The 42110-nt window shown below is 68.8% G+C and carries 43 protein-coding genes (1 of these 43 cut by a window edge); 16 read left to right on the top strand and 27 right to left on the bottom strand.

Annotated elements, in window-relative coordinates; genetic code table 11:
• Both ACZ3HV_RS15525 and ACZ3HV_RS15520 read right to left on the bottom strand, forming a co-directional pair.
• A partial coding sequence (locus tag ACZ3HV_RS15525; RefSeq protein WP_465684756.1) for a serine/threonine-protein kinase occupies nt 1-1251 on the bottom strand: 1251 nt, incomplete at its 3' end.
• 432 nt (nt 1252-1683) lie between these two features.
• Nucleotides 1684-3792, bottom strand: a complete 2109-nt coding sequence (locus ACZ3HV_RS15520; RefSeq protein ID WP_465684754.1) for a vWA domain-containing protein — start codon at nt 3790-3792, stop codon at nt 1684-1686.
• 183 nt (nt 3793-3975) lie between these two features.
• Here ACZ3HV_RS15520 and ACZ3HV_RS15515 point away from each other — a divergent pair, with 183 nt between their 5' ends.
• The 5 genes from ACZ3HV_RS15515 to ACZ3HV_RS15495 all read left to right on the top strand — a co-directional run bounded on the left by ACZ3HV_RS15515 (nt 3976) and on the right by ACZ3HV_RS15495 (nt 8062).
• Entirely contained in the window at nt 3976-4635 is a 660-nt protein-coding gene (locus ACZ3HV_RS15515; RefSeq protein ID WP_465684752.1) for a helix-turn-helix domain-containing protein, read from the top strand.
• Between the two features lie 176 nt (nt 4636-4811).
• The gene (locus ACZ3HV_RS15510) at nt 4812-5684 is read left to right on the top strand and encodes a substrate-binding periplasmic protein (protein WP_465684750.1); all 873 of its coding nucleotides are present in this window, start codon (nt 4812-4814) and stop codon (nt 5682-5684) included.
• A 3-nt stretch (nt 5685-5687) separates the two neighbouring features.
• Entirely contained in the window at nt 5688-6443 is a 756-nt protein-coding gene (locus tag ACZ3HV_RS15505) for an amino acid ABC transporter permease (RefSeq protein ID WP_465684748.1), read from the top strand.
• Nucleotides 6430-7191: an amino acid ABC transporter ATP-binding protein gene (locus tag ACZ3HV_RS15500; protein ID WP_465684746.1), complete on the top strand. Its 762-nt coding sequence runs from the start codon at nt 6430-6432 to the stop codon at nt 7189-7191. Before ACZ3HV_RS15505 ends, ACZ3HV_RS15500 begins: the two co-directional genes overlap by 14 nt.
• A 133-nt stretch (nt 7192-7324) precedes the next feature.
• Nucleotides 7325-8062, top strand: a complete 738-nt coding sequence (locus ACZ3HV_RS15495; RefSeq protein ID WP_465684744.1) for a polysaccharide deacetylase family protein — start codon at nt 7325-7327, stop codon at nt 8060-8062.
• Here the strand turns inward: ACZ3HV_RS15495 and ACZ3HV_RS15490 are convergent.
• A complete protein-coding gene (locus ACZ3HV_RS15490) occupies nt 8059-8811 on the bottom strand; it encodes an HAD-IIA family hydrolase (protein ID WP_360365558.1) in 753 nt (250 codons plus the stop codon). The two genes, ACZ3HV_RS15495 and ACZ3HV_RS15490, sit on opposite strands and share 4 nt — an antisense overlap.
• 116 nt (nt 8812-8927) lie before the next feature.
• Here ACZ3HV_RS15490 and ACZ3HV_RS15485 point away from each other — a divergent pair, with 116 nt between their 5' ends.
• On the top strand, nt 8928-10145 hold the full coding sequence (locus ACZ3HV_RS15485) for an MFS transporter (RefSeq protein WP_465684742.1): 1218 nt from the start codon (nt 8928-8930) through the stop codon (nt 10143-10145).
• Here the strand turns inward: ACZ3HV_RS15485 and rpe are convergent.
• The 7 genes from rpe to ACZ3HV_RS15450 all read right to left on the bottom strand — a co-directional run bounded on the left by rpe (nt 10110) and on the right by ACZ3HV_RS15450 (nt 16415).
• Nucleotides 10110-10775, bottom strand: coding sequence for a ribulose-phosphate 3-epimerase (rpe, locus tag ACZ3HV_RS15480; protein ID WP_465684740.1), 666 nt, complete (start codon nt 10773-10775; stop codon nt 10110-10112). The genes ACZ3HV_RS15485 and rpe overlap by 36 nt on opposite strands.
• On the bottom strand, nt 10717-11517 hold the full coding sequence (locus ACZ3HV_RS15475; protein ID WP_465684738.1) for a cobalt-precorrin-6A reductase: 801 nt from the start codon (nt 11515-11517) through the stop codon (nt 10717-10719). Before ACZ3HV_RS15475 ends, rpe begins: the two co-directional genes overlap by 59 nt.
• Nucleotides 11514-12254, bottom strand: coding sequence for a precorrin-4 C(11)-methyltransferase (gene cobM, locus ACZ3HV_RS15470; protein WP_465684736.1), 741 nt, complete (start codon nt 12252-12254; stop codon nt 11514-11516). Before cobM ends, ACZ3HV_RS15475 begins: the two co-directional genes overlap by 4 nt.
• Nucleotides 12251-13453, bottom strand: a complete 1203-nt coding sequence (gene cbiE / locus ACZ3HV_RS15465; protein WP_465684734.1) for a precorrin-6y C5,15-methyltransferase (decarboxylating) subunit CbiE — start codon at nt 13451-13453, stop codon at nt 12251-12253. Before cbiE ends, cobM begins: the two co-directional genes overlap by 4 nt.
• The gene (locus tag ACZ3HV_RS15460) at nt 13443-13829 is read right to left on the bottom strand and encodes a pyridoxamine 5'-phosphate oxidase family protein (RefSeq protein WP_465684732.1); all 387 of its coding nucleotides are present in this window, start codon (nt 13827-13829) and stop codon (nt 13443-13445) included. Before ACZ3HV_RS15460 ends, cbiE begins: the two co-directional genes overlap by 11 nt.
• A gap of 79 nt (nt 13830-13908) precedes the next feature.
• Nucleotides 13909-15507, bottom strand: a complete 1599-nt coding sequence (locus ACZ3HV_RS15455; protein WP_465684730.1) for an ABC transporter permease — start codon at nt 15505-15507, stop codon at nt 13909-13911.
• Nucleotides 15504-16415, bottom strand: a complete 912-nt coding sequence (locus ACZ3HV_RS15450) for an ABC transporter ATP-binding protein (RefSeq protein ID WP_465684728.1) — start codon at nt 16413-16415, stop codon at nt 15504-15506. Before ACZ3HV_RS15450 ends, ACZ3HV_RS15455 begins: the two co-directional genes overlap by 4 nt.
• A gap of 97 nt (nt 16416-16512) precedes the next feature.
• On the opposite strand from ACZ3HV_RS15450, the gene ACZ3HV_RS15445 reads away from it, so the two are divergent.
• Together ACZ3HV_RS15445 and ACZ3HV_RS15440 are read left to right on the top strand one after the other, a co-directional pair.
• A complete protein-coding gene (locus tag ACZ3HV_RS15445) occupies nt 16513-17025 on the top strand; it encodes a GbsR/MarR family transcriptional regulator (protein WP_465684726.1) in 513 nt (170 codons plus the stop codon).
• 223 nt (nt 17026-17248) lie between these two features.
• Nucleotides 17249-18184, top strand: coding sequence for a type IV toxin-antitoxin system AbiEi family antitoxin domain-containing protein (locus tag ACZ3HV_RS15440; RefSeq protein WP_465684724.1), 936 nt, complete (start codon nt 17249-17251; stop codon nt 18182-18184).
• A 179-nt stretch (nt 18185-18363) separates the two neighbouring features.
• On the opposite strand, the gene ACZ3HV_RS15435 is transcribed toward ACZ3HV_RS15440, so the two are convergent.
• Nucleotides 18364-19023, bottom strand: a complete 660-nt coding sequence (locus tag ACZ3HV_RS15435) for an NBR1-Ig-like domain-containing protein (RefSeq protein WP_465684722.1) — start codon at nt 19021-19023, stop codon at nt 18364-18366.
• Nucleotides 19024-19165: 142 nt separating this feature from the next.
• Between ACZ3HV_RS15435 and ACZ3HV_RS15430 the strand changes: the two genes are divergently transcribed.
• Complete coding sequence (locus ACZ3HV_RS15430; protein WP_465684720.1) at nt 19166-19861, top strand: SH3 domain-containing protein; 696 nt, start codon at nt 19166-19168, stop codon at nt 19859-19861.
• An 87-nt stretch (nt 19862-19948) separates the two neighbouring features.
• On the opposite strand, the gene ACZ3HV_RS15425 is transcribed toward ACZ3HV_RS15430, so the two are convergent.
• Nucleotides 19949-20674, bottom strand: a complete 726-nt coding sequence (locus ACZ3HV_RS15425) for an alpha/beta fold hydrolase (RefSeq protein WP_465684718.1) — start codon at nt 20672-20674, stop codon at nt 19949-19951.
• Nucleotides 20675-20703: 29 nt separating this feature from the next.
• Nucleotides 20704-21708, bottom strand: coding sequence for a LacI family DNA-binding transcriptional regulator (locus tag ACZ3HV_RS15420; RefSeq protein ID WP_465684716.1), 1005 nt, complete (start codon nt 21706-21708; stop codon nt 20704-20706).
• Nucleotides 21709-21862: 154 nt separating this feature from the next.
• Between ACZ3HV_RS15420 and ACZ3HV_RS15415 the strand changes: the two genes are divergently transcribed.
• From ACZ3HV_RS15415 to ACZ3HV_RS15405, 3 genes are all read left to right on the top strand, one after another.
• Nucleotides 21863-22834, top strand: coding sequence for a carbohydrate ABC transporter permease (locus tag ACZ3HV_RS15415; RefSeq protein WP_465684714.1), 972 nt, complete (start codon nt 21863-21865; stop codon nt 22832-22834).
• The gene (locus ACZ3HV_RS15410) at nt 22815-23744 is read left to right on the top strand and encodes a carbohydrate ABC transporter permease (RefSeq protein ID WP_465684712.1); all 930 of its coding nucleotides are present in this window, start codon (nt 22815-22817) and stop codon (nt 23742-23744) included. Before ACZ3HV_RS15415 ends, ACZ3HV_RS15410 begins: the two co-directional genes overlap by 20 nt.
• A 133-nt stretch (nt 23745-23877) precedes the next feature.
• Complete coding sequence (locus tag ACZ3HV_RS15405) at nt 23878-25062, top strand: extracellular solute-binding protein (RefSeq protein WP_465684710.1); 1185 nt, start codon at nt 23878-23880, stop codon at nt 25060-25062.
• A 3-nt stretch (nt 25063-25065) separates the two neighbouring features.
• Here the strand turns inward: ACZ3HV_RS15405 and egtD are convergent, their stop codons facing one another.
• From egtD to ACZ3HV_RS15375, 6 genes are all read right to left on the bottom strand, one after another.
• Nucleotides 25066-26031, bottom strand: coding sequence for an L-histidine N(alpha)-methyltransferase (gene egtD, locus ACZ3HV_RS15400; RefSeq protein WP_465684708.1), 966 nt, complete (start codon nt 26029-26031; stop codon nt 25066-25068).
• Nucleotides 26028-26789, bottom strand: a complete 762-nt coding sequence (gene egtC / locus ACZ3HV_RS15395; RefSeq protein ID WP_465684707.1) for an ergothioneine biosynthesis protein EgtC — start codon at nt 26787-26789, stop codon at nt 26028-26030. Before egtC ends, egtD begins: the two co-directional genes overlap by 4 nt.
• The gene (gene egtB, locus ACZ3HV_RS15390; RefSeq protein ID WP_465684705.1) at nt 26789-28126 is read right to left on the bottom strand and encodes an ergothioneine biosynthesis protein EgtB; all 1338 of its coding nucleotides are present in this window, start codon (nt 28124-28126) and stop codon (nt 26789-26791) included. Before egtB ends, egtC begins: the two co-directional genes overlap by 1 nt.
• A gap of 242 nt (nt 28127-28368) precedes the next feature.
• Complete coding sequence (locus tag ACZ3HV_RS15385; protein ID WP_465684703.1) at nt 28369-29598, bottom strand: glutamate-cysteine ligase family protein; 1230 nt, start codon at nt 29596-29598, stop codon at nt 28369-28371.
• Between the two features lie 165 nt (nt 29599-29763).
• On the bottom strand, nt 29764-30423 hold the full coding sequence (locus ACZ3HV_RS15380) for a (2Fe-2S)-binding protein (protein WP_465684701.1): 660 nt from the start codon (nt 30421-30423) through the stop codon (nt 29764-29766).
• Nucleotides 30424-30457: 34 nt separating this feature from the next.
• Complete coding sequence (locus ACZ3HV_RS15375; RefSeq protein WP_465684699.1) at nt 30458-31123, bottom strand: hypothetical protein; 666 nt, start codon at nt 31121-31123, stop codon at nt 30458-30460.
• 123 nt (nt 31124-31246) lie between these two features.
• Between ACZ3HV_RS15375 and ACZ3HV_RS15370 the strand changes: the two genes are divergently transcribed.
• Nucleotides 31247-31882 (top strand): hypothetical protein, encoded by a 636-nt coding sequence (locus ACZ3HV_RS15370; RefSeq protein ID WP_465684697.1) that lies wholly within the window; start codon nt 31247-31249, stop codon nt 31880-31882.
• On the opposite strand, the gene ACZ3HV_RS15365 is transcribed toward ACZ3HV_RS15370, so the two are convergent.
• The 5 genes from ACZ3HV_RS15365 to folP all read right to left on the bottom strand — a co-directional run bounded on the left by ACZ3HV_RS15365 (nt 31879) and on the right by folP (nt 35788).
• A complete protein-coding gene (locus ACZ3HV_RS15365; RefSeq protein WP_465684695.1) occupies nt 31879-32796 on the bottom strand; it encodes an alpha/beta hydrolase in 918 nt (305 codons plus the stop codon). The two genes, ACZ3HV_RS15370 and ACZ3HV_RS15365, sit on opposite strands and share 4 nt — an antisense overlap.
• Nucleotides 32797-32860: 64 nt before the next feature.
• Nucleotides 32861-33469 (bottom strand): TetR/AcrR family transcriptional regulator, encoded by a 609-nt coding sequence (locus ACZ3HV_RS15360; protein WP_465684693.1) that lies wholly within the window; start codon nt 33467-33469, stop codon nt 32861-32863.
• A 29-nt stretch (nt 33470-33498) separates the two neighbouring features.
• Nucleotides 33499-34185: a class III extradiol dioxygenase subunit B-like domain-containing protein gene (locus ACZ3HV_RS15355; RefSeq protein WP_465684691.1), complete on the bottom strand. Its 687-nt coding sequence runs from the start codon at nt 34183-34185 to the stop codon at nt 33499-33501.
• A gap of 2 nt (nt 34186-34187) precedes the next feature.
• Nucleotides 34188-34913, bottom strand: coding sequence for a pyrimidine reductase family protein (locus tag ACZ3HV_RS15350; RefSeq protein ID WP_465684689.1), 726 nt, complete (start codon nt 34911-34913; stop codon nt 34188-34190).
• A complete protein-coding gene (folP, locus tag ACZ3HV_RS15345; protein WP_465684687.1) occupies nt 34913-35788 on the bottom strand; it encodes a dihydropteroate synthase in 876 nt (291 codons plus the stop codon). The genes ACZ3HV_RS15350 and folP overlap by 1 nt, the downstream gene beginning before the upstream one ends.
• A 186-nt stretch (nt 35789-35974) precedes the next feature.
• Between folP and ACZ3HV_RS15340 the strand changes: the two genes are divergently transcribed.
• Genes ACZ3HV_RS15340 through ACZ3HV_RS15330 form a run of 3 tightly spaced genes read left to right on the top strand, consistent with a single transcriptional unit; the run spans nt 35975 to nt 39008 of the window.
• A complete protein-coding gene (locus ACZ3HV_RS15340; protein ID WP_465684685.1) occupies nt 35975-37300 on the top strand; it encodes an L-fuconate dehydratase in 1326 nt (441 codons plus the stop codon).
• Nucleotides 37297-38049 (top strand): SDR family NAD(P)-dependent oxidoreductase, encoded by a 753-nt coding sequence (locus ACZ3HV_RS15335; RefSeq protein WP_360365360.1) that lies wholly within the window; start codon nt 37297-37299, stop codon nt 38047-38049. The genes ACZ3HV_RS15340 and ACZ3HV_RS15335 overlap by 4 nt, the downstream gene beginning before the upstream one ends.
• The gene (locus ACZ3HV_RS15330) at nt 38046-39008 is read left to right on the top strand and encodes an aldo/keto reductase (RefSeq protein ID WP_465684683.1); all 963 of its coding nucleotides are present in this window, start codon (nt 38046-38048) and stop codon (nt 39006-39008) included. Before ACZ3HV_RS15335 ends, ACZ3HV_RS15330 begins: the two co-directional genes overlap by 4 nt.
• A gap of 99 nt (nt 39009-39107) precedes the next feature.
• Here ACZ3HV_RS15330 and ACZ3HV_RS15325 read toward each other — a convergent pair whose 3' ends face one another.
• The 3 genes in view from ACZ3HV_RS15325 to ACZ3HV_RS15315 are tightly spaced (at most 28 nt apart) and all read right to left on the bottom strand, a layout consistent with a single transcriptional unit that may run on beyond the window.
• Nucleotides 39108-40613 carry a PucR family transcriptional regulator gene (locus ACZ3HV_RS15325; protein WP_465684681.1) on the bottom strand — a complete coding sequence of 502 codons (1506 nt, stop codon included), beginning with the start codon at nt 40611-40613 and terminating at the stop codon, nt 39108-39110.
• Between the two features lie 20 nt (nt 40614-40633).
• Entirely contained in the window at nt 40634-41704 is a 1071-nt protein-coding gene (locus ACZ3HV_RS15320) for a DUF917 domain-containing protein (protein ID WP_465684679.1), read from the bottom strand.
• 28 nt (nt 41705-41732) lie between these two features.
• A protein-coding gene (locus tag ACZ3HV_RS15315; protein ID WP_465684677.1) for a DUF917 domain-containing protein crosses the window boundary here: on the bottom strand, nt 41733-42110 show its 3' end. 738 nt of this gene lie beyond the right edge of the window; the window shows 378 of its 1116 coding nt (coding positions 739-1116); its start codon lies beyond the right edge, outside the window — the gene reads right to left on this strand; it ends in the stop codon at nt 41733-41735.

The raw sequence follows: 42110 nt of genomic DNA, 5'->3' as shown, positions 1-42110 counted from the left end.
GTGCCCGCCGCGTCCAGCCGAAGCGTGCCCGCCGCGTCCAGCCGAAGCGTGCTCGCCGCGTCCAGCCGAAGCGTGCTCGCCGCGTCCAGCCGAAGCGTGCTCGCCGCGTCCAGCCGAAGCGTGCTCGCCGCGTCCAGCCGAAGCGTGCTCGCCGCGTCCAGCCGAAGTGTGCTCGCCGTGTCCGGCCCGAGCCTGCCCACCGCCCCCGGCCTGGGCCTGCCGCCTCTCCCCGGCGGGCGTCTGTCCCCAGCCGTCGGTCGAAGCCTGCTGCCTCTCCGGACCCACTTGTTGCAGAGCCGGTTGTTCCGGACCTGGTTGTTGTTGAACCCCGCGCTCCGGTGCCGATGGTTGTTGGGCCGGTTGTTGTTGGGCCGGTTGTTGTGGGGCCGGTTGTTGTGGGGCTGGGCCTGTTGGGGTCCACAAGCGTGGGAGGGGCGGGAGCTGGTCGAAGACTTCCGGAGCGTCAGGGTCGTCAGCCCAGGGCGCGGTGGCTTCGGGCGGGAGTACACCGCTGGCGGCCAAGAGGCGGCCCGCTTCGTGAGCGGATTCGGGGCGGTCGGAAGGATCGGTCGCCGTGCTCCGGTGGATGAACTCGCCGAGGGGACCGTCGACGACCGGCAGCTTGCCGTCTGCGCCGGGGCGCTCGCCGGTGAGGAGCTCGACGGCCACGGCGCCTACGGCGTACAGATCCTGGCGCGGGTCGGGGTCGGCTCCGGCCAGCTGTTCAGGAGCCAGGTAGCCCGGCGTGCCGAGGATCGTGCTCTGCCGAGTCATCCGCGGCTCGTCGACCAGTCCCGCGACGCCGAAGTCAGACAGCCGGAGATGCGGCCTACCCGTACCCGTGACGTCGAGCAAGAGGTTGGCCGGCTTCACATCCCGGTGGACGACCCCTGCGGCATGAACCGCGGACAGACCGTGCAGAAGTTGATCCAGCAGGACCGCCACGTACGACGCCGGAAGCGGACCGTGATCACCGAGCAGAGTTGCGACGGACCCACCACGAACCAGATCCATCGCGAACACGACCTTGTCGTCGTCGGCCGCCCAACCATGCGGAGCGACAACATGCGGATGCTCGATCCGCAACGACTGCTCCCGGACGAACCTCAACAACGCGGCCGCATCATGCTGCCCAAGCACCTTCGCTGCCACGTACGCCGACCGCCGCAGGTCCCACGCCCGCCAGACCGACCCCATCCCCCCGGTCCCAACCAGGTCGATCAGCCGATACCGCCCCGCAAACGCCTCCACCACAGAAACTTATCGCCCCAGGGGTCGCCCGCACCCCAACCCCCAGCCAACCAGCCGGGGCAGAGGGTGCACCGGAAGCCGACGAGCAGGACATGCGCCGGGCTGAGCAGGCTCCGGCAGGCTCCGCCAGCTCCGGCAGGATCCGGCAGCTCCGGAGGGCTCCCCGCGGAGTACCTACCGGTCGGCGTCGCGCTGAGCGTCGATCGGACGACATGGGGCAAAGCGCGCAGCAGCCGCGCCGGGCTGGGCGTCGACCGGCTGGCGTTGGTCGAGCGTGTAGCGGCCAATGGTCGAGCGTTGGTGGGGTGCCGCGGGGGACTTCGCTGGCTCCCGGGGTGCTCGGAATGGGTCCCGCTGATGTCGCGCCGAATCACCAAGCGGTCCGAAGACACGAGCCCGGACCACCTGGGGTGGTCCGGGCTCGTGCATGCGTCAGCGGTGTGGTGGTTGGTGGGGCGGTTGCTGGTGGCTCTGGTTTGGGCCCTGCTGCGGCGGATGATTCGGGTACTGCGGCGGGGTCTGGTTCGGGTACTGCGGTGGGGTCGGGTTCGGGTATGGCTGCTGCCCGGGCTGCCAGGCTGCCACGCCCGGCTGGGCGGTCGCTGGCTTCTTGCGGAGGCGGAGTACTGCGAAGACTCCGAGCATCAGGAGGAGTGCGCCGCCTCCGCCGAGGCCTGCGATCAGGCCGACCGGAGTGCTATCGCCCGAGTCGGCACTCCCCTGGATCGGGCCGCCGGCTTCGGTGTTGTTGCCGTCGTCGTTGCCGTTGCTGGGGGTGGCTGAGGGGTCCGCGGTTGGTGAGGGCGTGACCGAGTCACCTGAGACAGGCGTTGCGCCGTCGACGTACTGCGGTTGTCCGGTGCCGGCGGTGCCCTGGAGTCCGACGGTCAGTGTCAGCGGGATCGCGAAGGCCTTGTCGTCGGCTTTCCGGGTCAGCGAGACCGCGATGTAGTACTCGCCGGGGGTCGAGGTGCCGGTGTCCTGGTTGTTGGCTCCGTTCCGGTTCAGGTACCGGATCTCTTTGGTCGTGACGGCCTTGACCAGGCCACGCTTGGTGAGCACAGCCTTCGTGTACGAACCACCTGGCACCTTCTTGGCGAAGACGGCGTACACATCCTCACCGATCGGCGAGATCAGCGCGGTATCCACGTAGCGGATCCCGTCGATGGCCTCGGCCGTGGCGCCGGCCATCTCCGGCACCGTGATCTGCGCCTGGATGCGCTGGCCCCAGTCGGCCTTGACCTTGTAGAGCTGCAACTCGCCCGGCATCAGCGTCGTCTTGTAGCTCCCGGGCTGAAGCAGCGGCGCATCCGGGAAGCTCGAACCGGGAACGATCTCACGCGGGGTCGAACCGGGCATCGGAACCCAGACCGGGTCGCCGGCCGGCGCCGGGAGGCTGGTGGTCGAATCCACCGGCGGCTCCTCGTCGATCCGCAGTTCGTAGGGCACTCCCTTGATCTCCCGGAAGTCCTTGCCTGGGTTCACGGTCAGCACCAGCTGCTCGGACTCGGCGCATTCGTCGTCCGTCTTCTTGTACTTCGACCAGCTCGCGGCCGTGCCGGTGGCGAGGCCCTGATCACCGTCGAACGCTCTCGGGTAGCTCCAGCCACATTGCTCACCGGTGAGCGTGTTGAGCTTCACCTCGGCCTGGATGACGAAGCTGCCACCCGACGGACGCCGGAAGCTCACCCCGGCCCGCAGCGTCGAACCGGTCACGGTCCGCTTGATCAGGTAGTGCTTCGACGTGCTGTCCACCCCGAACGCGTCGGAGTAGTGGCCCGGGGCAAGCACCGGTGCACCTTCCTGCTGCGCCGCACCCTGGACCGGCGTACCGGAGATCCGGAAAGGGCGGAAGGCCCGGGTCGACAGGCGATCCAGCCCGGCCTCGAGGTCGATGGTCGAGTCGGCGTCGTAGTAGTCGCCGCGGCCTTCTCGAGCGACGCACTGCAGTTGGGTCCGTGCCTTTCCGCCGACGCGGAACCCGACCACGTCGATCTTCAGATCGATGCCCTGCTTGGCGATCGACTGCGCCACCGCACAGGGATCCGGCGCACAAGTGGCCTCGCCGTCGGAGACCAGCACGATCGTGCGCTGACCGGTCGAGCCGAGGTCGTTGGCCGCCTGCTGCAGCGCGTAGCCGATCGGAGTCTCGCCGTACGGCTTGTACTTCGTGATCGCGGCCTGCAGTTGCGGCCGGTTGTCCGTGCCGATCGGGACGGTCAACTGGGTGTCGGTGCACGCGCCCGCCTGGGTGCGTTTGAACACGGTCGCGCCATACACCCGCAGACCCACCTCAGCGGTCGGCGGAAGCTTGGTGACCACCTGGGTCAGCGCGGTCCGGGCCGCCGCGATCTTCGTCTGCCCGTCGCCGGCCGGCTCCTTCATCGAGCCGGACGAGTCCAGCACGAGGACGAGCTTGCCGCTCGCCGGATCGGGGTCGGCCAGCGCCGTCCCGGTCGTCAGCCCGGCGAGTATCGCGGTCAAGGTGATGGCAAGAAGCGCCCACACCGCGGGGCGGCGGTGTCCCTGCAGAGCCGTCATCGTTTCCTCCAGTGAGATTCGCTGTCGCAAACCTTCGCAGTTTGCGATCGCAAATGTCAAGTCACGCTCAGATATTGCCTGATTGTCCGCAGTTGCAAACCCGGACTGGAAATCTGCGTTCGCAACTGCGAAGATGTTTGCAGCCGGTCACGGACGGGTGCGCAGGAAGAGGGGATCACACCGATGGATCAGACAGCCCACAACATCCAGCAGCAGATCGAGTTGTACGGCGAGCCGCTCGGTGAAGTGGTCCGGCGAGTCGCCGGGCCTCTTGGTCTGACTCAGAGCGCCCTCGCGCAGGTCATCGGGCTGTCGGCCCCAATGTTGTCGCAGCTGATGAGCGCTCAACGGGTCAAGATCGGCAACCCCGCGGTGGTGGCGCGACTCCGCGCCGTCTCCGAGCTCGCCGACCTGGCCGTGGCCGGTGAGATCGAACCCGATCACCTTCCGGACGAACTGGACAGGATTCGCGCGGCCACCGGCGCCTACACCGGCTCGACCACCGCGCAATTGCCACGAGGAGCGGTTCACTCGCTCGGCGAGAACAGGATTTCGGTGGCGCCGTTCGCGACACCTGGCGGAATGCCGGCGCCGACGAGTCACCCCTGGCCATCAGCGCCCGGCGGCGTCCCGCCTGAACAGGCCGCGAACACGACGCCGTCCGCACGGGCCGTCGTACGGGAGATCCAGGATCTCTTCCGTGCTGTCGCGTCCGCTGAGGAGATACAGAGCGCGGCCGCCGCGGCCGCGGAACACTCGCCGGCCGTGGCCGAGTTGCTGCTGGCGTACGGGACCGGGCGCACGGCGGATGCGCTTGCCCACTATGAGAAACACCACGCTTGAGCACCGAACGTCGCCTGCCCACTGCGGGCGTTAGGCGTTGATATAGCACGAGGTGGGTGGACACTCTGGCGGCGTCTCAGTAGGTGTCGGGGTGGAATGCCGGGTGCGCGACTGAAGTTGGGTTGCGATGGCGGGGCGGATTGTCCTGCGTTCATTGACGTTGCGAGGAGATACTTGTGCGCGCCTTCAGCGCCCTTCGTCGGGTTGTCGCGGTGGGAGCCGTTGTCACGTTGGCGGTCTCGATGGTTGCCTGCGGCAGCGATCAGGACTCAGCCGCGGGCGGACCGGACCTCGGGCTGATCAAGTCCGGGACGTTGCGGATCGGAACGCTGACCGACGCGCCGCCGAACGTGTACGTGAAGGACGGCAAGTTCACCGGGTTCGACAACGACCTGATCACGGCGGTGGCGGCGAAGCTGAACCTGAAGCCCGAGTTCGTCGGAACCGACTTCTCCGCGCTGCTGTCGCAGGTGAACGGCGGACAGTACGATCTCGGCAGCTCGTCGATCACGGTCACCGAGGCGCGGAAGAAGACCGTTGCCTTCAGCAATGGGTACGACTTCGGCTACCTCGGCCTGAACACCACGAAGGACTCCGGCATCACGTCGTTCGACCAGCTCCAGGGCAAGCGCGTGGTCGTGGTCCAGGGCACCGTCCAGGACGACTACGCCACCGGCAAGAACCTCAACCCGGTCCGCGTGCCGAACTACAACGCCGCGCTCGGCCAGCTGAAGGCCGGCACGGCGGACGCGTGGGTCTCGCCCGCCGAGATCGGCGAGAAGATGGCCAAGGAGCAGGGTGGCGGCACCGTGATCCTGGCCGCCAAGGAGCTGAGTGACGCGCCGATGGCCTTCGCCGTCGCCAAGAGCAACGACAAGCTGCGCGACGCAGTGAACAAGGCGCTCGACGAGGTGATCGCCGACGGCACCTGGACCAAGCTGGTAGAGCAGTACTACCCGGGTCGCGCCGTGCCGGCGAACTTCAAGCCGGGCTCCGGCAGCGTCAGCTTCACGGTCCCGAAGGCGACCGGTACTCCGGTGGCCGGCTGACCCATGGACATCTGGTCCACGCTGAACGACACCTTCCTCGACTGGGGATCGATGAAGGCAGTCCTGCCCGAGATGCTGAAGGTCGGACTGGTCAACACCCTCATCCTGGCGGCCGCCTCGGTCGTGCTGGGCACCTTGCTCGGCATGATCGTGGCGGTGTGTGCCCTGTCGACGAAGCGCTGGCTGCGCTGGCCGGCGAAGATCCACACCGACATCTTCCGCGGGCTGCCCGCCATCCTGACCATCCTGCTGATCGGCCAGGGCCTGTCCCCCGTCACCCGGCACTGGTGGGGACCGAACCCGTACCCACTCGGCATCCTCGCGCTGTCCCTGATCGCCGCGGCGTACATCGGCGAGATCTTCCGCTCCGGCATCCAGAACGTCGAGAAGGGTCAGCTCGAGGCAGCGCGGGCGCTCGGGTTCAGCTATCCGGACGGGATGCGGCTGGTCGTCATCCCGCAGGGAGTACGCCGGGTCCTGCCGGCGCTCGTGAATCAGTTCATCGCGCTGGTGAAGGAGTCGAGCCTGGTCTACTTCCTCGGCCTGCTCGCCAGTCAGCGCGAGCTGTTCCGGATCGGGCAGGACGCGGCCGCAACCAATGGGAACCTGTCCCCGTTGCTGCTCGCGGGCATCTTCTACCTGCTGATCACGGTGCCACTGACCCACCTGGTGAACTACTTCGACAAGCGCCTCCGGGAGGGCCGCCCGGCCCAGACGGAGGACGTCGTACTGGAGGAGCTGGCGCATGCAAACCGCTGAGCTGACTCAAGGGGCGCAGTTTGCCGCGGCCAGCCTCGAGGTCACCGGGGTCGAGCTGGCCTTCGGCAATCACAAGGTGCTGCGAGGTGTGGATCTCGCGGTAGGGGCCGGGCGTACGGCGTGTGTGATCGGGCCATCCGGATCCGGGAAGTCGACGTTGCTGCGCGCGATCAACCGGCTACGCGAACCGGATACCGGCGACGTGAAACTGGCCGGCAAGTCAGTGCTGACAAGCAATCCGGACGAGCTGCGGCGCCGGATCGGGATGGTGTTCCAGCACTTCAACCTCTTCCCGCACAAGTCCGTGCTCGACAACATCACGTTGCCGCTGCGCAAGATCAAGAGGCTCGACCCTGAGCAGGCACGAGCCGCCGCGCTCGAACAGCTGGAGCTGGTCGGGCTCACTCAGAAGGCAGCGGCCCGTCCCGGCAACCTGTCTGGCGGTCAGCAGCAGCGCGTCGCGATTGCGCGAGCGCTAGCAATGAAGCCCGAGGTGATGCTGTTCGACGAGGCCACGTCGGCGCTGGATCCCGAGCTCGTCAAGGGTGTGCTCGGGTTGATGGCTGACCTGGCCCAGGCCGGGATGACAATGGTCGTGGTCACCCACGAGATGGGGTTCGCACGCGAGGTTGCGGACCAGGTCGCGTTCATGGATCAGGGCGTCGTCGTGGAGTCCGGCGTACCGGAGCAGATATTCACGGACGCGGAGTCGCCGCGGCTGCGGCAGTTCCTCTCCCAGGTGCTCTAGACCCCGAGAGAGACCATGCGGCGTCCGCTATCCGTGATTTGTTGACACGGCAACGGCGTGGGCGCTGGCTTTCGCCGCCGGCATGCACATGGTGGACGGGAGGAAGTGAGCCCACCCACCGCCCGGGGGACGCATGGATGTTCGCTTGACGCGTGCCGGCCACCGCATGATCGGACTGGCGATGATGATGGTGGTCAGCGCGGTGATCGGTTCTGTCGTGGTCGCGGCCGCCCGCACCCCGAACCGGTCGGCACCGAGCTCGCCGCCGCCTGCCGCCGCGGCGGCAGCACCCGCCAAGCCCGCCCTGCCCACCAAGTACGTCGTGCTGACCTTCGACGACGGACCTGATGCGGTCTACACGCCGCAGATCCTCGACATTCTCAAGAAGTACGACGCCAAAGCCACGTTCTTCGAGGTCGGCAAGAACGTCACGCGGCACCCCGAGCTGAGCAAGCGGATCCACGAGGCCGGCCACAGCGTGGAGAACCACACCTGGAACCACGCCGACCTCCGCAAGCTGGGCGCCGCCGCGTTCCGCCAGGAGGTCGCGTCGACGGACCAGGCGATCCGGGCCGCCACCGGAGGTACGCCGGCCTGCCTCCGACCGCCGTACGGCGGGATGAACCCCACCGTCCGTCAGCGAGCGAAGGCGCTCGGCAAGGATCTGGTGGTGTGGACCGTCGACTCTCGCGACTGGACCAAGCCCGGTGCGACGGCGATCGTGCGGCACGTACTGGCGAGTGTCCACAACGGATCGGTGATCCTGATGCACGACGGCGGCGGGAACCGCACTCAGACGGTCGCGGCACTGCCCGCAATCCTGAAGTCGCTCAAGGCCCAGGGCTACGGCTTCCGCACTCTGACCTGCTAGGACAGCGCAGTCACCAGCGGGATGACATCCGCGATCGACTCGACGATGCGCGTCGGGCGGTAGGGGAACCGGTCGACTTCGTGTTCGCCGGTGGACCCGGAGAGCACGAGCACGCTGCGGAGACCGGCTTCGAGACCGCTGATGATGTCGGTATCCATCCGGTCGCCGATCATCACGGTCGTCTCGGAGTGCGCCTCGATCCGGTTCAGCGCGCTGCGCATCATCAGCGGGTTGGGCTTGCCGACGAAGTACGGCGCAACGCCAGTGGCGCGCGTGATCAGTGCGGCCACCGAACCGGTCGCGGGCAGCGGACCCTCTTGCGACGGGCCGGTCGGATCCGGATTGGTCGCCAGGAACCGCGCACCGTCCGAGATCAACCGGATCGCCTTGGTGATCGCCTCGAACGAGTACGTGCGGGTCTCCCCCAGTACGACGTAGTCCGGGGCGCGCTCGGTCAGCACGTACCCGACCTCGTGCAGCGCCGTGGTCAGCCCGGCCTCCCCGATGACGTACGCCGTTCCGCCCGGACGCTGGTCGTCCAGGAACTGGGCGGTGGCGAGCGCGCTGGTCCAGATCGCGTCCTCGGGGATGTCGATGCCCGCGGCAAGCAGCCGCGCCCGCAGGTCGCGCGGCGTGAAGATCGAGTTGTTGGTGAGGACAAGGAACTTCTTGCCGGACGCCTGCAGCGAGGCGATGAACTCACCGGCTCCGGGGATCGCGCGCTCTTCGTGCACCAGCACGCCGTCCATGTCGGTCAGCCAGCTCTCCACCGGTTTGTGCTCGGTCACCGACTCATCGTAATTGCCTGACCGGGGCGGTGGGGCGGGGACGGAAAAGTGTCGGTGGCCGGAGTGAGAATGCGGGCATGGAGTTGGCCGGGTACCGCGAGCTGTGGCGAACGCACGGCGTGATGGCGCTGCTGATGTCGTCGCTGCTGGCGCGGTTGCCGATTCTCGCCACGATGGTGCCGCTCGCGTTCCTCGCCAAGGACCTGAGCGGTACGTTCCGCTGGGCCGGCGTGGTCGCGGGTGCGTATTCCATCGGGATGGCGATCGCCGGACCGCTGTGGTCCCGGACCGCCGACCGGCGTGGTGCGCGCGGGGTGCTGCTGGTGACCGGTATCGCCTGGAGCGTGGTGTGCGTCGGGCTCGCCCTGCTTCCGGCCGGGCTGTATCGGCTGATGCCGGTGCTCACCCTGGCCTGCGGGGCGCTCGTGCCACCGGTGATGCAGACGCTGCGGGCTGCCTGGCCCCGGGTGGTCCAGGGCCCTGCGCTGCGGACGGCGTACGCGGTGGATGCGACGGCTCAGGAGTTGCTGTTCATCGTCGGGCCGATGCTCGGCGCAACGGCGGTGAGCGTTGCCAGTCCGCGCCTCGGTGTCCTGCTCGCGGGGTCCTCGTCGGCCGTCTTCATCTGGTGGTACGCGCTCCGACAACCCGCGCCGCTCTCCCGGGACCACCACGGCGAGGCGCCACTGACCACGCGCCAACTGCTCTGGCATCGGTACCGGTTGCCGCTCATCCTTTCCTTCGGCCTGTGGGTGATGGCGTTCAACGGGATCTCGCTCGGCATCGTGGCGTTCGCGGACGAGCACGGTCAACGACTGATCGCGGGCATCTTCGAAGCCGTCTGGGCGTTCGGGAGCTTGGTCGGCGGAGCCATCGCGGGTGCGTTGCCCGGTCGGCGTACGTCGTACCTCTGGCGGCGGGCTGCTCTGGTCACGGCGGGGATGCTGCTGTGTGTCTTCGCGACGTGGTCACCGGTGTCGCTCGGGGTAGCGCTGATGGTGTCCGGGCTGACGTTGGCTCCGGCGATCGGTGCTCTGTACGAGCGTCTGGGCGCGCTGACTCCGGATGCGGTCCGGACCGAGGTGTTCGGGTGGATGGGCAGTGCCGCGATGGGTGGTGCCGCGATCGGGTCTGCTGTGTCGGGCGCGGTGATCGAGAGCTTCGGCGTGCGCTACGTGTGGCTGGTGGCCGCCGTACTCGCGGCAGTCTCGTTGGTGCTGTTGTTGCGGATCCCGGCGGATCCGCAACCCGAACCCGCGCTACCGGCCGGCGGCCTGCTCGGCGAGACCGCGTAGCTCCTCGACCATCGCATTCGGATTGTCGGCGGCGTAGACGGCCGAGCCGGCCACGAAAACGTCGGCGCCCGCATCGGCGCACTGCTCGATCGTGTCGGCCGAGACGCCGCCATCGATCTCGATCCAGAGGTCGAGGCCGTGCTTGTCCAGGAGTTCGCGGGTCCGGCGGATCTTCGGCACACACACGTCGAGGAACTTCTGTCCACCGAAGCCGGGCTCGACGGTCATGATCAGGATCATGTCGAGCTCGGACAGCAGGTCCTCGTACGGCTCGATCGGCGTGGCGGGCTTGAGCGCCATCGCGGCCCGGGCGCCCTTGGCGCGGATCTCGCGCGCCGTGCGGATCGGCGCCTTACACGCCTCGACGTGGAAGGTGACACTGGACGCGCCCGCCTCGACGTAGCCGGGTGCCCAGCGGTCCGGGTCCTCGATCATCAGGTGACAGTCGAGCGGGGTGTCGGTCGCCTTCGCCAGCGACTCCACCACGGGCAGGCCGAGGGTGAGGTTCGGGACGAAGTGGTTGTCCATCACGTCGACATGCAGCCAGTCGGCGTTCGACACGGCAGCCGCCTCATCCGCCAGCCGTGCGAAGTCGGCGGACAGGATGCTCGGCGCGATCTGAATCCCCATGGGACGACAATCTACCGGGGCGATCGCCGAGCCAGGCCACGACCTCAGCGCTGGTGTGGGCGGTGGGGATGCCGGCTGGGAGTGGCGGGCGTTCGATGAGCACCACGGGGATGTCCATTCGGCGAGCAGCCTCGAGTTTGGCGGCGGTCATGTCTCCACCGCTGTCCTTGGTGACCAGGACGTCGATCAGGTGCTCGCGCATCAGATCCAGTTCGCCGGCGACCTCGAAGGGACCGCGGGCGAGGATCAGCGTGCACCAGGTCGGCGGTGGTTCCGGCGGGTCGACGCAGCGGGCAAGCGTCCAGAGGCCGGTGGTCGCGAAGGCCTGCAGACCCTGGCGCCCGATCGTGAGGAACGCACGCGATCCCAGGGTCGGGAGGAGCGCGGCCGCAGCGTCGATGGTGTCGGCACGGTGCCAGCGGTCTGCAGCCTGCGCGGTCCAGCCGGGTCGGCGGAGGACCAGGAGCGGTACGCCCACCTCGCCTGCAGCCGCAACCGCATGAGCGGTCATCGTGGCCGCGAACGGGTGAGTCGCGTCGATCACGGCGTCGACCGGGTGAGCGCGCAGCCAAGCCACCAGACCGTCGACGCCGCCGAAGCCGCCCGACCGGACCGCACCAACTGGCAGCCGCGCGTCGGTGGTTCGTCCCGCCAGGGAGGACACCACTTCAACACCGGCGGACGTTAGAACCTGCGCCAACGAGCGCGCCTCACCGGTGCCACCAAGCAACAGAACCTTCATCGCACCCGCGTGGCCGAATACAGATGGCTGTCCCGGAAGGTCGTTGCCGACAGCACCTTGCCGACGATTATCACCGCGGTACGGCGGATGTCCGCGACCCGCACCTGTTCCGCGATGTCCGCCAGCGTCCCCCGCAGAACCACCTCGTCCGCTCGCGACGCGCGCGCGACCACCGCGACCGGACAGTCCGCACCGTAGCTCGGCGAGAGCTCCTCGACGACCCGATCGATCTGCTGAACGGCGAGATGGAGTACGAGCGTCGCCCGGCTCGCACCGAGATTCGCAAGGTCCTCCCCCGCGGGCATCGCGCTGGCCCGGCCGCCGATCCGGGTGAGGATCACTGTCTGACCGACCTCGGGCACAGTGAGCTCGCGGCCGAGCGTCGCCGCGGCCGCCGCGAAGGCGGGTACACCGGGCGTCACGTCGTACGGGATGTCCAGCGCGTCGAGGCGGCGCATCTGCTCGGCCATCGCGCTGAACACGGACGGATCGCCGGAGTGGAGCCGGGCGACGTCGAGTCCGGACGCATGGGCGGCGGAGAGTTCAGCGATGATCTCGTCGAGGTTGAGCGCGGCGGTGTCGACCTTGTGGGCGCCGACCGGGCAGTGATCCAGGAGTTCGACCGGGACGAGCGCACCGGCGTACAGGCAGACCGGTGAGGCGGCGATCAGGTCACGGCCGCGCACGGTGATCAGATCGGCGGCACCCGGACCGGCTCCGATGAAGTGCACGGTCATTTCGTCACACTCCAGATCGTCACGGGCATGGCGGGACGCCAGCCGGTCATGGTCCCGACAGGGGACGCGTGCTGGACCTCCAGGCGGATCAGGTCGCCGCCGAGGCCGCCGTACCACTGGGCGATGAGTGCCTCGGTCTCCAGCGTCACACCGTTGACTACCAACCGGCCGCCGGGTCGCAGCGCGTTCCAGCAGGCGTCGAACATGCCGGTGGCCGTCGCTCCCCCGCCGATGAAGATCGCGTCGGGTGACTGCAGCCCGTCCAGTGCCGCCGGGGCCGCACCATGGACCACGTCGACCGAGACTCCGAGCGAGGCCGCGTTCCGTTCCAGCCGCTTCGCGCGGTCCGGGTCGCGTTCGATCGCTATCGCGCGGCAGGTTGGGTGATGACGCGACCATTCGATCGCGATACTGCCCGCGCCGCCGCCGATGTCCCACAGCAACTGCCCCGGCACGGGTGCGAGGCGGGACAGCGTCACCGCGCGCACCTCGCGCTTGGTCAGCTGTCCGTCACTCTCATATGCGTCGTCCGGCAGACCGGGCGCTGTTGGCAGCAGGGCAGCGTCCGGCCCCGCCTCGCAGAGCACACCGATCACGTTCAGTGCAGCGGCGTCATGCGACCACTCAGCGGCTCGGGTGGTCCGCACGCGCTCCAAGGGTCCGCCGAGCTGTTCAAGGACGGTGAGTTCGCTGGAGCCGTAGCCGCGTTCGGTCAGGAGTGCGGCGACCTCGTCAGGTGTGTGAGCTCCCCAACTGAGGATCAGCAGCCGTCTACCCGGCTGGATATGCGGGTGGACCAGCTCGACCGGATGGCCGACCAGACTCACTACCTGGACCTGGTCCTGCGGCCACCCGAGCCGAGCACAGGCCAGGGACACGCTCGACGGCTGCGGGATGACGCGTACGGCGTCAGCGCCCAGCAACCGCGTCAGCGTCGTACCGATGCCGTGGAACGTCGGGTCACCACTGGCCAGCACGCAGACGCGTCGACCGGAGTGCTCCGACAGCAAGCCAGGTAGGGCCGCAGACAACTTCGAAGGCCACGCCACCCGCTCTGCGTCGACATCAGGCACCAGCTCGAGCTGACGAGTACTCCCCATCAAGACCTCGGCTGCCTGCACCGCTGCCTGCGCAGAAGGAGACAGGCCATCCCAGCCGTCCGCGCCGACCCCGACCACAGTCACGATCTCAGCCGGCATTGCCGAGCACCTTGGTCACGGTGATCTCGATGACCACGCGGCGTGGGTTCTCCCGCGGCTCGCGGTACCTCTTCGCGTACCGGCGTACCGCCTCCTCGACGCGCACCGGGTCGTCGCTCACCACCGCACGCCCCTCGAGCGTGCTCCACCGCCGCCCGTCCACCTGCGTCACGGCGACCGCGGCTCCCTCCGGACCTGCCTTCCGGACCGTCCGCGCCTTGTGCGACGTCCCCGAGCAGATCACTCGCGCAATACCCGCCTCCACATCCAGCGTGGCGCCCACCGGCGTCGCATGCACAGTCCCATCCGCGCGCACCGTACTCAGCACACACAGACGCCGCTCGGTCCAGAACCCAGCAAGTCGCTCACTCAACACCCAGCGATCGTAAACAGGCCCGCCCGGTGAGGTGCCGGGCGGGCCGTGCGCTGGACCCCTCAGACCAGCGCGGTTTGGGTCAGCCGATGTCTCGGCGGCGGAACGTGGTGAAGCCGGCCAGCGTGAGGGCGGCGGCGATGGCGGTCAGCCAGAGGACCGGGGCGGCCGAGAAGTCGCCGCCGGGGAGCCGGGGCGTGTGGCCGTACGGGCTGAGGTTGATGACCGACTGCGGCAGGTTGAAGACCTCGCCGAACTGGCCGATCAGCAGGAACACGCCGTACAGGACCCAGCCGCCGGTGACCAGCTTCGGAGCGAAGCCAAACAGGATGACGACCAGTGCGGTGACCAGCCAGATCGCAGGCAGTTGTACGGCGGCCGCGGCCAGCATCCGTGGAACCTGGCGCCCCATGTTGCCCAGCGAAGCACCACTGGAGATCCCAGAGCCCAGTCCAGCCACCAGAATCAGCGCAGTGGTGCCGAACAGCGCCATCAGAACGTGACTACCCAACCAGCGGGCCCGAGTGACGTCGGTGGCCAGCAGCGGCTCGGCCCGCAGCGCAGTCTCCTCGGAGCGGAGCCGGAGTGCCGCCTGGATGCCGAAGGCAGAAGCGAGCAGGCCCATCACTCCCATCTCCGTCGCCAGGAAGGCGTCGGTGATGCCCTCCACACCGCCCATCTTCTGCACCATCTCGCGAGCGCTGTCGCTGGTGACGAACCCGTCCACGTTGCTGGCGATGTTGCCGACCAGCAGACCGAGCAGGAGGAACCCGAAAACCCAGCCGTAGAACGATCCTCGGTGCAGTCGCCAGGCCAGTGCGAGCGGCGACCGCAGTGATGAGGACGCCCTGGCCGGCCCCGGGCGCGGCCGCACCAGACCGGCACCGACGTCACGCCGCCGGATCAGCGCCATCGCACCGGCGACCATCAGCGCCAGGAACGCCAGCGGTACCAGTACGACGACGAACCGGTCGCCGGCGTACGCGCGCATCTGTTGAGACCACCCGATCGGCGACAGCCACGACACCCACTGCGAGCCCCCGTCCGACGACGAGTCGCCGATCGCGCGCAAGACGTACGAAACGCCCAGCACAATCGCAGTGAACCCGTTCGCGGCTCGAGCACCCTCAGTGAGCTGTGCTGTCACCGCACCGACGCCCGCGAAGGACAGTCCGGCCGCTGCCCACATCAGTCCGAAGGCGAGCGAACCCGAAGCAGGCAGTCCGGTCCCGATCAGCGACAGTGCGGTCAAAAGGCCGAGCAGTACGACGGTCCCCGACGACACGATGAGTGCAGCGGTCAGAGCGGCGTACCGGCCGACCACTCCGGCGCTGAGCAGTTCGAGGCGGCCGGACTCCTCCTCGCTCCGGGTGTGCCGGACCACGAGCATCGCGGCCAGCAATCCGACGAGCAGTGCACCGAACGCGGTGAGCTTGAACAACGAGAGCTCCCCGAGCGAGGTCTCGTCGAAGATCCGGCCGTACAGCGAGACCAGTGCGGGCGACGCGTTCGACGTACGCGCGGCTTCGACCCGGGACTGCACGTCCGGATAGAGGTCGATCGACGCCTTCGCCGACCCGGCCGCCATCATCACGAACACCACGATCCACACCGGGATCAGAACCCGGTCCCGGCGCAGCGCGAGCCGCACCAGGGTCCCGGTACCGACGAAGTCGTTCATCGCGCGGCCGCCACTGGCTCAGTGGTGTCGTCCTCGTAATGCCGCAGGAACAGCTCCTCCAGCGTCGGCGGCTGGGCTACCAGACTCTTGATCCCGCTCGCGGACAGCTGCCGCATCACCGCGTCCAGCTGGGCCGTGTCCACCTCGCAGCGGACTCGGTTGCCCTCGACATCGAGGTCGTGAACGCCCGGAAGCTGGGCCAGCCCGTTCGGGGAGGCGGCCAGCTCGGCGTGGATCGACGTACGCGTGAGGTGGCGCAGGTCGGACAGCGTGCCCGTCTCGACCACCTTGCCGCGGCGGATGATGCTGATCCGGTCACACAGTGCCTCGACCTCGGAGAGGATGTGGCTCGACAGCAGCACGGTGCGGTCGCGCTGACGGTCTTCCTCGATGACCTGCCGGAACACCTCCTCCATCAGCGGATCCAGGCCCGACGTCGGCTCGTCCAGAATCAGCAGCTCGACATCCGAGGCCAGCGCCGCGACCAGGGCGACCTTCTGCCGGTTGCCCTTCGAGTACGTGCGGCCCTTCTTGGTCGGGTCGAGGTCGAAGCGACGCAGCAGGTCGTCGCGCTTCTTCTCGTCCAGCCCACCGCGGAGCCGGCCGAGCAGGTCGATCACCTCGCCGCCGGTCAGGTTCGGCCACAGGTTCACGTCGCCGGGGACGTAGGCGAGCCGGCGGTGCAGCTTCGCCGCGTCGTGCCACGGGTCGCCACCGAGCAGCGAGACATCGCCGGCGTCACCCCGCAGCAGCCCCAGCAGCACCCGGATGGTGGTGGACTTCCCGGCGCCGTTCGGCCCGAGGAAGCCGTGCACCTCACCGGTCGCGACGTCCAGGTCGAGACCGTCGAGGGCGTGCGTACTCCCGTACGACTTGTGCAGTCCAGAGACCACGATGGCTGATGTCATGATTCATAACGTACACTTCATTCAGAAGATTGTGAATCTTTCTAACACGTCGTTCACGTGTCAGGTATTCGAGTGACCTAGAGGGGATGATGGGGCGGTGAGTGCACAGCGAGACGACGATGCCGTCCGGCGGTACACGGAACAGTTCGGCAACCTGCTGGCCGAGACAGGCTGGCCGCGGATGGCTGGTCGCGTGTTCGCTGCCATCCTGTCCAGCGTGGACGGGCGGATGACCGCCGCCGAGTTGTCCGACCAACTGCAGGCGAGTCCGGCCGCGGTCTCCGGTGCGGTCAATTACCTGCTGCAGCTGCGTCTGGCTACCCGCGAGCGCGAGCCGGGGACCCGTCGCGATGTGTACGTCGTCCAGGACGACGCCTGGTACCAGACGATGATGAGCGAGGACCAGGCCCTGGTCCGCTGGGCCGACTCGCTGCGCCGGGTGCTCGATGCCGCGGGCGACGGCACCCCCGCCCACCGCCGCATCCGTGTCTCCCTCGGCTTCATCGACTTCATCGGCGGAGAGGTCAAGGGCCTCAGCGAACGCTGGATCCAACGCAAGGCCGAAATAGACGCCGAACTGGACGCCGAATCCACCCTCCCCCACAGCTAACCCACGCCAAGCAGCCGTCGGCGCCGCGGACAGTTGTCGGGGGCTTGGACAGGTTGTGGGGGGCTTGAACAGGTTGTCGGGGGCTTGGACAGGTTGGTGGGGGCTTGAACAGGTAATTGCTTGTTCAAGGCCACCAGATGGGGTGCACGGTCCCGGGATGTGGTTGTCCACAGGTGGGAAATCGGGGCGCGTTCGACGGCTGGAACGACGGCATGTTGCGGGTATGAATCCGAAGTTGAGTGTGTTCACCGCCGCTCGGCGTGGCTGGTTCACCCGGGCGGACGCGATCGAGTCGGGCTACAGCGACAGCGAGCTTCGGCGGCGATTGCGCGCCGGGCAATGGTCGCGCCTGTCCCGTGACGTGTACGTCGAACCGGCGACTTGGCCGGCCGACGAGCCTTCGTGGGACAGGGCGAGACGATTGCACCTGCTGAGGACTCGCGCCATCGTCGACCGGATGGGCGCCGGCGTGGTCGTCAGCCACCAGTCCGCCGTACTGCTGCACGGGCTACCGACCTGGGGTCTTGATCTCGCCAAGGTCCATCTGACCAAGCCGCTCGGGCGGACGCGCTCGGACGCCGTTGCGGAGGTGCACCGATCGCGGTTCGACCCTGGTGAGATCACAGTGGTCGATGGTTTGCGCGTCGTCACGCCTGCCCGTGCCATCACCGAGACCGCCTGCGCGTCGTCGTACGAGGTGGGCGCTGTGCTCGGGGACGCTGCTCTTCACCAGCGGCTGGTCTCGGCGGAGGCGTTGGTGGCGACGGCGGATCGGCATGCGTACTGGAGTGGCTCACCAGCGGCACGAGCGGCGGCACGCTTCGCCGACGGGTTGAGTGAGTCGGTCGGCGAGTCGCGACTGCGGGTGCTGATGGCGAACCACGGCTTGCCGGCGCCCACATTGCAGGCTGAGATTCGCGATGAGGGCGGGCGGCTGATCGGCCGGGTCGACTTTCTGCTGTGCGGTCGGTTGATCGTCGAGTTCGATGGCGCGGTGAAGTACGGCGAGGACGCGGGCGGCGCCGTACTGGCGGAGAAGTGGCGCGAGGACCGGCTCCGGGCGTGCGGCTATCGCGTGATCCGCATCAGTTGGGCCGACCTCGGTCAGCCGCAGGTCACCGCGGACCGCATCCGCCGAGCCGCCGGAACGCCAGCATGATCCCCGAGCACCTCAACGGCGCTGGGAGGCTCGAGCACCTCGCCGGCGGGGTGATCCCTGGGCCGCGTCCGGCCGGCCGGGTGTGGGGGGGTGGGCCGGTGGGGCGGTGGGCTTGAACAGGTTATTTCTTGTTCAAGCCCACCAGATCCTGTTCACGGCCCCGGACGCCGGCGACGGCCTCAGAGTTCGTAGACGGTGAAGATGGTGCAGTACATGGGGGGTGATTCCAGGCCGGGGTAGTACAGGCGGCCGGCGTCGTCGGTGATCTTGAAGTAGGCGGTGGAGGCGCCTACCTGGGAGGGGGCCTGCAGTGACATCGACACCGTCACCGTGTCGCCTGGCTCGGAATCCGGCAGGCGTTCCCTCGACGGGGAACGCAGCCAGCCGGGAGTGCCGGGGGCGCCTTGGCGGGTTAGCCAGCGGTCGCGCCAGGGGCGTTCGCCACTGTTGCGGATCTCCCAGATCTTCACGAAGGACTGGTCCCGGCAGACTCGCGTGCCGTCGGGGATGGTCTCGCCGACGAGTTCGGCGCGGTCCTCCGGGTGGTGGTCGACCGGTACGGATCCGCCGAGCAGCACCGGCTGCACGTGCCGGCGGATGTCGCGCTGCGACATGTCGCGTCCGGCTCGTACGGCGGCGTCCAGCTCCATCAACTGGTTGACCAGGGCCTGCCCGGCGCCGAACGAGGCGTCGTACCACTCGATCAGCTCGCGGCTGGGCTTGGTGTGGCCGCGCTCGACCCGGGACAGGTGGCCCTTGTCCCACCCGGACTCCGCCGCCGCGCGGCTGAGCGGCACGCCGAACGCTTCCCGGAGCTCGCGCATCCGGGAACCGATCACAAAGCGAGCCTGTGCAGGCCTCACAGTGCACTCCCTGGGGACTCCCCGGCCGATCGTTGCCCACTGCGACAACACCGTAACCCTCTGATTCTCTGTAAGTCAGTGCCAGTTCGCCACTCCCCGAGCGAAAAGGACAAACGACATGCGTACCGCCCTCTTGCGCATCACCGCCCGGATCGCCGCGACCGCCCTGCTCGGCGGCGCCGCGGTCCTGACCACCGGCGCCCTCCCGGCCAGCGCCGCGACCGGCACGGTCGTCACCGACAGCGGCCTCGGCGTCACGATCCGGTCCGGCAACGCGACCAGCTTCAGCTCGGTCGGCACCCAGCCGAACGGATCGGTCGAGATCGACTGCCAGCTCTATGGCGAGCCGGTCACCGGCAAGTTCGGCCGCAGCCTGGTCTGGGACCACGTCCCCGGCAAGGGCTTCATCTCCGACGCCTACGTCAACACCGGCAGCTCCGGCCTCGTCGCACCGCTGTGCGCCAGCAACCCCCGCGCCGACAAAGCGATCGCCTGGTACGCCGCCCGCAACGGATCAACGGCCTTCCAGGGGTACTGCGAAATGGCCGCCGAGAACTCGTACGGCAAGACGGCCATCTGGGCCTCGGCCAAGGCGGACTGGAACGACGCCGTCGCCCGTGGCGTCGCACACCGCGGCGACCTGAACCCGCCGAAGGGCGCCCTGGTCTTCTGGGACCTCGCCGCCCCCTACGGCCACGTCGGCGTGGCCCGCGGCGACGGCTACTTCTGGGCCACCAGCGTCAACGGCAAGATCGGCCTGGCCAAGCTCCCGTACTTCTCCAGCTACCTCGGCTGGGCCTGGCCGAACTTCTGACCAGAACACACAGGACCAGAACACGCAGGACCGGAACACGCAGGACCAACCCCGCAATGACGAGCACCCGGACGCGCGTTCCGCCCCTCACGCGTCCGGGTGCTCGACCCTGTCCAGCCAGTCGGCCACCAGCGCGCGGTACACGGCATGGGACTCGACCGGCAGGTCATGGCCTTCCAGATCCAGAACGACGTACGTCGCGCGCGGGTAGTCGTCGAGAACGGACCACGCGTCTGCGTACCCAGTCATGGTGTCCTCGCGACCGGTGACGATGAGCGTCGGCCCCTCGAAGCGGGTGGCCGGGTCCTCGCGCAGTGCGTAGGTGGACACGTCGCCTTGGATCCGCCCGAGAAAGGCCAGATCGGCCTGCTGCTCGGCGACGTCGTAGTACCGGCGCTGCTTCTCGTGCCACTCCGGCGTCTCGACGAAGTGTTTGCCGGACGGCAGCGTCCGTTGGGTGCGATCGACCACGATGCCGGGCACGCGGAGCAGCAGACCGAGGACGCGGGACGGGTCGCGCTTGATGATGCCGCGGGCATGCAGACCGCCGGCCGACGTACCGGCCAGGGCGAACCGCTCGTCGCCGACCAACTCGTCGACCATCGTGACGATCGCCGCCAGCATGCCGTCCTGGTCCGTGATCGACGGATCCGCCGGCGACCTGCCGGTGCCCGGTGGGTCGACGTAGATCCGCCGCCACCCGGGACGGCCCTCGAACACGGGCTCGTGGACGTCGCGACCTTCGCCGTTGGCGCCACCCCAGCCCGGCAGGAAGATGATCGGCCGGCCGGAGCCGAAGGACTCGTAGTACATGGACCGACCCTAGCCAGCGCCGGGCGGACTCAGCGAGCCTTTCTCTTCGCGGCAGAATCCGGCGAACGCTCGCCGGACCCACGCTGAATCAGCGCGCACGGGAGCACGATCCGCTGCGGCGGACGCGTATCCGCACCCGACGCGCGATCAAGCAGCAGCCGCGCCGCGCTGCGACCGAGTTCGGCGATGTCGGAGGCAACGACCGTGACGGGCGTCGGCAGCATGTCGGCCAGCCGGAAGTCGTCGAACCCCACCACGGCGGGCTCCCGGCCGAGCTCACGCAAGGCCCGCAGCACGCCCTCGGTGAGAAAGTTGGTCGAGGCAAAGATCGCGGTCGGCGGATCGGGCCGGAGCATCACCTCGCGGGTCGCCTTGGCCGCGGCCTCGGCATTGCCCTCGGGCAGCTGGACGACGAGCGCTTCGTCGACGTCGATGCCGGCAGCCCGATGCGCTCGCCGGTAGCCGCGCAACCGTCGCCCGGTGGTGTAGTACGACGGCGCCATCAGGATCGCGATGCGCTCATGTCCCTGCTCCAGCAGGTGTTCGGTGGCGAGCCGGCCGCCGCCCTCGTTGTCGACCATCACGATGTCGGCGTCGATCCCGGTGGCCGGCCGGTCCACGAACACCACCGGTACGCCGGCGCCCACCAGGAACGAGTGGTCCCCCTGGTCCGGCACGATCATCAGCCCGGCGACCTGCCGGCTGACGAGCTCCTGGATCGCGCGCTTCTCGCCCTCCGGGTCCTCGTCCACACTGCCGAGTACGACGGCGAACCCGGACTGCCCGGCAACCTCGAGCGACGCCTTCGCGATGGTCGCGTAGAACGGGTTGGTCAGGTCGCCGAGGACGAGCGCCAGACTCGACGACTTCTTTCCCGGCCGGAGCGCGCGGGCGACCTCGTTGCGCTGGAACCCGAGCTGCTCGATCGCGGTCCGGACCCGCTGGGCGGTCTCGTCCCGGACACCGTGCCCGCCGTTGACCACCCGGGACACCGTGCCCAGCCCGACGCCGGCCCGCCGGGCGACGTCGATCATCGTCGGCCGGGGGGCCGCCGGCCTGTTTGGAAACGTTTCGGACACGGGGTTGACTTCCTTTTCACGACACGGCATCGTCACCCAACAGTAAATCGTTGGAAACGTTACCGTCCAGGAGGCAGGGTGAGTTCTTCCAGAGCGGAGCGAGGGAAGCGTGGGTAGAGTGTCTCCCGGCCACACCGCGAGTCCGCGGTCCCGCAAACTCGGCCGGAACCGCGGCGGTATGAGCCGGAACGCCGGTTCCGACACCAAGGCGGCGTACCTGTTCATCGCCCCGGGGATCATCGGGTTCACCGTCTTCGTGGCGTATCCGCTGATCCGGTCGTTCTACCTCTCGCTGACCAAGTACAACGGCCTGGTCGACCCGGTGTTCGTTGGCCTGGGCAACTTCCGGCGGTTGTTCACCGTCGATCCGGCGTTCTGGCCGGCGCTGCGCGCGACGGGGTACCTGGTGGTCCTCTACGTGCCGTTGTCGCTGATCATCGGGCTGGCGCTGGCGATGTTCTGCAACCAGCGGTTCGCCGGCGTCCGCATCGTACGGACGTTGTCGTACCTGCCCGTCGTACTCCCGGCGGTCGCGACCATCACGTTGTGGAAGTTCATCCTCGACCCGCAGGTCGGGCTGCTGAACACGGTGCTGGACCGGTTGGGCCTGCCGACGAGTCTGTGGTTGCAGAGCCCGAAGATGTCGATGCCGGCCGTCGTCCTGGTGATGCTGTGGGGCGTCGGCGGCACGATGATCATCTTCCTGGCCGCACTGCAATCGGTGCCGACCGAGTTGTACGAGGCGGCCAAGGTCGACGGTGCCGGGCCGTGGTCGGTGTTCCTCCGGATCACGATGCCGATGATCAGCCCGATCATGTTGCTGCAGGTGATCCTGCAGACGACGGCCGCATTGCAGACGTTCAACCAGCCGAAGATCCTGACCAACGGCGGGCCAGGGTTCAGCACCAACGTGCTGATGCTGTCGATCTACAAGAACGGCTTCCCCAACCTGGGCCAGATCCCGCAGCTCGGCTACGCGTCCGCGCAGGTCTGGGTGCTGTTCGTGATCATCATCGCCGTGATCGCCCTGACCGCGAAGTTCTCCTCGCTCTGGACGTACAGTGACAACACTCCCGACTGAAATCGCCGAAGCGACCACGCTGCCGGTCGGCACCGAACCGACGACCACGCCGCCACCCGCGAAGAAGAGCCCACGCCTGGTCGGTACGACGGCCTGGTACGTCGTCGCGCTGTTCATCTGCGCGGTGATGGTCGTGCCGCTGCTGTGGATGATCACGATCGGCCTGAAGAGCCAGACCGCGGTGTTCGACATCCCCCCGAAGCTGCTGCCGCACGAGTGGAAGTGGAGCAACTTCATCGAGGGGCCGAAGGCGATCCACTTCCCCCGGCTACTGCTGAACTCGATCATCATCACCGCGCTCAGCGTGCTCGGCGGGGTGATGACCGCGATGATGGCCGGCTACGCACTGGCCCGGTTGCGGTTCCCCGGCCGGAAGGTGTGGTTCTACCTGTTCGTCGGCAGCATGCTGCTGCCGGGTGTGATCGGGCTGATCCCGTTGTTCCAGCTGTACAAGAGCATCGGCTGGTACGACACCTGGCTGCCGCTGATCGTGCCGGCCTTCCTCGGCGGGAATCCGCTGTTCATCTTCCTGGCCCGGCAGTACTTCCTCGCGATCCCGTACTCGATCGACGAGGCCGCCAAGATCGACGGTGCCGGCCACTTGCGGATCTTCGTCAGCGTTATGTTGCCGCTGACCCGGCCGGCCTGGCTGACGATGGCGATCCTTGCGTTCCAGGCGTCGTGGAACGACTACCTGAACCCGCTGGTCTACCTGTACTCGTCCGGGAAGTGGCCGCTGTCGGTGGGCATGGCGTCGTTCATCTCACCGTTCGCGGGCAAGACGCCGGACTGGAGCTACTACATGGCCACCAACCTGCTGTACATGCTGCCGCCGCTGATCGTCTTCTTCGCCGCGCAGCGCTACTTCATCCAGGGCCTCGGCTCGCTCGGCAGCACGACCCAGAAATAGAGGGGAATCTCCTGTGAAACGCACCTTCTTCGTTACAACGTTGGCCTGTGCCGGGTTGCTGACGGCAACGGCCTGCAGCGGCTCGGACTCCGGCGGCGGCGGGTCGAGTGACGGCCCGGTCACCGTGACTGTGATGACGTGGGAGTCGGCCCAGACCAACGCCGCGATCAAGAAGGCGTTGGCCGACTTCAAGGACGACAACATCACCGTCCAGCTGCTCGACACCCCGGCCGGCAACTTCGGCGACAAGCTCGCCTCGCTGACCCAGGCGAAGAAGCTGCCCGACCTGTTCTGGTGCGGCAACGACACCGAGCAGCAGTACACCTCGCAGGGGCTGCTGGTCGACTGGAGCAGCAAGATCAAGGATGGCGACGGCGACTTCAAGGCCGACAAGTTCGTCGGTTCGGCGATGGAGAACTGGAAGACCGCCGACGGCCAGATGGGTGGCCTGCCGTCGCTGATGAACACGTACGGCGTTTGGTACAACGAGGACGCCTTCACCGCGGCCGGACTGGCGGTCCCGAAGGCCGGCTGGACCTGGGACGAGATGTACGCCGCGGCCGCGAAGCTGGCGAACAAGAACGGCGCGAAGTACGGCCTGGTCGCCGACCAGCTCACCTCCGGCGACGGCCCGTTCACGATGAGCATGTACTCCGTCTCGGCCGGGGGCGCACCGTTCACCGACAACGTGAACCACCCGACCAAGGCCGAGGCCGACGCCAAGTACACCGAGGGTGTGCAGAAGCTGGTCGACGCGATCAAGAGCGGCTCGGTCTCCCCGCCCGGGTACGACGCCGCGAACGTGCAGTCGCTGTTCTCCGCGGGCAAGGTGCCGATGATGTTCGGCGGGCAGTGGCTGGCCGCCGGGTTCCAGACCGACAAGCCGAAGGTGAAGTACGGCTTCGCTCCGTTCCCGCAGGTCGACACCCCGACGACCCTGTACGACTCGGTCGGCATCTGCACCCCGCAGTACACGAAGAACCAGGACGCCACGTTCAAGGTGCTCGAGTACCTGAACACCAAGGTGTGGGACGCCGTCCTGCCGGCCTCGCCGGTCGCGCCGCCCGCCTACACCCCGGCGCAGGCGAGCTACTTCGACGCGCTGACGAAGGCGCAGCAGACGACGGTCGTCGACACGGTCAAGGCCGATCTGGCCGCGGAGGAGACAGTCGGCGTGCGGTTCACGACGCAGTGGGCGCAGCAGGTCGGTGACCTGACCACGGCGAACTACCAGCCGATCCTGAGCGGTAAGAAGCCGGTCTCCGATCTCCCGGCGTACATCGACAAGATCAACGGTCTGATCAAGTCGGCCGGCTGAGGGTCAGACAGCTTGCCAGAGTGACAGGGCGAAGCGGGCTTCCGAATCGGTCCACCACGCGGCCGACGTGAAGCCCGCTTTGTCCAGTTCTGCCGCCACACCGTGGCGGTGGAACTTGGCGGAGATCTCGGTGTGCAGATCCTCGCCCGCGGCGAACTCGACCTCGAGGTGGACCTCCGGGATCAGCACGCGCATCGCCCGGTCGGCCCGCAGCCGCATCTCGATCCACTCGTTCTCGGCGTCCCAGATCGCCACATGGCTGAACGCCTCCACGTCGAAGTCGGCGCCCAGCTGCCGGTTGATCACCCGCAGCACGTTCCGGTTGAACTCCGCGGTGACGCCCGCGCTGTCGTCGTACGCCGCGACGAGGGTGGCCGGATCCTTGACCAGGTCGGTCCCGAGAAGCAGCCACTCCCCCGGCTCGAGAACCTCGCGGATCGACGAGTAGAAGGTCTCCCGCTCGGCAGGGAGAAGGTTGCCGATCGTCCCGCCGAGGAACGCGACGATGCGCGGCGGATCCCCGGGAAGCTTGTCGAGGTGAGCGGTGAAGTCGCCGACCACGCCGTGTACGCCGAGCGCCGGGTAGTCGGCGTTGATCGCATCAGCCGCGTCCCGCAGCGCCGACTCCGAGACATCCAGCGGTACGAACGTCGTCAGCGTGCCGCGGTCACGCAACCCGTCGAGCAGCAACCGGGTCTTCTCCGACGACCCGGACCCGAGCTCGACCAGCGTGTGCGCCTTGGTGATGGCCGCGATCTCACCGGCCCGCGCCCGCAGGATCTCGCGCTCCGCCCGGGTCGGGTAGTACTCCGGCAGTCGCGTGATCTCCTCGAAGAGCTCACTCCCGCGAGCGTCGTAGAACCATTTCGGTGGCAGCCACTTCGGACTCGCAGTCAACCCCGCCCGGACATCGTCCCGCAAAGCACGAGCCGCATAGTCCGGAGTCAGATGTACGTCGATGAGGGTCACTCTTGTCCTTCCATCGGGGTGATGTGGAGGGTGGTGGCGGTGGCCACTAGGAGCGAGTGGTCGGGGACGGGGGTCCAGGTGCCGGGGCCGAAGGGTTCCGAGCTGACGGTGACCGAGTCGGGGGTCCGGTGGACTGTGAGGGAATGGGTCCAGGAGGTGGCGACGAGTTGCTCGCCGTCGGTCAGCAGCACATTCAGCCGGGAGCCGGGTGCCACTGCCTCCACGTCCTGTACGACGGCCGCCACAGCGTCGGCCGGCGGGATCCCGTCGGACAGGCGGTTGGCGATGAGGGCCCAGAGCAGCGCTGAGTCCACCGGCGCATCGAGCTGGAGCAGGTCGGCGACAGGGAGTCGCTCGGCCAGCTTCTGCGTCGACTCCGGCCAGCCGGCGATCCGTCCGTTGTGACTGAACAACCAGTTCCCGACCATGAACGGCGCGACCGCCGACTGCCCGTACGGCATCCCGACGGTCCCGTTCCGAACGGCAGCGATGACGGCGCCGGACCGGATCGAGGCGGCCAGCCCCGGCAGGTTCTCGTCGGTCCAGATCGGCACGCTCCGCCGGTACCGCACCGGTCCGCCGTAGACGGCGGCGTCACCCTCGGGGAACCAGCCGAGGCCGAAGCCGTCGGCGTTGACCGTGCCGCCGCCGCGCATGTCCGCGGGTGCCCAACTCTGTTCGAACAGCGAGTGCTCAGGCTCGAGCACCAGGGAGGCCAGTGTCACCGGCGGGCCGAGGTAGGCAAGATGACGGCACATCAGGCCTGCAGCTCCTCGGGACGCGGGTCGCGGGCGCAGCGGAAGCCGGCGAAGATCTGCCGGCGGATCGGGTAGTCCCAGTTCCGGAAGGTGCCTCGGGCAACGACCTCGTCGGTGCCGAAGGAACCGCCGCGGAGGATCTTGTAGTCAGGCCCGAAGAAGACCAGCGAATACTCGTCGTACGGCCAGGCGCGGAACCCCGGGTACGGCCGGAAGTCGCTCGCCGTCCACTCCCAGACGTCACCGATCAACTGCTCGACGCCGAGTGGTGACGAACCGGCTGGATACGCCCCGACCGGCGCCGGAGCGAGATGGCGCTGGCCGAGGTTCGCATGCTGCGGCCCCGGGCTCTCGTCGCCCCACGGGAACCGCCGGGTCCGTCCGGTCGACGGATCGAACCGCGCCGCGAACTCCCACTCCTCCTCGGTCGGCAGCCGCTTCCCGGCCCAGCGCGCGTACGCCTCGGCCTCGTAGAAGCAGACGTGCATCACCGGCTCGTCGAGCGGCAACCGCTCCCGATGCCCGAACCGCAACCGCCACCACTCACCGTCGGCGAGCTCCCAGAACCGCGGCGCGACCAGCGACGCCTTGCGCACATGCGCCCACCCGGCCTCGGACCACCATTGCGGATCGTCGTAGCCACCGGCGAGCACGAACGCTAGGTAGTCCCCGTTGGTCACCGGCGCGGTGTCGATCACGTACGGCGCCACCCGGACGGCGTGCGCCGGCCGCTCGTTGTCCAGCGCCCACGGCTCGATCGACGTACCCATCTCGAAGACCCCGCCGGGCACCAGCACTTCCCCGGCAGACAGCTTGCGCCCGGCCGGTGGCGGCGGCGCGTCGAGCACCGGCGCACCGACACGCAGCTGATGGGTGGCCAGCATCGTCTCGTCGTGCTGCTGCTCGTGCTGCGTGATCATCCCGAACGCGAACGCGTTGTCCACCAACTCGCGCCCGCCGTCGAACTTCACCTGGTCCAAGACATCCATGACCTTGTCCCGCACCTCGGTCACGTAGGACCGCGTCTCGACCGGACCGAGCAGCGGCAGTGCCGGCCGATCCGCGCGCGGGTGCATGAACGCGTCGTACAACTCGTCGATGTCCTGGCGCAGGGGCTCGCGGCCGCCGACGTCGCGGACCAGCCAGAGCTCCTCCTGGTTGCCGACGTGCGCGTAGTCCCAGACCAGCGGCGACATCAGCTTGGAGTGCTGCTTGACCAGGTCGTCGGTGTCGACCGCGTCGGTGAGTTGCACCGTCCGCGCCCGCGACCGCTCGAGCTGCTCCGCCACGAACGTACGCAGCCCCTCGGGCGACAGTTCGGATAGTTGGTGAGTCATGGGGCCTCCCGGCCTGGACTGAGGAGTGGAGGGAGCGAAGCGACCGGAGCGACGACGGAAGGCCGGGAGTCAAGGCCCTGTGACCCTGCCGGCCTTCCGAAGGCCCGGCCAAAAGCACGGTCATGGGGCCTCCCGGCCTGGACTGAGGAGTGGAGGGAGCGAAGCGACTGGAGCGACGAGGGAAGGCCGGGAGTCAAGGCCCCATGACCCCGCCGGCGCCGAAGGCCCGGCCAGAAGCACAGTCATGAAGCTCGCCTTCCATGGGTGGTGTCTTCGACGATGCGCTGCAGCCGGGTTGCGACCGCATCGGTGAGTTCGGAGTCCGCGCCCGTGCGGGCCAGCACTTCGGTGCCGAGATCGACCACGTCGCGGGCCGCCTGCAGGACCAACTTGTCGTCCAGTCCTTCGCGAGCCGCCGGGAACCAGCGGCCGGCAGCGGGCTCGGCGGCGGCCAGCGCCTGGTCGATCACGGCGGGGTCGGACATCAGCGCGGTGAGCAGCAGGGTCGGGGCGATCCACCCGTCACCGGTCTGCGCGTCGAGGTAGCGCACCTCGAGATACCCGCGCGGCCGCACCGGCGGGAACAGCGTGGACACGTGGTAGTCCAAGTCGTCGTACGTCGGTCTGTCGCCGGGCAGCTGTCCATCCGCCCAGGCGCCGAAGGTCAGTCCGTCGGGCGCGTCCCAGCTGTCGCCGCGACGCAAGCACAGCACCGGCGCTTCCATCGCCGTCCGCGCCCACGCAGCAGCGGGATCGCCGTGGAGTGGTGGCGGCTCGGTGAACGGTGCACAGGTGCCGAAGGTCGCCTCGGTCCGGGCCGAGGCCCAGCCGGTGTCGGCACCGGCACGGCGGCGCGAGTTCGCGAAGAGGGCGACCAGGGTGGGACCGAGATCGTGCAGTGCGCGCCAGCGCACAGCGGTCTGGTCCTTCTCACCGGCGTCGAGGCAGATCTGCAGGCCCGCCGTACTGCACATCATCCGCGGCCCGTGCGGGCCGAGGCGCTGGAAAGCGTGCTCCATCGCCGCGTAGCGCGGGACGGTGAGGATGCGGCGGGGAAAGCGGAAGGCGTCCAGGCCGTGTGCGCCCGGAACCAGATCCGCATCGAGAAGGAGATCCGTCAGTTCGGCCGCGTCGGCGGCGGTGTCGTCGATCAGCCGGGGAATCGAGTCCAGGGCCGGGCCGGAGATCTCCACCTGGCCACCAGGCTCCACAGTGACCAGAGCGCCCCGGCCGAGTGGCAGTTGCGGACTGCCTCGCACCAGGGTCGCGGGCGCGTGCACGCCCAGGGCCTTGCTCAGTCGGTCGGCGTCGAGGGGCCGGTGCGGATCCTCCGCGTGATGCACGGTCCATTCGAGTTCGACGCCGTGCAGCCGGGGAGGACCGTGCTTGAAACAGACCATCGCGACGTAACCCTCCGCCTCGGCCCGGGAGCCGATCGGGGTCGTCGCCGGAGAACCACCGGGCGCGGTCACGTCTGCGAACCTAACCCCGGACCAGCGGACGGACAACCGACGTGAGGTTACCCGTCAGTGACGCCTGCAGCGTATGTCGAATCATGCCCGCCATGCTTCCCGGCATCACCGACACTTTCCGGCCGGATCAGGACAGGAAAGCGTTCTTTCCGCTCTGAGCGAAATTCAGCGGACGCGCGGGCAGGTGGTGCACGCGTTGACGTTCGGGAGCACATAGAAGTAGCAGCAGGACGTGCGCAGCTTCTCCTCCAGTGACACCCCGAACGCGGCGGCAGCCTGATCGGCGTACGGCGCCTCGTCCGGCAACCGGATCGCGGCCCGCACCTCGTCGTCGACGGCACCGAAGCGCTGGAGCGATCCGAACTTCACAGCGGGCCGGTACGAGTTCAGGAACGCGGTGGTGTGAGCACTGAACTGTTCGGCGGCTGTGGTCAGTGGCACGACCTCTTTGGACAGCAGAGCGACCTCGGCCGGGTAGTGCGCGGTCGGATGCCGCCGGAACGCCAGTGCGCCCGGCGACACCTCGGGCGAGACTCCGGTGGCCGCAGCACTCACTCCGGCGACCAGTGCGGGCACTTGGACGTACCACATGAGGGTGAACATCGCCGCGACCTGCACCGGCGGATCGATCGCGTAATCCCGTGCGTAGTCGGCGGCTGCCGCCGTACGCCAGTCGTACGTCGGATCGCCGCCGGCTTGCTGCTCCGCAATCAGGTCGGCACACGAAACCCACTCCGGTCCGGGCACCGAGTCCGCCGTACGCACAGTCATCCAGGTGACCGACTCGGCCAGGATGTCCGCGAGGCGACTCGGGGTGTACGTCACCCAGCCAGCCTACGATCCGGCCGAGTCCGCCTGATCACGTCACCGTGAAGTCCTGGGTGGCGGTGCCCTTGACGCCACCGTCGGTGACGACGGAAACCGTCAGGTGGTAGGTGCCGGGTGTCTTGAGTGCTTCTGGTTGGAAGCTGAACATCGAGAACCCGTTGCCCTCGCAGGCGGTGCCGCGGATTGTCTGGATCACCGCCGACCCGCGTTTGAGCGTCCAGGTCGGATAGCACCCACGGTTCAGCTGACGCCCGGTGTCGTCGAACACGTCGGCGTTCGCTCCGGGCGCGGACCCTGTGCGCCACTCGTTCGGCCCGATCTTCCCGCCGGTCCCGATCCGGATGCTGATCGCCAGGGCGCCCGGCGCCGGCGGGTTCGACACCGAGCCGGTCCCGGTCCCGGTCGGGCTCGTCTGCTCGGTGGTCGGCGTCGCGGTGACGGTGACGGTGCTGGTGCTGGTCGCCGTGGCCGTGATCGTCTGCGTCGCCGAGACCGTCGTCGGTGGCGGCGCCGGATTGATGGCGGCCGGTAACGCGTCGGCCTGGCCGAGGACGATCGCGAGTACGCCGCCGATCAGCGTGAAGACCGCGGGGATCGCCGCGATCAAAGCCGGGTGCCGGTGCCAGGCGAACTGCTTGTCCCCGTCGTTGTCCTGGTCCGGTTTTCCGGCAGGCGGAGTCGTCGTCGTTCGACTCACTGTGGTTCCCCCCACGTGATGTGTCGTGCCCGATGACCCCCGGCCACCGGTGTGATGCTCAACGATGGACCAAAACCGTGAGCTAGTCCACTGCGGACAGTGACGACGTTTAGGGTGCGGGGTATGGCGGCTCTGGCTCGGTGGCATGTGGGTCCGTGGACGACTCGGGGGACGCGGCCCGGTGCGGCGTTCGAGCCCGGGCGGAAGCGGACGCCGGATGAGTTGAACTTCGATGTTGTCGGACTGGCGCGGATTCTCGGGCGACGGTTGTCGGGGCGGGATGAGCTGCAGGTGCGGTTGTGGCAGAACGAGCTGCGGCCCACGCACACCCGACTGTGCGGAGTGCATACGCTGGCAGATCCGTCGAATGCGCAGCTCCTCCACGACACCGCACGCGAAGCCCTTGCCTGGCTGGGTGAGCAGGCGCCGGTCGGGTACGAGTTCGTACTCACGGACGCGGTCGAGCTCCGGCCGTTGCTCGACCTGACCGCTGAGGTGGTGGCGGTCGACGCCGTCATCCAGCTGGCCGGCACCGACCTCCCCGCGGCACGACTGGCGGCAGCGCACGTACGCCGGTCGTCGTCGGGCTCCTGGTACGCCGGGGACGCGGTGTCCAACTGGTCGGGTCCGCATGCGAGCGCCGAGGACGCGATGGCCGTCGTACAAGCTGCTCGGGACGAACTGGTCGAGCAGCTGCGGGCGGCAGGCCGGGACGACCTCGCCGACACCGCATCCCGCTGGCCGGCTGTCCCCCTTTAGCTGGTGGTCTCGGCGCCGGGCGCCAGTTTCTCTCCAGAAAGCGTGTGCTTGGTGAGGAAGGCGAGCTCGGCTTCGACGACCTGCTCGTGGGCGGCGAGGAACGGGGCGTAGTGGCCGCCGGGGACGCGGACGAGTTCGGAGTTCGGGGACTGGGCGGCGGCTGCGATGGCCGGCGCGGCGAGGGCTGACTGGTCGTCGTCACAGACGACGAAGAGCAGTGGACAACGGACCTGGCCGGCGTACTTGGCGGGCCGGTAGAGCGCGGCCGGGATGATCGAGCGCGCGGCGACGGCTTGTTGCCAGCCGGTGTAGCGGTGGTCGGGGTCGAGCGCCTCATTGGTCTGCTGGGCGTCCGGGGTATTCAGCAGCGCAACCGTGCCGGGCGGTCCGGCCAGGGCGACCAGCTTCGGCGGACGACCGACGAGACCGCCGAGCGTGTCGACGATGCAACGCCCGAACAACCGCATCGCCGCGAGCGGGGTCTGATAGCGCGACGCATGGCGGCTCACGACCGGCCCATCGACATTGGCCGACTGGGCGATCGCGGCCGTGATGCCCGGATGCTCGGCGGCAAGCTGAAGGATGTAGCCGCCGGGCAGCGAGAACGACCAGATGGCCACCCGTTCGACCCCTGGAAGCGCCGCCGCGGCCGCGATCGCGGCCCGCCAGTCGGCCAACTGATCGGCGATCCTGGCGACCTGGCGCGGCTCGCCACCACTCTCGCCGAGGTTGCGGTAGTCGAAGGCGAGCACGCTGAACCCGGCTGCCGCGAACCGCTCTGCGAACCGGTCCGTGCCCGGTTCCTTCGTCACGCCGAATCCGCCGGCCATGACCACACAGCCGCCGTTTGACCCTGGGTAGTGCCACGCCGCGCACTCGACGCCGCCACTGGTGAAGCTCACCTTTTCACGCATAGTTGAAGTGAACCACGTGGTTCGCAAACTGTCCATGGCCGTACGGCGAACCGCTCGAGGCGAGTCAGTCGGGGGCGGACTCCTCGCGCTCCAATGCCCTGACCAGCGCCGCGAAACCGGCTTCGATGCCGGCGGCGTCTCCGCTGGTGCGCCACTCGATCAGGAAGCCGCGCAGCGTGGCCAGGATGAGCTCGGCGACCTCACGTTTGCGCGCCTCCGGCCAGGCTTGCGGGCAGAGGGAAAGCAACGCGGGCAGGTACTGCTTCGAGGCCTCTCGGGCCAGGTCGGCGTACCGCGCGGCGTCGTACATCGCCAGGCCGATCGCCTGGTCCAGCACCCACGATTCCTCGCCGATCAGCGCCGGCCAGATGGACCGGACCCGGTCCGCGAGCGAGCGGTCGGCCGGGCCTTGCGTTGCCGCTTCCATGCTGCGGGTGATCCGCCGTTCGCGAAGCTGCAGCACGGCCTGCGTGAGCAGGTCTTCCGGACCCTCGAAGTGATACAGCAGCACCTTGTGCGTCGTACCAGCGGCGCGGGCGGCGCGGCGGAGCGAGAAGTCGACCAGTCCGTTGACGCCGACCTCATCCGCGACCTTGTCGAGCAGCTCCCGCCGCCGCGCCTCACCCCGCGGCGACTTCGCCGACCGCCGATACCCCGCGCGCTCCTCAGTCACCTGGACAGTATCCATGGAGCAGCTGGACGCTAAGTGAAGCTGGCGACGAAGTAGCCGACGCCGTAGGGCGCGGCGTTATACGTCAGCTCACTCGTCAACGCGGTCCGCTCGAGTGCACCCGCGAGTACCTGCCAGGGTGCGCGGCCGGCGGCCTGCAGTTCGGTGGCGAGGTCCGGGTCGAGAGCACGCAGGACGTCGAGATCCCTGTACTGCAAGGCGGTTGCGACCGTCGTGTCGAAGATCTCGGCTCGCGGGTGGAGGTGGACCGGCGAATGCTCACTGCGCCGCGCCGAGCCGTCGCCCATCACCAGCAGACCGACCTGGTCATTGCCGTCGGCAAGCTCTTGACCGAGGCGCAGGCACTCGGTCGGAGTCGCGCCGACGGGCACGGCGAGGTACGCGCGTGGGAGGTGGGCAGCCTTGGTCTGCTCGAGCAGCCAGCCGCCGACGGCCAACGACAACGGCAGCACCGCCGCGCCGGATCCGATCCGCACGCCAGGTGCGCCGTACGCCCCGAACGAGCCACCTGCATCGGCGGGGAATGCGGCGCGGTCCGTCCCGGCCCCGACCACCACCACGCTGGTCGCCGTGGCGAGTTGGTCTATCGCCGCGACGCAAGCGGTGCGGAGCTCGTCCAGCTCATGGGCCGCACCGGACGCGACCTCCGGGACCAGGAGGGGTGGGTGGGGGCAGACCGCGGCACTGATCACAGGCACGGCTATGCCTCCCGGACGTAGCGGAAGAAGAGGTAGTCGTCCTCGGCGGCGAGCGTGGTCTGGAGCTTCATGCGCCGGGTGAGCGTGGTCGCAGCGCCCGCGGTGATCCGGCCGGAGCCCGGCCCGGCCAGCAGCGGTGCGAGCGCGAGGCACAGCTCGTCGACCAGGTCGGCCTCGGTCAGTGCGCCGAGCAAGTGCGGTCCGCCCTCGCACAGGATCTGCGGCATCCCCCGCGCCGCCAGCTCGTCGACCAGCGCCTTCAGATCGACCTCGGCGTCGCCCAGAACAAGTAGGTCGGCCACCTCACCGAGTGCCTCCCGACGATCCGGAGGCGATGCGTGGTGGGTGACGACGATCGGCCGGACCGCCGACTGGAAGACCGGGTTCACCGGGCTCAGCTCCAGCCGCGACGAGACGATCGCCAGTGTCGGATTCTCGGGCAGTCCTTGCGCCGCACGCCACTCCCGAGCGGGCGCGGACAGCCGCAGCGGGTTGTAGCCCTCGTCCCGGATGGTGCCGGCGCCGACCAGCACCACATCGGCCAGCCTCCGGACCATGCTGAATACCCGGCTGTCGGAATCACTGGACAGGGCCTTGGACTGGCCGTCGATCTCGACCGCACCGTCGAGGCTGCTGACGAAGTTGGCTCGCAGGTGCGGCGCCGACCGGTCGTCCTGTTGGTAGGCCGCGGCCAGCTCCTGGTCGGAGAGCTCTTCCAGACGACGCATCAGGCCAGGCTCCTTCGGGTTCCGGCGGGCTGGGCGGTGCCGCGCAGTACGGCGATCAGATCGAGCGCCTGGCGAGCGGCCGGTACGTCGTGCACCCGGAACACCCGGGCGCCGAGCCAGGCCGAGATGCTGAGCGCGGCCAGTGTCCCGTTCCCGCGCTGCCCCGGCGGCAGCTCCAGGGTCTCGCCGATGAAGTCCTTGTTCGACACCGCGACCAGGACGGGCCAGCCGGTCGCGGCCAGCTCGTCCAGACGGCGGGTCAGCTCAAGCGACTGCAGGGTGTTCTTGCCGAAGTCGTGGGTCGGGTCGATCAGGATCCCGTCCGGCCGGACCCCGGCCGCGACTGCCCGTTCGGCGAGGCCGGTCGTCGTCCGGATGACGTCGGCGACCACATCGTCGTACGCCATCCGGTGGGGATCCGTGCGCGGCGAGAGACCGCCGACGTGGCTGCAGACGAGCCCTGTCCCGGCTTCGGCGGCGGCAGCGACCAGGTCGGGATCGGCGCCTGCCCAGGTGTCGTTGAGGAGGTCGGCGCCGGCCTCGGCCACCCGGCGGGCGACCGCGCTGCGGTACGTGTCGACGCTGATCACCAGGTCGGGGTGCCGGTCCCGGATGCCGGCCACGAAGTCCACGGTCCGGCGCAGTTCCTCGTCCTCGCTGACGGGTTCGCCGTACCCGGCCTTGACGCCGCCGATGTCGACCAGATCCGCACCGTCCGCGACCGCCTGGTCGATCGCCGCGTACGCCACGTCGGTCGCGAAGGTCGCGCCCCGGTCGAAGAACGAGTCCGGGGTCCGGTTGATGATCGCCATCAGGGCGAACTCACCCACGCCGAACGAACGGCTCCCCAGTCGCAGTGTCCCGGTCTCCGCCATGGACCCGACTCTAACGGGCGGACCTGCACCACTCATCAACGCTCCAAGGGCGCAGGCGCCGAGCGTGAACCGCCGGGCTCATGGGCGGTTGGTGAGTGGCGCAGGTCCGGCTGAGCGCTGCCCAAATCGGCACATATCCTATAGGATTCCTCCGACAGTCCGCCCACAGCTGCAGATCGGGTCCTGATGCCACGATTCACCGAGTTAGAGACGTACGACGTCCGCTTCCCCACGTCGCTGGACCTGGACGGCTCCGACGCGATGAACACCGACCCCGACTACTCCGCGGCGTACCTGATCCTGCGCACCGACGCCGGCGACGGGCTGGAAGGGCACGGTTTCGCCTTCACGATCGGCCGCGGCAACGACGTACAGACCGCGGCGATCGAGGCACTCCGCGATCACGTCATCGGTCTCGACCTGGACGCGACGCTGAACGACCTCGGTGGCTTCTGGAAGTCGCTCGTACACGACTCGCAACTGCGCTGGCTCGGCCCCGAGAAGGGCGTCATGCACATGGCGATCGGCGCGGTCGTCAACGCGGTGTGGGACCTGGCCGCCAAGCGGGCCGGCGTACCGCTGTGGAAGCTGCTGTCCGACCTGACGCCGGAGCAGATCGTCGATCTCGTCGACTTCCGCTACCTGACCGACGCGCTGACGCCGGAGGAGGCGCTGGAGATCCTGCGGGCCGCGAAGCCCGGCCGTCCCGAGCGGGAGGAGTTGCTGCGCGAGCGGGGCTACCCGGCGTACACGACGACGCCCGGCTGGCTCGGGTACGACGACGCCAAGCTGGTGCGGCTGTGTCACGAGGCGGTCGCGGAGGGCTTCACCCAGATCAAGCTCAAGGTCGGCGCGGACCTGGACGACGACATCCGCCGGATGCGGCTGGCCCGCGAGGCGGTCGGCCCGGACATCCGGATCGCCATCGACGCCAACCAGCGCTGGGATGTGGCCGAGGCGATCCGGTGGGTCGAGGCCCTGGCGCCGTACGACGTCTGGTGGGTGGAGGAACCGACCAGCCCGGACGACATCCTCGGGCACGCGACGATCGCCCGCGCCATCGCGCCGATCCGGGTGGCCACCGGTGAACACGTGCAGAACCGGGTGGTGTTCAAGCAGTTGCTGCAGGCCGGGTCGCTGTCGGTCCTGCAACTCGACTCGGCCCGGGTCGCCGGGGTGAACGAGAACATCGCGATCCTGCTGCTGGCCGCGAAGTTCGGCGTACCGGTCTGCCCGCACGCCGGCGGGGTCGGGTTGTGCGAGCTGGTCCAGCACCTGTCGATGTTCGACTACGTCGCGGTGAGCGGATCGGCCGAGAATCGCGTGATCGAGTACGTCGACCACCTGCACGAGCACTTCCTGGACCCGGTGGTGATCCGGGACGGGCACTACGTGGCGCCGGTGAAGCCCGGGTTCGGTGCCGAGATGGATGTCGAGACGCTGACCGACTTCCGGTACCCGAGTGGCAAGATCTGGACCGACCTGACTGATTCGAAGGAGAGCGGCAAGTGACGGATTTCGCCGGCCTGAAGGCCGTAGTCACCGGGGGCGCCTCGGGCATCGGACTCGCGGCCGCCCAGCTGCTGGCGTCCCGCGGCGCCCAGGTGGTCGTGTTCGACCTCAAGCCGGAGGTCGCCGAGCCGCTGACCGGGATCGCCGCGGACGTCACCGACGACGGCTCGGTCCGGGACGCGGTCGCCGCCGCCGCGCTGAAGCTCGGCGGGATCGACATCGTGGTGAACAACGCCGGCATCGGCGCGCAGGGCACCGTCGCCGCGAACGACGACGACGAATGGCACCGCGTGCTCGACGTCAACGTGGTCGGGATCGCGCGCGTGACCCGGGCCGCACTGCCGTACCTGCGTAAGTCCTCGGCCGCCGCGATCGTGAACACCTGCTCGATCGCCGCCACCGCGGGGTTGCCGAACCGGGCGTTGTACTCGGCGAGCAAAGGCGCCGTACTCGCGCTGACGATGGCGATGGCCGCGGACCACGTGCGCGAAGGGATCCGGGTGAACTGCGTGAACCCTGGTACGGCGGACACGCCCTGGGTGGGACGGTTGCTCGATGTCGCCGACGACCCGGCGGCGGAGCGGGCGGCGCTGGAGGCACGGCAGCCGATGGGCCGCCTGGTCTCGGCCGACGAGGTCGCTGCCGCGATCGCCTACCTGGCGAGTCCGCTGTCGGGTTCTACGACGGGTACGGCGATTGCCGTCGATGGCGGCATGCAGAACCTGCGGCTTCCGGCGGCTCGGTCATGAAGCTCTTCCCGGAGGGCCAGCGGGTCGGGCTAGGTGGCGCGCCGATGGGGAACCTGCTCGGCGAGGTGAGCGAGACCGACGCCACCGCCACTGTGAACGCGGCCTGGGACGAGGGGTGGCGGTACTTCGACACCGCTCCGCACTACGGGCTCGGTCTGGCCGAGGAACGGCTCGGGGCCGGGCTGCGGGGCAAGCCGCGGGACGAGTTCGTGCTGTCCAGCAAGGTCGGCCGGATCATCTACTCGGCTGATTCGGAGGCTGTTGACGACGAGGGTTTCGCCATCAACACGACCCGGCGCAGGCGCTGGGACTTCTCGCGGGACGGCGTACTGCGGAGCATCGAGGACTCACTGCAACGGATCGGCACCGACCGGCTCGACGTGGTCTTCGTGCACGACCCGGACGATCACTTCGACGAGGCCGTCGCGACGGCCTTCCCGACGCTGATCGAGTTGCGCGACCAGGGCGTCATTGGGGCGATCGGGTCCGGGATGAACCAGTCCGCGATGCTGACCCGGTTCGTCCGCGAGGTCGACATCGACGTGATCATGCTGGCCGGCCGCTACTCCCTGATCGACCCCGACGGCCTCGACGACGTCCTCCCCGCGTGCCTCGAGAGCAGCGTCCAGGTAGTTGCCGTGGGCATCTTCAACTCCGGCCTGCTGTCCCAGCCCCGCCCCGCGGCCGGCGCCACGTTCAACTACGAACCGGCGGCCCAAGCCCTGCTGGACAAGGCCAACCGCATCGCCGACCTCTGCGAGTCGCACGGCGTCACTCTCCCGGCCGCCGCCCTCGCCTTTCCCCTCTTCCACCCCGCAGTAGCCGGCATCGCCGTCGGCTGCCGCACCCCCGAAGAAGTCCACACCAACGCGGCCCTGTCCCGCACCGACATCCCCAAGACCCTCTGGACCGACCTGAAGTCCGCCGGTCTCCTCCGCGAAGACGCACCTACGCCGTAGAAGCTGTGGGATGGGGAGGCAGGAGCCTCCCCATCCCACAGCTCCTCGCCGCACCCCGCCCCGCGCAGCATCCACCCACACGCCGCGCCGGAGGCGCGGTTAGTTCTTGGTGGTTCGGGAGGCTAGGTGGAGGGCTAGGCGTTCGTCGGGGTTGGCCAGGTCCACGCCGAGGAGGTGCTGGATCTTGGCGATGCGGGCCGCGGCGGTGTTGCGATGGATCCCTAGGACCGCGGCGGTTTCGGCGAGGGACGACTCGGTGTCGAGGTAGACGGCAAGGGTGGTGACGAGGTCGCCGGGTTGGTCTTCGATCGGGGCCAGCAGCGCGCGGGCGGCCGGCTGGAAGGTGTCGGTGCGGGTCCAGGCCAGGAGGAGTTGCGCCAGGCCGAGGCGGTCCACGTGCAGGAAGCGGCCGGTTTCGGCGCGGTCCCGGGCCAGACCGGCGGCGTCACCTGCTTCGGCCAGCGAGGAGGCGATCCCGCTCGGACCGGCCGCGACCCGTCCGACACCGACGTAGGCATCGACCGTCTGCACCAACCGGCGTTGGACTCGCCGGATCGCGGCCGCCTGCTGTTGCACCTGCGTAGCGGTCGGCTCGCGCGCGGCGGTGATCCAAGCCGACCACCCATCACCCTGCTCGACCACGTCCGCGTACAGACCTTCGGCGTCGAACGCCTCCACCACATCGGCCCGTCGCCCCGCGACGTCCACCGGTCCGTCGGCACCGATCCGGATCCCGGTGTGCCACCCGTCCAGCTGCCAGCCGAGATCCACCGCCCGTCGCCGCGTAGCCTCCGACGGTTCGCCATGCAGCAGCTCACCGAGCAGCGACGTACGCTGCCGCGCGTCTCGCTCCAACTCCAACCGCCGCAGCGCCAACCGCTCCCCCACCGCCGGCGCCACCACCGTCAACACAGCCGGTACGGCGGCAACCTCAGCGGGCACCACAGCCGGCAACCGCGCCACCAGCCAGCACACCGGCCCGACACCGAGCACGGCCACCGCGATCAGCACCGCGCCACTCGGCAGATCCACGCGGTACGGCGCCGCCCAACCCACCGGAACCGCGGGCAGCTCCTCAACCAGTGCAGCCCGTTCGTCGGCCACTAACGCCTCGCCCGCCAACGTGCCCCCGTCAGACCCGGCCAACGTCACCGGCCGGTCCAGTACGGCGGACGCAGTACGCAGCACCGACGCCAGGTTCCCGTCCGCACGCCGTAGTGCGGTGACGGCACGCAGAACCAGATCTGCCCGGACCACACCAGGCTCGGCCGTCACCTTGTTCAGGTGCTCGTGAGCTGCCAATGGATCGGGACTGCCCAGCACGGGCAACTGCAGCCGCTCGGCCAGCAACTGAGCTCCCCGTCCGAGTGGCTCGACACCGGCAAGCAATACGGCGGCCGCACCTGCTGCGGACGCTCGGCTGATCAGGGCGTCGATTCGCCAGTCGGTGTGGTCACTTGCGAGCACCACGACCAGCAACTCCCCCGCCATCGGCGCAGGGTGGCCGGCGACGTCCATCAGCACGCGGGAGCCCGTCAGAGCGGGACCAGGTTCCTGCGCACCACCCAGTACGACGACATCCCGCCAGCCCGGCGAAGTCAGCATCGCCGCCAGCGAAGGCCCAATCACGAGGCCTCCAGGAGATGTGGTTCGCAGGTGAGGCCGAACGCTCGTGGGCCGACGTACTCGATCCGGTCGTCGCGCCGCCACCACTCCGGGCCGGGCAGCGCGAGTACCACGACCTCGTCGCCGGTGCGGATCACTTCGACCGCGATGGGCTGCAGTGTTCGCCGATCCAGCACGCACACGAGGTCCGGCGTACTCACGACCGGCTCACCGTCGACCATGGCGAGCAGGTACTCGTTCTCGGTCTCGATCCGCAGTACCGCCCGGCTCGCGGAGTCGACCACACAGACGCTGCCACGCCCGAAGGCAGCACCACCGCCGGGGACCGCGTGCCGCGCCACCTCTTCGACCCGGCCGCCACCCAGGAGCCGCCCACCCAGCGCAGCCGCCACGGTCTCCGGCGCAGCCCCCACTTCCAGACCGGCATGCGCGCGTCCGAGCGCCAGAGCCCGCGTCAGACTGCCGCTGACCGCATCCGACGTCGCAGCGTCCACAGGGGTCGGCGCCAGCGCCAGTATGGCCCAGCCACCCGTGTGGGCGACGAAGCTCCGGACAGCACGTTCCAGACCGGTCGCATCGACGTGATCCACCACGATCACCTGTCCGCTCGGCTCGCTGAGTGCGCAAGGGGTCAGCGAACGCCCAGCCACCGCCCAGGAGAACTGGTCGAGCCGCGGCATCGCCCGGCCCATCAGATCGGCGTCGACGAACGGTAGTCCCAGATCCAGCGCCGCGATGAGCGGACTGAGCCCGTTCAGCCCGCCCGCCTCGAGGGACATCAGTCCGGTGACCGCCTGTCCCGTCCAGCGGCTGACAGCCTGTACGGCGGCGGCGAACTCACCACCACTGGGCAGCTTCTCCGCCAGCACACTCGTCGCACCCACCACGCCGATCGGGCTCAGATACGCACCCGGCACGTCGGAGGCATCCCGCAGTACCAGCTCGCCCGCACCCAGCCGACGGCGCAGCATCCGCCCGAACGCGCCAGTGTCGCCGCCACCACCCGACCCGAGCAGCGTGACGCCAACGACCAGCGCTCCGAGGTCCTGCTCCCGGATGACGGTCACCATGGCCCGATCCTGACAGGTCGAGACCCGTTCAGTGGGTGTTCGCGAGACTTTCGGTACGGCGTTCGACCGGGCTGAACTCGACGTCGAGGCCGAAGCAGGCGGGGCCGAAGACTGCGAGGGCTTCGGGGGTGCGCATCAGGTCGGGGGTGGAGATGCCGACGACGGTGACTCGCTGGCCGTAACGGAGGCCTTCGGTGGTGATCGGCTCCGCGGTGTCCGCTTCGAGCACGCAGATCAGGTCGGGCACCGTGCAGACCACGTCTCCGTCGACCACCGCGACCAGGTTCTCGTTCTGGAAGCGCAGCTCCAGCTCCGAGGTCCCGTCGTACGCCGTGAACCGGGCTCGGCCGCGGGCGAAGCCCTCGACAGTACGGCGTTCCACGTCGACGACCTTGCCGCGGAACAG

The organism is Kribbella sp. NPDC020701, from assembly GCF_055562215.1.
This window is presented reverse-complemented; position numbering and strand designations above follow the sequence as displayed.

Bases quoted from the DNA above. Each gene is read 5' to 3' on its own strand.
- ACZ3HV_RS15520 (WP_465684754.1), bottom strand. From the start codon at position 3,792: ATGACGGCTCTGCAGGGACACCGCCGCCCCGCGGTGTGGGCGCTTCTT.
- ACZ3HV_RS15515 (WP_465684752.1), top strand. From the start codon at position 3,976: ATGGATCAGACAGCCCACAACATCCAGCAGCAGATCGAGTTGTACGGC.
- ACZ3HV_RS15505 (WP_465684748.1), top strand. From the start codon at position 5,688: ATGGACATCTGGTCCACGCTGAACGACACCTTCCTCGACTGGGGATCG.
- ACZ3HV_RS15500 (WP_465684746.1), top strand. From the start codon at position 6,430: ATGCAAACCGCTGAGCTGACTCAAGGGGCGCAGTTTGCCGCGGCCAGC.
- ACZ3HV_RS15495 (WP_465684744.1), top strand. From the start codon at position 7,325: ATGGATGTTCGCTTGACGCGTGCCGGCCACCGCATGATCGGACTGGCG.
- ACZ3HV_RS15490 (WP_360365558.1), bottom strand. From the start codon at position 8,811: ATGGACGGCGTGCTGGTGCACGAAGAGCGCGCGATCCCCGGAGCCGGT.
- ACZ3HV_RS15485 (WP_465684742.1), top strand. From the start codon at position 8,928: ATGGAGTTGGCCGGGTACCGCGAGCTGTGGCGAACGCACGGCGTGATG.
- rpe (WP_465684740.1), bottom strand. From the start codon at position 10,775: ATGGGGATTCAGATCGCGCCGAGCATCCTGTCCGCCGACTTCGCACGG.
- ACZ3HV_RS15475 (WP_465684738.1), bottom strand. From the start codon at position 11,517: ATGAAGGTTCTGTTGCTTGGTGGCACCGGTGAGGCGCGCTCGTTGGCG.
- cobM (WP_465684736.1), bottom strand. From the start codon at position 12,254: ATGACCGTGCACTTCATCGGAGCCGGTCCGGGTGCCGCCGATCTGATC.
- cbiE (WP_465684734.1), bottom strand. From the start codon at position 13,453: ATGCCGGCTGAGATCGTGACTGTGGTCGGGGTCGGCGCGGACGGCTGG.
- ACZ3HV_RS15455 (WP_465684730.1), bottom strand. From the start codon at position 15,507: ATGAACGACTTCGTCGGTACCGGGACCCTGGTGCGGCTCGCGCTGCGC.
- ACZ3HV_RS15450 (WP_465684728.1), bottom strand. From the start codon at position 16,415: ATGACATCAGCCATCGTGGTCTCTGGACTGCACAAGTCGTACGGGAGT.
- ACZ3HV_RS15440 (WP_465684724.1), top strand. From the start codon at position 17,249: ATGAATCCGAAGTTGAGTGTGTTCACCGCCGCTCGGCGTGGCTGGTTC.
- ACZ3HV_RS15430 (WP_465684720.1), top strand. From the start codon at position 19,166: ATGCGTACCGCCCTCTTGCGCATCACCGCCCGGATCGCCGCGACCGCC.
- ACZ3HV_RS15425 (WP_465684718.1), bottom strand. From the start codon at position 20,674: ATGTACTACGAGTCCTTCGGCTCCGGCCGGCCGATCATCTTCCTGCCG.
- ACZ3HV_RS15420 (WP_465684716.1), bottom strand. From the start codon at position 21,708: ATGATCGACGTCGCCCGGCGGGCCGGCGTCGGGCTGGGCACGGTGTCC.
- ACZ3HV_RS15405 (WP_465684710.1), top strand. From the start codon at position 23,878: ATGACGTGGGAGTCGGCCCAGACCAACGCCGCGATCAAGAAGGCGTTG.
- egtC (WP_465684707.1), bottom strand. From the start codon at position 26,789: ATGTGCCGTCATCTTGCCTACCTCGGCCCGCCGGTGACACTGGCCTCC.
- egtB (WP_465684705.1), bottom strand. From the start codon at position 28,126: ATGACTCACCAACTATCCGAACTGTCGCCCGAGGGGCTGCGTACGTTC.
- ACZ3HV_RS15370 (WP_465684697.1), top strand. From the start codon at position 31,247: ATGGCGGCTCTGGCTCGGTGGCATGTGGGTCCGTGGACGACTCGGGGG.
- ACZ3HV_RS15365 (WP_465684695.1), bottom strand. From the start codon at position 32,796: ATGCGTGAAAAGGTGAGCTTCACCAGTGGCGGCGTCGAGTGCGCGGCG.
- ACZ3HV_RS15350 (WP_465684689.1), bottom strand. From the start codon at position 34,913: ATGCGTCGTCTGGAAGAGCTCTCCGACCAGGAGCTGGCCGCGGCCTAC.
- folP (WP_465684687.1), bottom strand. From the start codon at position 35,788: ATGGCGGAGACCGGGACACTGCGACTGGGGAGCCGTTCGTTCGGCGTG.
- ACZ3HV_RS15340 (WP_465684685.1), top strand. From the start codon at position 35,975: ATGCCACGATTCACCGAGTTAGAGACGTACGACGTCCGCTTCCCCACG.
- ACZ3HV_RS15330 (WP_465684683.1), top strand. From the start codon at position 38,046: ATGAAGCTCTTCCCGGAGGGCCAGCGGGTCGGGCTAGGTGGCGCGCCG.
- ACZ3HV_RS15325 (WP_465684681.1), bottom strand. From the start codon at position 40,613: ATGCTGACTTCGCCGGGCTGGCGGGATGTCGTCGTACTGGGTGGTGCG.
- ACZ3HV_RS15320 (WP_465684679.1), bottom strand. From the start codon at position 41,704: ATGGTGACCGTCATCCGGGAGCAGGACCTCGGAGCGCTGGTCGTTGGC.